Raw genomic sequence first — 55,628 nt, 5'->3', positions numbered from 1 at the left:
CCTGCGGAACTGCCGCGCCGACACCGACGCTCGCCTCACCGCTGCTGTTCACTGTCGCCTCCTGGGGTGATGTCACGACCAAACTATGGGCGCCGTCCGGGGCCGTCAACGACCGACGCCCCGGGGGTGCGGGCGTGTCGCGCCCGCCACGTCGTCGCGTCGACCGCTGAACCCTCGACCTGAGCTCGAAGGTCTGTCTTGTCCGGTGTGTCCCGAAGCCTCGACCGCGACCCGAGGGTCGGGCCGCCACGCACCGGGACCGCTCTACTCGTCCACCGAGAAGTCCTCGGGCTGGACGTGGTCGAGGAAGTCGCGGAACTTCTCGACCTCCTCCTGCTGCGCGACGTCGACGACCTCGACGCCCGCCGTCGCCACGACCTCCGCCGAGCACAGCACCGGGCTCCCGGTGCGCACCGCGACGGCGATCGCGTCCGACGCGCGCGAGTCGAGCCGCACGCCGTTGCTGAGCACGAGCTCGGCGAAGAAGATGCCGCCGTCGAGGGCGACGATCTCCGCCCGCTCGAGCCGCACGCCCACCGCGTCGAGCAGGTCCCGCAGCAGGTCGTGCGTCATGGGCCGCGGCGTGGGCAGCCCTGCCTGCGCCATGGCGATCGCGCTCGCCTCCCGCGGGCCGATGACGATCGGCACCACGAGCTCGGACGCGTCGTCGAGCAGCAGCACCACGATCTCCTGGTCGCGCTGCTGCTGACGGACCCCCAGCACCTCCACCGGGACCATCGGGACGTCGTCGCTCACTCCACCACCGTACGACTCCGCCCGGCATCCGGCAGGGGGTGCGCACCGGGCGTGCGCGCGACACGCGGAGGGCGCCGCGGGAGGTGCGGCGGGGCGGGTGCGGGCGTCAGCGGGTGAGGTCGTCGACGCCCTGGCGCACGAAGACGGTGTGCAGCTGCGCGCACAGCTCGCCGACCTCGGACGCGACGGTGCCGGCGTGGGCGCGCGCGGACGGGCTCTGCTGCCCGCGCCACGGCGAGACGACCTGCTGCACGAGGCTCACGTGGCGGTCGGCGGCGGTGCGCAGGGAGCGGAGGTGGCGGGGCTCGATGCCGTAGTCCGCGAGGCCGGCGGCGAGCACGACGACGTCGAGCGAGCGCGCGTCGAGCTGCCCGCCCGGTGCCTGGCGGAGCACGCCGGCCTCGATGAGGCCCTCGACGAGCTCGCGCTCGACCCCGGCGGCCGAGACGAGCGCGTCGACGGTGTAGCGCTGGCGGACGGCGGCCGACCCGGGCTCGCCGTCGGTGGTCGCGAGGCGGGGGGCGAGCGTCTCGGCGTCGGTCCCGGCGTCGAGCGCGGCGAGGCGGTCCTTGATGACCTTCAGCGGCAGGTAGCGGTCACGCTGCTCGACGAGCACGAACCGGAGCCGCTCGACGTCGGCGGGGCTGTACTGGCGGTAGCCCGACGCGGTCCGCACGGGCTCGATGAGGCCCTGCTCCTCGAGGAAGCGCAGCTTGGAGTGGCTGACGTGGGGGAACTCGGCCCGCAGCGCGCGCAGCACGTCGGAGATGCGCATGGTCGCGCGGCGCGAGATCCCCTGGGGCCACGGTTCGGGCCCGTCCGCGGGCTCCGGGGCCGTGGCGTGCGCGGCGCCGGTCGACATGTTCACGACGGGGAGGCCGCGCCGCCCGCCGACGCCGCCGCGTGCGGGCTGGCGTGGAACGTGAGCCGGTACTTGCCGATCTGGACCTCGTCGCCCGTGCCGAGCGCGACGGCGTCGATCCGGCTGCGGTTCACGTAGGTGCCGTTGAGGGACCCGACGTCGCGCACGACGAAGTGCTCGCCCTCGCGCACGAACTCGGCGTGCTTGCGGGACACGGTGACGTCGTCGAGGAAGATGTCGGCGTGCTCGGAGCGCCCGGCGACGGTGCGCTCGGCGTCGAGGAGGAAGCGCGAGCCCTGGCCGGGGCCGCGCTGCATGATGAGCAGGGCCGAGTGGCGGGGCAGGGCGGCGACGGCGGCGTGCTCCTCGGGGCTCAGGCCCCCGGGCTGCACGCCCTCCTCGATCGGGGCCTCGATCCGGCCGAAGCTGACCGTCGTGTCGCTGGTCGCCCGGTTCGGCACCTCAGGACCGCCTGGGACACTCATCACGCCTCCTCGGGGCTCACGCACGTCGTGCTCGAGCTCGGAAACCGCACCGGGGGGCGAGCCCCGGGTGCGGGAAACTGGTGCTCGAAAACTACTACACCTGCAGGTCACGCGGTGCGTGCGACCCTCGGTCGTCCCAACCTACCCCGGCCCGTGGGCCCGCGGGAAGCCGGGTCACTCGTCGGCGGGGACGGGGGTCGCGTACCGGGGTGCGCGGGGCTCGACGGTCGCGGTGACCTCGGCCTGGTCCTGCTGGGTGACGGTGGTGCGCGCGCCGTCGGCCCGCAGGGAGGCCATGGCGCCGCCGGGGATCTCGAGCGCGGTCTCGAGCGTCGAGGGGTCGCCGATCGCGGTCCAACGGTACGGGGACGAGATCACCTGCCCGTCGACGACCACGCCGTCGGAGGTGTCCTCGAAGTAGCTGCTGGCGACGAGGCGGACGCCGTTGACCTCCATGGCCTCGGCGCCCGCGTTGCGCAGCTCCTCCAGCACGTTGAACAGGCCGAACGCCTTGAGCGGCTCGGCACCCTCGACGACCTCGATCTGGACGCCCGGGCCCTCGGCGGGGAGCCGGCCCGAGAGGATGCCGAGCGTCTCGGCCTGCTGCTCGGCGAGCTCGAGCGCGGCGCGCTCGCGGCCGGAGCCGGACTGCAGCTCGTCGCGCGTGGCCTCGAGCGAGGACACCTGGTCCTCGAGCTCGCCGGAGCGCTGGGTGACGTCGTCGAGCAGGCGTACGAGGTCGCTCTGGCGCAGGGAGGACAGCTGGTCCTCCTGCGTCTGGCTCACCTGGACGACGAGCGCGAAGCCGAGCAGCGCGCACAGGACGCCGACCATGACCTGGGAGCGCGACGCGCGCGGGCGCATCGCCCGGCCGAGGCCGCGCAGCCCGCGCGGCTCGGGCTGGGTGGGGGTGCCGTGGCGCCCGACGGCGGCCGTCGCCCCGGTGACCGGGTCCGGCTCGGCGGTGGGCGAGGTCTCGGCGTCCTGCTCGGGCGCCGCGGCTGCCGGGGTGGTCGTCGCGCCCGGCGTCGGGCGGTCCGGCGCGGTGGTGGCGGTGCGCGGGTCGTCGGGCTGGTCGGTGCGGTCGTCGGGTGCGGGGCGCTCCCCCGCTGCTGCGGCGGCGCCCGGGACGGTGGGGTCGCTCGACGCCGGGGTGCCCGGGTCGCTGGTGCCCGGGTCGCTCGGCACGGGCGTGTCGCCCGGCGCGGCACCGGTCGGGGTCGTGCCGGCCGCGGTGCTGCCGTCGTCCTCGTGGTGGTCGGTGGTGACCGTGGTCTGGTCGCGGGCTGCCGGTGCGTCGCTCGGCGTCGTGGGGTCGCCGGGGACCGCTGCGGGGTCGTCCGGGTCGTCGTGGGGCGCGCCGGACGGCGCACCCGGGCCCGGGTCGCCCTCGGCGGGGGTTGCGGCGTCCTCGTCGGAGGCGTCGGTGCGGGGCGGGACGGGCTCCGTGTCGCGCGCGTCGTCGTCGGTCCCGGGTTCGGTGCCGGGGACGGCGGGGGTGCCGACGGCGGCGTCGTCACCGTCCGCGGGCGTGGTGGGGTGCTCGGGCCGGTCGCCCGGAGCCTGGTCGCGGGGGTCGCGGCTCATGCTCACGCCTTGAAGATGTGGCGCCGGATCGCGGCGGCGTTGGAGAAGATGCGGATGCCGAGGACGACGACGACGGCGGTCGAGAGCTGGCTGCCGACCCCGAGCTGGTCGCCGAGGAACACGATGAGGGCGGCGACGACGACGTTCGACAGGAACGACACGAGGAAGACCTTGTCGTCGAACAGGCCGTCGAGCCGGGCGCGCAGGCCGCCGAACAGGGCGTCGAGGGCGGCGACGACGGCGATGGGGAGGTAGGGCTGCAGCGACACGGGCACGGTGGGTTGCAGGACGAGGCCCGCGACGATGCCCACCACCAGTCCGACGACTGCGATCATTCGACGATCTCCTGCCCTGTCTCGTGCGGTGCGGATGGGGTCCCGGACCCGTCGGTCGTGCCCGGCGCGGGGCCGCTCTCCTCGGCGGGTGCGTCGGAGTCTACGGTCGTCTCGGGGGCGTGCGCGAAGAACAGCGTGGGCGCGGACCGGCCGGGCAGGTCGAGGCGGCTCTGCGTCGTCACGCCGGAGCGGATGCCGTACTGGGTGCCGAGGAGCTGGAGGAAGTCCGACGTGCCGGACCGCAGGAGCGAGGTGCGCATCGCGTCGGGGTCCCCGATCGCCTCGACGCGGTAGGGGCCGACGAGGGGCTGCAGGTCGACGAGCACGGCGTCGCCGGCGCTGCGGATCGCGGACAGGCCGGTCAGGCGCTGGTCGTTGATCGCGACGGCCTCGGCGCCGCCGGCCCACAGGGCGTTGACGACGCGCTGCAGGTCGGAGTCGTGCACGAGCGAGCTCGCGTCGGTGGCCCCGGAGGACAGGCCGCCGCCGGTGTCGTCGAGGGTGACGACGACACCCTGGCCCTCGACGGGCTGCGTCCCGGTGAGCGCGCCCTCCTCCTGGAGGCTGTCGAGCACGTCGGCGCTCGCGCCGCTCAGGGCCGCGCCCTGGAGCTGCTCGATCTCCCCGGTCAGCTCCGCGCCGCGCGCGGAGAGCTCCTCGGCGGTGGCCTGGCGTTCGAGGATCTCCTGCTCGAGGGTCTCGCGTGCGGCGATGACGCCGGGCTGCGGGGCGCGCAGCTGCACGGCGGCGGCGGTGGTGACGATGCCGAGGACGACGGCGAGGGCGACGAGCGCGACGGTGCCGGCGCGCCCCCGGTGCGGGGTCTGCCCGGCGGCGCGGCGCGCGGCCGCGGCGGCGTACCCGGGGTCGAGGGGGCGGTGCATGACCTCGTTGAGGAGGGTCATGGACGCGTCCACGGGTGCGCGGCGCGCGGCGGCGGGCTGGTCCGGTCGCGTGTCGGTCACGGCGTCTCCTTCGTCGCGGTCCCGGGCCGGTCGGTGCGGGCGGCGCGGTCGCGCAGGACGAGCGCCCGGGTCTGCAGCACGTACTGCGCGCCCGCGAGCCAGTACAGGCCCACGCCCCACCAGGTGAACGCCCACCCGGTGACGGCGGCGACGTCGCCGAGCCAGCCGGGCATCTCCGCGAGGAGCAGCAGCGGGAACGCGTACAGCAGGGCGAACGTGCCGGCCTTGCCCGCGAAGCTCACGGGCAGCGGCCCGTAGCCGTGGCGGGCGAGCAGCGGCAGCAGTCCCGCGAGCAGGACGTCGCGCGCGACGATCGCGACGACGAGCCACACGGGCACGACGTCGCGCCACGCGAGCCCGAGGAGGGTGACGAGGATGAAGAGGCGGTCGGCGGCGGGGTCGAGCATCTGCCCGAGGCGGCTCACCTGGTCCAGGCGGCGCGCGAGCACGCCGTCGAGCCAGTCCGACGCCCCGGACACCGCGAGGACGACCAGGGCCCACACGTCGTCGCCGCGCACGATGAGCACCGCGAACACGGGCACGAGGAGCAGCCGCAGGAGGCTGATGACGTTCGGGACGGTCAGGACGCGCGAGCTGACCTGCTGCCCTGCCGTCACACCCACCGCCCCGTGCTCGCGTCGCGCCGTCGCGGCGACCTGCCGCGCGCGACCATCCTACGTACCGGCCCCGGTGACCTGGGCCCTCATTTCGCGGCGCGGCGCCCCGCAGGGCCCGAAATCACCCGCTTCGCCCGGTGTCCGGGGCGGGCCGGGCACCGGCGGGGCGGGTGCGGGTGAGGGACGTCACCGGGCCCGGCCCCGCGGCCCGCCCGCGCCCTCCGGTACGATGGGTGGACCTTTGGAGTTCGTCGCTCGTCCCGCGTGTGTCCGTGAGAGTGGCCGACCCCCCTGATCTCCCCGATCGTGGCGGTGGCCGGCCTGGTGTGTTCGGGAGTGCGACCTGCGAGAACCGACCCGGTGACCGCACGCCACTCCACACCCCGAAACGAACGGTCCTCACCCTTTCATGACTGCTGACGTCGTCGCGCCCTCGCACGCCCTCGACCACTCCACCGACACCTCCCCCGCCGTCGCGGAGCAGACCGCTCCCACCGGCCCCGTGTTCTCCGACCTCGGCCTGCCCGCGCCCCTCGAGCGCGCCGTCGCCGACCTCGGGTTCGTCACTCCGTCCGCGATCCAGGCCGAGGCCATCCCCGCGCTCCTCGCGGGCCGCGACATCACCGGCGTCGCGCAGACCGGCACCGGCAAGACCGCCGCGTTCGGCCTCCCGCTGCTCGCCGCGATCGACCCCACGCTGCGGCGCGTGCAGGCCGTCGTCCTCACCCCGACGCGCGAGCTCGCGATGCAGGTCGCCGACGCCGTCGAGTCGTTCGCGGCGCACCTGCCCAAGGTCGACGTCGTCGCCGTGTACGGCGGCTCGCCCTACCAGCCGCAGCAGCGGGCGCTCGCGGCCGGGGCGCAGGTCGTCGTCGGCACGCCGGGGCGCGTCATCGACCACATCGAGCGCGGCACCCTCGTGCTCGACGACGTGCGCTTCCTCGTGCTCGACGAGGCCGACGAGATGCTGCGCATGGGCTTCGCGGAGGACGTCGACACGATCTTCTCCCGCGCGCCGCGCGAGCGTCAGGTCGCGCTGTTCTCCGCGACGATGCCCGCCCCGATCCGCCGCGTCGCGAACGAGCACCTCACCGACCCGGTCGAGATCGCCGTCGCGCGGCAGTCCTCCACGGTGACGAGCGTGCGCCAGACGTACGCCGTCGTGCCGTTCCGCCACAAGACCGGCTCCCTCGTGCGCGTGCTCGCCACGTCCGACGCCGAGGCCGCGATCGTGTTCACCCGCACGCGCGGCGCCGCGGAGGAGGTCGGGTCCGCGCTCGTCGAGCGCGGCATCTCGGCCGCGACCATCTCGGGCGACGTCGCGCAGAAGGAGCGCGAGCGGATCGTGGAGCGCCTGCGCTCCGGGGCGCTCGACGTCCTCGTCGCGACCGACGTCGCCGCGCGCGGTCTCGACGTGGACCGCATCGGTCTCGTCGTGAACTTCGACCTGCCGGGCGAGCCCGAGGCGTACGTGCACCGCATCGGCCGCACCGGCCGCGCGGGCCGCACCGGCGAGGCCCTGAGCTTCGTCACCCCGCACGAGCGCGGGCGCCTGCGCGCGATCGAGCGCACGACCCGCACCCCGCTGCAGGAGATCGAGATCCCCTCCCCCGCGGACGTGTCCGCGCACAAGGTGCGGGCCCTGCTCGGGCAGGTCCCCGCCCGCCAGGAGGCGGGCCGCCTGTCGATGTACGCCGACATGGTGCGCACCTTCCTCGCCGAGCACGACGTCGACCCGGTCGACCTCGCCGCGGCCATGGCGGCGCTCGCGGTCGGTGACGACGGTCCGCGTGCCCGTGAGGAGCAGGAGCGGTTCGAGGCGGAGCGGGCCGCGGCGCGCGAGCAGTCGAAGGCGCGTCGTACGGAGCGCGCGGGCGAGCGTCCGTCGCGCGGCGACCGTGCGTCGGGCCGCCGCGAGGGCGACGGGACGCGCGGTATCCGCCGCGACGCCGTCGGGACGCGCTACCGCCTGTCGGTGGGGCACAAGGACGGCGTGATGCCGGGCGGGATCGTGGGCGCGCTGACGAACGAGGCGGGTCTGGCCGGGTCGGACGTCGGCAAGATCGACATCTTCCCGTCGTTCTCGCTCGTGGACATCACCGCGCCGCTCGACGCGGACACGATGGACCGCATCTCGCGGGCGCGGGTCGCGGGCAAGGCGCTGCGCATCCGTCTCGACGAGGGCGCGCCCGCGTCCCGGGGCCCGCGTGCCGGGCACGGCCCGTCGGGTCGTCGTGACGAGCGTCGTGACCGGTTCGACCGTGCCGACGACCGGGGCGAGCGCAAGCCGCGCCACCGCGCCGCGTTCTGACCGCTCCGCCGACGGCAGCCCCGCCGGCGCACGACGACGGCCCCCGGATCTCCTCGATCCGGGGGCCGTCGTCGTCGGTGCGGGGTGACCGTGGCGCGGGAACGGTAGCCGCGCGCCTGCGGTGCTTACTCGTGGGCCTCGCCGTGCGCCTTCACCAGGGCGGCGAGGCGACGCGCCTCCGCCTCGCCCCGGGCGCCGTCGGCCCGTTGGATGCCCATGACGGCGAGGGTGGACCCGTCCGCGAGGTCGAGGCGCACCCACGCGTCGCCGGAGCCGAAGCGGACCGACACGATCTGGGGCCAGGCGAGGCGGCGCGTGTAGATGACGTTGCGCACCCGCAGGCCCTCGCGCGTCGGGACGGCGTGCACGCCGCCCAGGCGCCACAGCAGCCACGCCGCGAACAGCGCGAACGCCGCGATGGACAGCCGGTTCACCCACGACGTGCCGAGCGGCCCCGTCGCGGACAGCCCCACCACGACGCACCCGCCGACGACGACCACGCCCGTCGCCCAGGCCGACACCAGCCCGAACCGGGGCCGGAACGTGCGGTACGGGTCGTCGTCGCGGTCGCCCGGCAGGCCGGGGTCGGGGAACGGGTCGGTGCTCATGCCGCCACCGTCTCACACCCGCCGACCACCCACCGGCGGCACGAGGTCAGAGGCGCGAGGCGTGGATCCGGGTCACGAGGATCGCGCGCGCACCCACGTCGTACAGGGCGTCCATGACCTGGTTCGTGCGGTCGCGGCGCACCATCGCCCGCACCGCCGCCCAGTCCCGGTCGTGCAGCGGAGACACCGTGGGCGACTCCAGGCCCGGCGTGATCGCGACCGCACGGTCCACGAGCGACACCGGCACGTCGTAGTCCATGAGGACGTACTCGTGCGCCGTCAGCACCCCCTGCAGACGACGCGACAGCACCTCCACCCCCGCCGGGACGTCCGCCTCCGCAACCTTGCGCGGCCGGATCAGCACCGCCTCCGACACCAGGATCGGGTCGCCGAACACCTCCAGGCCGGCGCCCCGCAGCGTCGTGCCCGTCGAGACCACGTCCGCGACGACGTCCGCCACCCCGAGCTGCACCGCCGACTCGACCGCACCGTCCAGGTGCACCACCGTCGCGTCCACCCCGTGCGCCCGCAGGTGCCCCTCCACGAGGACCTCGTACGACGTCGCGACCCGCAGCCCCTGCACCTGCTCCAACGACGTGATCGTCCCCGCCGGCGCCGCGTAGCGGAACGTCGACCCCCCGAACCCGAGCTGCATGTGCTCCACCGCGTCCGCGCCCGAGTCCAGCAGCAGGTCCCGACCCGTGACCCCGACGTCGACCGTGCCCGACCCCACGTACACCGCGATGTCGCGCGGGCGCAGGAAGAAGAACTCGGCGTCGTTGTCCGGGTCCGCCAGCACCAGCTCGCGCGGGTCACGACGCTGCCGGTACCCCGCCTCGCGCAGCATCTCGACGGCAGGCTCGGACAGGGACCCCTTGTTGGGGACGGCGATACGCAGCATGACAGGACCTTCGTTCAGGGGATCGGGCAGGAAGAGGGGAACAGCAGGGACGAGCGAGGGGCGAGCGGCGCTCGCGGCCGGGAGCGGGGACGCTCACCGGCGCGGCCGCTCACAGATGCTCGTACACGTCCTGCAGGCTCAGACCCTTCGCCAGCATGAGGACCTGCAGGTGGTAGAGGAGCTGGGAGATCTCCTCCGCCGTCTTCACGTCACCCTCGTACTCGGCGGCCATCCACACCTCGGCGGCCTCCTCGACCACCTTCTTCCCGATCGCGTGCACGCCGGCGTCCAGCTCAGCGACCGTGCCGGAACCGGCAGGTCGCGTCGTGGCCTTCTCGGACAGCTCCGCGAACAGGGACTCGAACGTCTTCACGGGCTCCAGGGTATCCGCCGCCCGGACCCGGCCGGGGCGTGTCCGCCCAGCGGGCACGCCCCGACCGCCCCCGTCAGAGGTCGCGCAGCGCCACGACCGTCGCGACCGCGGCCTCCGCGGCCTCCGCACCCTTGTCCTCGCGCGACCCCTCCAGGCCCGCCCGGTCCAGGGCCTGCTGCTCGTCGTCGCACGTCAGCACACCGAACCCCACCGGCACCCCCGTGCGCACGCTCACGTCCGTCAGACCCGACGTCGCCGCCTGGCACACGTACTCGAAGTGCGGCGTCCCCCCACGGATCACCACCCCCACCGCCACCACCGCGTCCGCACCGTGCTCCACCGCACGCGCCGCCGCCACCGGCAGCTCGAACGACCCCGGCACCCGCACCACGCTCACGTGCGACACGTTCGCCGCCGCCAACGCCCGCCGCGCGCCCGCCAGCAACCCGTCCATCACCTCCGTGTGCCAGCTCGCCGCGACCACCGTCACCCGCAGCCCCGACCCGTCCACGCTCACCGTCGGCGCACCTGCCCCGCTCATCCCTCGTCCTCCTTCGTCTCCGTACCCGGCTCGTCGCCCGGCTCCACCAGGACAGCCCCGTCCGGGACCTCCACCGTGTCCAGCAGATGACCCATCGCCACCTTCTTCGTCACCAGGTACGCCCGGTTGTGCTCCCCGTGACCCACCTCGATCCGCTCCGCCCCCACCACGTCGATGCCCGACGCCACCAGACCCGTCACCTTCGCCGGGTTGTTCGTCAGCAACCGCACCCGCGACAACCCCAGGTCCGCCAGGATCGCCGCCGCCGCCCCGTACTCCCGACGGTCCACCGGCCACCCCAGCTCCAGGTTCGCCTGCACCGTGTCCAGACCCGCGTCCTGCAGCTCGTACGCCCCGATCTTCGCCAGCAACCCGATCCCCCGACCCTCGTGCCCCCGCAGGTACACCACCGCACCCCCCTCCGCCGCGACCCGCCCCAACGCCGCCTGCAGCTGCGGACCGCAGTCGCACCGCAACGACCCGAACGCGTCCCCCGTCAAGCACTCCGAGTGCACCCGCACCACCGGCACCACCTCCGTCCCGACGGCGCTCGCGGCCTCCGCACCAGCCTCACCCCGACCCGAGGCACCAGCAGGGGCGACCGCAGGGACCAGCGCCACGTGCTCCGCCCCCGTACGCAGGTCCCGGTACCCCACCACCCGGAACCGGCCGTGCACCGTCGGGAGCTCCGCCGAAGCCGTGCGGTGCACCCGCCGCGCCACCGCCTCCCGACCCGGCACCTCCATGGCCACCGCAGGCGCCGGGTCGTGCACCCGCCGCCACGCCACCAGGTCCGCGATCGTGATCAGCACCAACCCGTCACGCTCCGCCAACGCCGCCGCGTCCCCCAGACGCATCATCGTCCCGTCGTCGTGCACCAGCTCCGCGATACCCCCGACCTCACCCCTCCCCGCCAGACGCACCAGGTCCACCGCGGCCTCCGTGTGCCCCGCACGATGCAGCACACCCCCCGGCACCGCCCGCAACGGCAGCACATGACCCGGCCGGATCAGATCACTCGCACCCGACCCCGGGTCCGCCAGCACCCGCAACGTCCGCGCCCGGTCCTCCGCCGAGATCCCCGTCGACACCCCCGTCGCCGCGTCCACCGTCACCGTGTACGCCGTCCGCCGCGGATCCTGGCTGTGCGGCACCATCAACGGCAGCTCCAACGCGTCCGCCCGCGCCGCCGGCATCGGCGCGCACAGGTACCCCGACGAGTGCCGGATCGTCCACGCCACCCACTCCGCCGACACCCCCTGCGCCGCGAACACCACGTCCGCCTCGTTCTCCCGGTCCGGCGAGTCCGCCACCAGCACCGGACGCCCCGCCCGGATCGCCGCCAACGCCTCCTCCACCGACCCCAGCCGCACGCCCCCCGACCCCTCCGGCACCGCGGCGCTCGCGGACCCCGCGCCCGTCACGACGCGCTCCCGGGGACCACGCCGGACACCAGCAGGCGTTCGACGTACTTCGCGAGCACGTCCACCTCGAGGTTCACCCGGTCGCCCGGCACCAGTCGCCCGAGGATCGTCGCCTCGAGCGTCGTCGGGATCAGCGAGACGCCGAACGTCTCGTCGTCCACGTGCGTCACCGTCAACGACACCCCGCTCACCGCGATCGAGCCCTTCTCCGCCACGTAGCGCGTCAGACCCCCAGGCGCGGAGAGCACCAGGTCGTCCCACCGCTCCCCCGGCGCGCGGCTCACGAGCGTGCCGACGCCGTCCACGTGGCCCTGCACGACATGACCGCCCAGCCGCGCGTCCGCCCGGACGGCCCGCTCCAGGTTCACCGGCGACCCGGCCACGAGGTCACCCAGCGCAGTCCGCCGCAACGACTCCGGCATCACGTCCGCCGTGAACGACCCGTCGCCCCCGAGGCTCGTGACCGTCAGGCACACCCCGTTCACCGCGATCGAGTCACCGAGCCCCGCGTCCGACGCCGCGAGCGGCCCCTCGACCGTGAGCACCGCGTCCTCCCCCACGCCACCCGGGAACGCGATCCCCCGGACCCTGCCGATCTCCTCCACGATCCCCGTGAACATCAACCCACCCGTCCTTCCGTGCTCTTCCTGGACACCACCAGCGCGTCGTCCCCGACACGCCTCACCTCCACCGTGCGGAACCGGTGCGCGTCGGCGATCGTCGCCACACCCAACCCGTCCACCGCCCGCCGCCCGCTCCCCAGCAGCACCGGCGCCACGTACGCGTGCAGCTCGTCCACCGCCCCCGCGGCCAGGAACGCGGTCGCCAGCGTCGGACCGCCCTCCACCAGCACGTGCCGCACCTCGCGCTCCGCGAGCCGCTCCAGCACCTCACCGACGTCCCGCGTCAGCACGTGCACCAGCTCGCTACCCTCCCCGCGGACCCGCGCCGCCGGCGGGATCCCCCGCAGGCCCACGACCACCCGCAACGGCTGGTGCTCCGCCAGACGCGCGGCGCTCGCGGCGTCGTGCGCCGCGTCGTGGGAGGGGCCGTGGCCGCGCACCCGCGCCGTGAGCTCGGGGTCGTCGGCCAGGAGCGTGCCCGTGCCGACGACGATCGCGTCCACCTCCGCCCGCACGCGGTGCGCGTGCTCGCGCGCTGCGGGCCCGGTGATCCACCGGCTCGTCCCGTCCTGGGCGGCCACGTAGCCGTCGAGCGTCGTGGCCGTCTTGAGCGTCACGTACGGCGTGCCGCGCCGGACGGCCGTGAGCCACACCCGCAGGAGCTCCTCGCCCTCGGCGGCGCGCAGGCCGCGCACGACGCGGACCCCCGCGGCACGCAGCCGGTGCGCGCCGCCCGTGGCGACGGGGTTCGGGTCGTCGACGGCGAGCACGACCTCCGCCACGCCTGCGGCGACGAGCGCGTCGGCGCACGGGCCGGTGCGACCGGTGTGGGCGCACGGCTCGAGCGTCACGACCGCCGTCGCGCCGGCGACGTCGACGCCGCGCTCCCGGGCGTCCGCGAGGGCCGCCGCCTCGGCGTGCGGCGTGCCCGCGCCACGGTGCCACCCCTCGGCGAGCACGGGCCGCGGGTGCGGGTCGATCGAACCGGGCGCGGCGCCGTCGGGCAGGGTCGCGCCGGGCGGAGGGCCCAGCAGGACGCACCCGACCCGGGGGTTCGGCCCGTGCGCCGGCCCTCGGGCCGCCAGCTCGAGCGCGCGCGTCATCGCGTCGTCGACCGTCAGGGTGCGGGGGTGCTCGCCCATCGTCCTCCTCCCGGGCACGGGCGCTCCGGGGTGAGGGCGGGCGGCGGGTCGAGCCACGAGGGCTCGACGGCGTCGCTCACCACGGCGAGGCCGTCACCGTCCCGGACGGGTGCACCGGCGGGTCGCCGGAGCACCACGCGCCGAGGCGTGGCCACGCCGCACGTGCTTCCTCCCATCCGGACTTTCACCGTCGGTCCTGGAGTTCCACCAGGTCAACCGCGCGTGGGCGCGGGTCGCGGACTGTCACCGCCGGCTCGGAATTGCACCGACCCCGGAGCACGTTCGTGCGTACTGCGTTCTGCAACCGCCGATGCTACTCCGGGTGCGCTCCGCGCGGGCGCGACCGACGGTCCGACGCGTTCTCGCCCGCTCCCGTCGAGGTCCGCGCTCGCGAGAACCGCCTCACCCTGAGCGGCCGCCCTTCGCCGTCCGACGACCGCCGCCCCGCTCCTCTGTGCTTGGTGGTGAGTTTTCCGCGGTCTGGCAGGAGTGAAATTTGCGCTTGGCACACTATTTTGTGGGGAACGAAGAAGGGGCCCGTAGTGGGCCCCTTCTCGTCCTGACGTCAGTGGGCGTGCGCCGATGCCTCCGCCAGCTCGCGCAGCGCCTGGATCTCCTCGGGCACGTTCTCCGCCCCGTAGACCGCCGATCCGGCGACGAAGACGTTCGCCCCCGCGTCCGCGGCTCGCTCGATCGTCGAACGGGACACTCCCCCGTCGACCTGGATCCACACGTCGAGGCCCGACTCGCTCACGGCCTCGCGCGCCCGCCGGATCTTCGGCAGCGTCCCCTCGATGAAGGACTGTCCGCCGAAGCCCGGCTCGACCGTCATGACGAGGATCATGTCCACCTCGGTCAGCAGGTCCAGGAAGGGCTCCACCGGCGTCGCAGGGCGCAGCGCGACGCCTGCGCGGGCTCCCAGGCGGCGGAGCTCGCGAGCGAGCCGCACAGGGGCAGCAGCGGCCTCGGCGTGGAACGTGACCGACGCCGCGCCCGCCTCCGCGTAGGCCGGCGCCCAGCGGTCAGGGTCCTCGATCATGAGGTGGGCGTCGATCGGGACGGGCGACACCTGCGCCAGGCGCTCGAACACCGGCAGCCCGAGCGTCAGGTTCGGCACGAAGTGGTTGTCCATGACGTCGACGTGCGCGTAGTCCGCCGTGGCGATCGCGTTCAGGTCGCGCTCGAGATTCGCGAAGTCGGCGGACAGGATGCTCGGTGCGATGAGGGCTGCCATGGGCCCCAGCCTAGGGGCGCGTGCCGGAGCCCGGTGCTCGTACCCTCGTCGCGTGAGCGACCTCTCCTCCCCCTCCCCCGGCCCGGCCCCTGCCTCCGTCCGCGGCACGCCGCACCGCCCCGGGGACCCGCACGCCTCCGCACCCGTCGTGACGGTGCGCCCGGCCACGGTGCACGACCTGCCGCGGGTCGCGGAGATCGCCGCCCCGTTCGTGCGCGACACGTGCGTGACGTTCGAGGAGGAGGTCTGGGACGTCCCGGCGTGGCACCGCAAGCTCGACGACGTCACCGCGCGCGGCCTGCCGTTCCTCGTCGCCGAGGTCGACGCCCCGGGCGGGCCGAGCTCCCCGACCGGCGCCGTCGTCGCGGGCTACGCGTACGCGTCGGCCTGGCGCCCCAAGCCCGCCTACCGGCACACCGCCGAGGACACGATCTACCTCGACCCGGCGCACGCCGGGCGCGGGGTGGGCACCGCGCTGCTCGCCGCGCTCCTGGAGGCGGTCGCCGCCGCGGGGGTCCGCCAGGTCGTCTCCGTCGTGGCCGACGTCCCCGAGGCCGCCGGGTCGCTCCCGCTGCACCGCCGCTTCGGCTTCGTCGAGGCCGGGCGCCTCACCGCCGTCGGGTTCAAGCACGGCCGCTGGGTCGACACGATCCTGCTCCAGCGCACCCTCTGAGCACCCTGGGGCGCCCCGACCCGGCGGGGCGAGCAGGCGGTCCTGGTGGGTGAGGGCGCGCGGACCCGCCGCGACCACCTGCTCGGCGTGAGAAGGAGACCGTTAGACGGCCAGGGTTCGGCGGAGGTCGGTGGTACGGCGCTCGACCGTGCGCCAGGCGTGACGGCTCACGCCGGGGTGGGCGTCGCGGTCGATGTCCGCGAGCGCCGCGAGGAGTCCGTCGAGGGTCTGGGCGACGGCGCGCTGGGCGCGTCGGCGGGGCAGCCCCCAGGTGGTGCCCTCGGTGACGAGGTGGTCGGCGGTGAGTCGGTCCATGTCGCGTTCGCCGGCGACGTCCATGGCGAAGACGCGGGAGGCGTGGTCGTGGTGGAGGTGCATGGCGATGTCGTAGGCGGGGGCGAGGCGGACGGTGCCGTCGGCGTGGCGCAGGACGGAGATGTTCTTGGCGTGGGCGTCGGTGTTGCCGAGGGCGAGGTTGAGGGTGGTGAGGGCGAGGAGGGGGTCGGGGCGGGTGCCGTCGTCGCGCAGGGTGCGGGCGATGGCGGCGAGGGAGGGGAAGCGGCGGCCGTGCTGGAACTTGCGTTCGGGGTCGCGGGTGTTGATGCCGAGGGCCTGGGCGGCGTCCTCCTGGTGGAGGCGTGCGGTGCCGGTGGGGTCGGTGGGGTCGGGGACGCGGTCGTAGCGGGTGACGACGATGGCGCGTTCGCCGTCGAGCTCGGTGACGTGGGCGTGGACGGTGGTGAGGCCGACGCGGCGGGCGAGGTCGAGGGCGGCGGCCTCGGTGTTGACGAGGTCGGCGGTGGGTGAGTCGGCGGGGCGGGCGACCTTGAGGATGTGGGTGGTCGGTGCGGAGCCGTGGGGTCGGGCCCAGCCGTGCTCGTCGTGGAGGAGGGTGATCTTGGGTTCCATGCCGGGCAGGGAGCTGGTGAGGTGGTCGGTGCGGCCTTCTCCCCCGCTGCGTGCGACGGCGGCGCGCAGGAGTCGTGCGACGGCGGCGTCGTCGAGGCGTTCGGGGGTGCCGGGGGTGGGGAGGGGTTGTCCTTCGGGTGCGAGGAGGACGGCGCCGGCGGTGTCGTGGCCGTAGTGGACGAGGAAGGCGAGGGCGTCGTCGGGGTCGATGCCGGCGTCGATGGCCATGGCGTCGCGGGTGCGGCCCTCGGGGAGGAGTCCGTCGAGCCAGGCGGCGACGCGCGCGGGGTGGGGCGGGGGGTCGTCGGGTGGGGTGATGGGCAGCAGGTGGGACAGGACACGGGCGTCGTGCCCCCAGCGGTCGAGCGCGTCGGTGGGCCAGGTGAGGGTGACGCGGGGTGTGCCGTCGGTGGTGCGCAGGCCGGTGGGTGCGAGGGTCGCGACGGGGGTGCCGTAGAGCCAGGCGGTGAGGGTGGTCATCGGCGTTCCTGGAGTCGCAGGTCGACGTCGAGGGTGTCGAGGAGCTCGAAGAGTCGTTGGACCCAGAGGTTCTCGACGCCGTTCTCGAGCTCGGAGAGGTACTGGCGGGTGATGCCGAGCTCGTCGGCAACCTGGGCCTGGGTGAGTCCGCGGGTTCGGCGGACGCGGCTGAGGTAGGCGCCGAGGTCGCGGGGGCTGCGGGGGGTGGTCCAGGTGTCGGCCATGCTCGCTCTCCTGCCGTGGGGGCGCTGACGTGCTGCCGTGTCGGGATTCCCTGACACGAGGTGTTGTCAGGTTACTCCGACATCCCCGCGTTGTCGAGATATCACGACATCGCGACGCGGGGCGCGGCGCTCACACCGTGCGGCGCAGGAGCGTGAGGTGCATGGCGTCGGTGCCGTGGACGTGCGGCCAGAGCTGGACGTCCTGACGGTCCCCGAGCTCGACGGTGTCGCGCACCTCCGGACGCACGACGTCGCGCACGACGTCCGGGGCGTCGAGGACCTCGACATCGTCGCGGCGGCGCAGCACGTCGGCGACGACGACCTGGGTCTCGGCGAGGTGGGGCGAGCACGTGACGTACCCGACCACTCCCCCGGGCCGGACGGCGTCGAGCGCGGAGTCGAGGAGCTCGCGCTGGAGCCCGGTGAGGGGCGCGAGGTCCGCCGGGGTGCGGCGCCACCGCGACTCGGGCCGGCGGCGCAGGGCCCCGAGGCCCGTGCAGGGGGCGTCGAGGAGCACGCGGTCGTACGCGCCCGGCTCGTCCTGCCCGACGGCGCGCCCGTCACCCGTGCGCACGGCCTCCACGGCGTCCGCAGGGACGGCGGCGAGCGCCTTCTCCACGAGGCGTGCGCGGTGCGGCTGGACCTCGTTGGCGACGAGGCGCGCCCCGCGCTCGGCCGCGAGCGCCGCGAGGAGCGCGGCCTTGCCGCCCGGGCCGGCGCACAGGTCGAGCCAGCGCGCGTCGTCGCCGGTGGAGCCGGGCTGCGGTCCGGTGAGCGGTGCGGCGGCGAGCGCGAGGGCGACGAGCTGGCTGCCCTCGTCCTGGACGCCGGCGCGGCCGTCGCGCACGGCGCCGAACGCGGCGGGGTCGCCGCCGTCGAGGGTGAGCGCGGTGGGTGCCCAGCGGGCGGGGGTGACGCGGCCGTCGCCGTCGGCGAGCTCGTGGGGGTCGGCGAGGCCGGGGCGCGCGACGAGCGTGACGCGGGGGGCGTCGTTGTCGGCGGCGAGGAGGGCGTCGAGCTCGTCCACGGGGCGTCCGTTGCCGGCGAGGGCGTCGCGCAGGGCGCGGGCGATCCACACGGGGTGGCTCTGGGTGGCCGCGAGCGCCGCGAGGGGGTCGGGGGCGTCGTCGGCGAGGGTCGTGAGCCAGTCGTCGAGGGGGGTGCGGGCGACGCGGCGCAGGACGGCGTTGACGAGCTGGGCGCTGCCGGCGCCGGTGCGTTCGCGGGCGAGGCCGACGGTCTCGGAGACGGCGGCGTGCTGCGGGACGCGCATGGCGAGGAGCTGGTGGGTGCCGAGGCGCAGGACGTCGAGCACGGGCGGGTCGAGGCGGTCGAGGGGGCGGTCGAGGCAGTGCGCGAGGATCGCGTCGTAGCGGCCGCGCAGGCGCAGCGTGCCGTAGGCGAGCTCGGTCGCGAAGCCCGCGTCGCGCCCGCGGATGCCGCGCTCACGCAGCAGGGGCGGCAGGACCAGGTTGGCGTAGGCGTCGGAGCCGTCGACCTGGCGCAGGACGTCGTACGCGACGGCCCGTGCGGGGTCGGTGCCCTTGCGACGCTGGGAGGGTGCCGCGGAGCCGCGGTGCACCTCTCCGCGGGAGCGGGCGGCGCCGCGCTGGCGCCCTCGGGCGTCGCGGCGCTCGTCCCCCCCGCCGGCCCGCGCCGCACCAGAATTCGAACGTGCGTTCGAGTTGTCGCCTCCACCCGGGGTGCCATCGCTCGAACGCCTGTTCGACGCGGCGCCCTCCCGGCGCTGCGGTCGCCCGTTCCTGTTCGAACGTGCGTTCGAACCGTCGCGGTCGCGGCGCTCGGCGCTCATCGGGCGGTCTCCGCACCGAGGACCGTGGCGTCGTCGAGCCGGGCACCGCGCGCCCAGTCCGCGGCGGCCATGTGCTTCTTGCCCACGGGCGCCACCTCCCCCAGCTGGACGGCGTGGGTCGCGGTCCCGACGAGCACCTCCTTCTTCCCGGCGCGCACGCGCCCGGGGGCGAGGTCGACGACGTCGGGCCGCGGGGTGACCGGGCCGAGCCCCAGGCGCGCGGGCGTACCGTCGGCGCCGGGCAGGGTCGTCCACGCCCCGGGGGCCGGGGTGCAGCCGCGCACCAGGCGGTCGACCGCGAGCGCCGGGTGGTCCCAGCGGACCTCCGCGTCGGCCGTCGTGAGCTTGGCGGCGTGCGAGACGCCGTCGGCGGGCTGGGGCTGCGGGCGCAGGGTGCCGTCCTCGAGGGCGTCGAGGGTGGCGACGAGGAGGCCGGCACCGGAGACGGCGAGGCGGCCCAGGAGGTCGCCCGCGGTGTCCCGGGGCCGGATCGTCTCCGTCGTGGTGCCGAGCGTGGGCCCCGAGTCCAGCCCTTCCTCGATGAGGAACGTCGTCGCCCCGGTCACCTCGTCGCCCGCGATGATCGCGCGCTGCACGGGCGCCGCGCCGCGCCAGGCGGGCAGGACGGAGAAGTGCAGGTTGACCCACCCGTGCCGGGGCACGGCGAGCACGTCGGGGCGCAGGATCTCCCCGTACGCGACGACGGGTGCCGCGTCGACGTCGAGCGCGGCGAAGCGCGCGAGGAACTCCTCGCCGCGGGGCCGGTCCGTGAGGACCGGGATCCCGGCCTCCTCGGCACGCACGCGGACGGGGCTGGGGGTCAGGCGCCGTCCGCGGCCCGACGGCGCGTCGGCGCGCGTGAGCACGGCGACCACCTCGTGGCGGGAGTCGAGGAGGGCGTCGAGGGACGGGACCGCGGTATCCGGGGTCCCCGCGAACAGCAGGCGCATGGGCCCGATTCTAGGTGGCCGGGCAGGGCGGCAGACCCGGGAGCGGCCCCGTGCACGGGTCATGCGCCGGCGCGCACAGGCGCGCGGTCGGGCCCGGGGGTCAGGTCGCCAGCGTGGCGACCGGAGGGAACGCGGGGAACGCCTCGTCGCCCACGGGAGCGAGCTCGAGGCAGCTCAGCCGGTCGTCGTCGACGAACAGCAGCAGGAGGAAGCGGTCCGTGCCCGCCTCCAGCACGACGCGCGGGCCCTGCGCGGGGACGGGACCGTCGTCGTCCCCCAGGTCGATCGTCGGGCAGGCCCCGCACGCGCACGTGCCGTGCACGCGCACCGCGTCGACCTGGGCGAGCCAGCGCCCACGGTCGGCCGCGTCCCGGTCCGGCGCGACCGCCTCGCCGCGGCACCCGTGGCCGAGCATCCAGACGAGCACGTCGCGCTCACGGGCCGTGAGCGCGCGCGGCACCCCGGCACCCGTCACGACGCGGCGCCCATCACGACCCGGCGCCCTCGGGGCCGACCGGCACGCCCAGGTCGCGCAGCGCCGCGCGCAGGCCCGCCGTGCCCACGAACAGGTGGGTGCGCAGCCCGAGGCGCGCCGCGGCGTCGACGTTGGCCGCGCTGTCGTCGGTGAACAGCGTCCGGGCCGGGTCGAGACCGAACCGCTCGACCGCGAGCGCGAAGATCGCCGGGTCGGGCTTGGCCAGGCCCTCGCGCCCGGAGACCAGCACGTCCTCCATGAGGGCCGTGGCCGGAGCGGCCGGAGCGGCGTGCCCGAAGAGCTCCGCGGACCAGTTCGTCAGCCCGTACAGCCGCAGGCCCAGGTCCCGCAGCTCGCGCACGAGCTCCTCGGAGCCCTCGACCGGGCCGGTGAGCGTCGCGGGGAACCGCTCGACGTACCGGTCCAGCATCGCGACGTGGTGCGGGTGGCTCGCCGCCACGCGGTCGCGCGCGTCCTGCCACGTCGCACCCGCGTCCCGCTCGTGGTTGAGCACGCGGAAGTCCACGTCGGCGAAGAACGCGTCCACGTCCCGCCGGTCGACGCCGTCGTACGCGCCGTACGGGTCCCAGCCCACCAGGACGTTGCCGAAGTCGTACAGCACGGCGTCGATCTCGCGGGCGGCGGGTGCCGGGCCCGGGTCGGGGGTCTCGTCGGCGGACGCCCCGGTGACGGGGGCGACGGTCGGGGCGTCGGGCACGGGGTGGTGCGTCACAGGATCTCCTTCGGGTCGAGCTCCACCCGCACGCTACCCGGCTCGCGCCGCGCGGACCGGACCGCGACGGACGCGCCGAGCTCGCGCGCCAGCCGACGGCCGTCGCGCACCGGGACGCGCACCACCGCCCGCACGGGTGGGGCGTCCACCAGCCCAGGCGCCGCGCCGTCCACCCCGTCGGCACCCCGCCCGCGGGGCGACGCCGCCACCTCCACCGGGCCCAGCACCGTCTCCGGGCCCGCGAGCGCCACCCGGCCCAGCACCGCCGCCACCGCGGGACGGTCGCCCGTCACCGCCGCCACCCGGACCGCCGGCGGCAGCGACAGCTCGACCCGCTCGTCCAGCTCGCGGTCCGCGAGGAGCGCCGGGTCCCAGCGCACGAGCGCGTTCGTCGGCGCGGGCGCGGCGTCGCCCACGAGCAGCACCTGCCCGCCCGCCGTCGCGGGCCGCACGAGCGCCGCCGCGGCGAGCCAGCGCGCCAGCGCGTCCTGCGCCACGTCCAGCCCGACGTGCGCCGTGCTCACCGCCGCGTCCAGCAGCAGCGCCGCCGCGTACCCGCCCTCGGCGACCGGCTCGGCGCCCGGCGTCGCGACCACGAGCGCGGGACGCGCGGACACCGCCCCCAGCACCCCGCCCGCCGCCGCGGCACCCGACACCTGCACCGGGACCCCCGCGAACGCACGGCCCAGCTCCTCCGCGGTGCGCTGGGACCCCACGCGCACCGACCGCAGCCCCGTCCAGTGGCACTCCGCGCACGACCACCCGCCCGCGAGCGCCCCGCACCACGCGCACTGGGGCGTCGCCTGGGGGCCGGACAGCGCGAGCGGGCCGTGGCACACCGTGCAGCGCGCGGGCGTGCGGCACCGGCCGCACGCCACCACGGGCACGTACCCCGACCGCGGCACCTGCACCAGCACCGGCCCCTGCTCCAGCGCCGCACGCGCAGTGCGCCACGCGGCCGTCGGGATGCGCGCCGCGGCGCCCGGTCCCTCCGCCGCCAGCTCGACCGAGGTCAGCGCCCGCACGCGCGGCGCCCGGGCCCGCACGACGTCGCGCGGCGCCGCGAGCTCGTGCGCCCAGCCCCGAACGACGAGCGCGTGCGCCGCGACCGTGCGCCCGTGCGACCCCAGCAGGAACGCCGCGCCCTCCTGGTCGCTGCGCAGCGCGAGCACCTCGCGCGCGTGCGGGTACGGGGCGCGCGGCTCCGCGAGCGTGTCCTCGCCGTCGTTCCAGCACACCACCAGCCCGAGGTCGACCACGGGCGCGAACGCCGCTGCGCGGGTCCCCACGACGACGCGCGCGTCACCGTGCAGGACGGCGAGGAACGCGCGGTAGCGCGGCGCGGGCCCCTCGTCGGCCGTCAGCCGCACCACCTCGCCCCCGGTCGCCGCGTCCCACGCAGGCAGCCCGGCGGCCGCGAGCGCCGCGCAGACCTGGTCGACGTCGCGCGCGTCGGGCACGACGACGAGCGCGCCCCGCCCGCCCGAGCGGGCCGCGCGCACCGCCTCGGCGACCGCGGCCGCCCAGTGCGTGACGGGCAGCGCGTCGGGCTCCTTGCGCGAGCGGCCCGCGCCGCGCCGACCCTCGGACGCCGCCTCGGGCGCCGCGGGCGCGAGCCCGGGGAGCGCGGTCCACACGGCCCGGGGCGCCCCGCCGCCCGCGACGTGCGCGAGGAACGCGGCGCCGGCCCGGTACGGGGCCCACACGGACTCCTGGTGCGTCGCAGCCGCGGGCACGGACCCGGGAACGGACTCGGTAGGCGCAGGAACGGACTCGGCGACGGAAGGGGCCGTAGGAACCGCCTCGGCGGCGACGGCGTCGCCCGGGGCGGCCCCGGCCGGGGTCGATCCCGGCGCGGGGACCGCGTCAGCGGCCGTCCGTGCCGCGAAGGTCTGCTCGGCGCGCGCGTGCCGCGGGGGCACGGCGAGGCGCAGCACGTCCGAGAGCGTGCCCGCGTAGTGGTCGGCGACCGCGCGCGCGAGCCGGGCGACAGCCGGTGCCAGCACGGGCTCGGCCGACACGACGCGCCGCAGCGGCAGCAAGCGCCCGTCGTGGTCCGAGCGATCGACGCGCTCCAGGACGTACCCGTCGACGTCCCGGCCCGCGAACCGCACCTTGACCCGCACCCCCGGGCGCGCGTCGTCGGACATCGTGGCGGGCACGAGGTAGTCGAAGGGGCGGTCCAGGTGCGGGGGCGCGAGGTCGAGCGCGAGGCGCGCCACCGGCAGGTGCGCGGCGATCTGGTGCGACGCCGGCGGCGCGGGCCCCCGGCGGGGCGCAGCGGGCGCGACGGTGAGCAGGGTGTCCTGCACCGCCCGCGACGTGTCCTCCGGCTCGCTCACGACGCCATCGAACCACGCGCCGCCGTCACGACCGGCGCACCCGTCGACGCCGCGACGACGCTCCTCACACCTGGGACTGCAGGTCCGCGACGCGGTCCGTGCGCTCCCACGTGAACTGCTCGAGCTCGCGCCCGAAGTGCCCGTAGGCCGCCGTCGGGGCGTAGATGGGACGCAGCAGGTCCAGGTCGCGGATGATCGCCGCCGGGCGCAGGTCGAACACCTCGCGGATCGCGGCCGTGATGCGCTCGACCGGGACCTTCTCCGTGCCGAACGTCTCCACGTACAGGCCGACGGGGTGCGCCTTGCCGATCGCGTACGCGACCTGCACCTCGCAGCGCCGCGCCAGACCCGCCGCGACGACGTTCTTCGCGACCCAGCGCGTCGCGTACGCGGCCGAGCGGTCCACCTTCGACGGGTCCTTGCCGGAGAACGCACCCCCGCCGTGGCGGGCCATGCCGCCGTACGTGTCGACGATGATCTTGCGACCCGTCAGGCCCGCGTCGCCCTGCGGACCGCCCACGACGAACGTGCCCGTGGGGTTGACGAACAGGCGCGTCGCGCGCACGTCGAGGTCGAGGCCCGCAGCGTCGAGCACGGGGGCCACGACCTGCGCAGCGACCTGCCGGTGCAGCTCGTCCTGACGGACGTCCGGGTCGTGCTGCGTCGAGAGCACCACCGTGTCGAGGCTGACCGCGCGGTCGCCGTCGTACCCGACGGTGACCTGCGTCTTGCCGTCCGGGCGCAGGCCCGGCACCGTGCCGTCCCGGCGCACCGCCGCCAGGCGCTCCGCGAGACGGTGCGCGAGCCACACCGGCAGGGGCATGAGGCTCGGCGTGTCGTCGCTCGCGTACCCGAACATCAGGCCCTGGTCGCCCGCGCCCTGCGCGTCGAGGGGGTCGTGGTCGCCCTGGTCGTCGCGCTCCTCGAGGCTCTTGTCGACGCCCTGCGCGATGTCCGGCGACTGCTGGCCGATCGACACCGAGATGCCGCACGAGTCCGCGTCGAAGCCGATCACCGACGACGTGTACCCGATCCGGCGCACGACGTCGCGCACGATCTGCGGGATCTCGACGTACGCGTCGGTCGTCACCTCGCCGGCGACGTGCACCAGGCCCGTGGTGACCATCGTCTCCACGGCCACGCGGGACGTCGGGTCCTGCGCGAGGAGCGCGTCGAGGATCGCGTCGGAGATCTGGTCGCAGACCTTGTCCGGGTGCCCCTCGGTGACGGACTCGGACGTGAACAGACGCAGCTCAGCCATGGCGCACAGCCTACTGTCCCGAAAGGTGAGCGAGCGTATCCGGCAGGCGAGACGAGACGCGGGTCACTCGCCCACCCCGGCCCGCTCGTCCGACGGCGCCACGCGCGGCACGACGACGTCCCACACCGCGTCCGCGACCTCGCCCTTCGACCCGCTCGCCGTCGCGACGACGTCCCCCGCGCCGTCGACCACGGTCACGTCGTTCGCGTCGACCGCGAACCCGCGCCCCTCGCCCACGGCGTTGACCACGAGCAGGTCCGCGCCCTTGCGCCGCGCCTTGGCCCGGCCGTGGTCGAGCACGGACCCGTGCGCGTCACCGGTCTCCGCCGCGAAGCCGACCACCACCTGGCCCGGGCGCAGCCGGTCGCGGGCGAGCTCGGCGAGCACGTCCGGGTTCTCCACGAGCGCGATCGGCTCGGGCCCCTGGCCCGGCACCTTCTTGATCTTCGCGTCGGGCGCGTGGGCCGGGCGGAAGTCCGCGACCGCCGCCGCCATGACCACGACGTCCGCCCCGGCCGCCGCCGACCGCACCGCGTCGCGCAGCTGCGCCGTCGTCTCGACCTCCACCACGGCGTCGGGCACGCCCCCGGGCGCGCGCACGAGCGCGGCCACGTCCGGGGACAGGTTCGCGGCCACGAGCGTGACGTGCGCGCCGCGCGCCGCCGCGGCCCGCGCGAGCTCGACGCCCTGGCGCCCGCTCGACCGGTTGCCGATGAACCGCACCGGGTCGATGGGCTCGCGCGTCCCGCCCGCCGACACCACGACGCGCCGGCCCGCGAGATCCTGCGCGGGCCCGCTGCCCGGCCCGTGGCCGGGCTCCGCGCCCGCGTCGGCGGCGGTCGCGCGGGACGCGTCCTCCACGACGGCGAGCGCGACGCGCGCGATCTCGTCCGGCTCGGGCAGGCGCCCCGGCCCGGTGTCCGCCCCCGTGAGGCGGCCGGACGCCGGCTCGATCACGTGCACGCCCCGCGCCCGCAGCGTCGCCACGTTCGCGACCGTCGCCGGGTGCTCCCACATCTCCGTGTGCATCGCGGGCGCCATGACCACCGGGCAGCGCGCGGTGAGCAGCGTCGAGGTCAGCAGGTCGTCCGCGCGCCCGGCCGCCGCGCGCGCCAGCAGGTCCGCCGTGGCGGGCGCCACGACCACGAGGTCGGCACCCTGCCCCAGGGCGACGTGCGGCACGTGCTCGACGTCCTCGAACACCTGGTCCGTGGCCGGCTCGCCCGACAGCGCCTCCCACGTGGGCGCGCCCACGAAGCGCAGGGCGGACGCCGTCGGCACCACCCGCACCCGATGGCCCTGCTCCCGCAGCAGCCGCAGCAGCAGCACGGCCTTGTACGCCGCGACCCCGCCGCTCACACCGAGCACGATCCGCATGTCGTTCCTCCTGGAGGTCCGGCTCAGACCCGCCGCCGACCGCGGCGGGGAAGGGGCCCGCGCACCCGGGCGCGGACGCACGAACGCCGCGCCCTCCGGTGGAGGTGCGCGGCGTGCGGGCTCAGGCCTCGGGGGCCTCGTCGGGCTCGGCCTCGATCGTCAGCAGGCCCGCGTTGATCTCGCGCATCGCGATCGAGAGCGGCTTCTCCTGGTTGCGCGTCTCGAGCAGCGGCCCGACGTTCTCCAGCAGGCCCTCGCTGAGCTGCGAGTAGTACGCGTTGATCTGGCGCGCACGCTTGGCCGAGTAGATGACCAGCGCGTACTTCGAGTCGACGTGCTCGAGCAGGTCGTCGATGGGCGGGTCGGTGATGCCCTCGGGGGCGGCGACGGTTCCGGACACAGTTCGCTCCGTGGGTTCAAGGGTCTGCAGCGGGCGCTGCAGCTGGTCGATGGCGGCGGCGCGCACGGCGCCCCCGTCCGGGACCGGGCGGCCGCGGCACCACGTCGCAGGACGGGCCGCCGACCGGGCCTCGGGCCCACGGGGGAACGCCCGCGCACGGGCACCGCAGAACAGTCTACTCGCTGTGCCCCTCGCCGTGCCCGGACGGCACGGGGGACGACGCCGGGGACGAGCCCTCCGCCGGGACGGGACGGGGCTCGAGCCCCATGACGCGCACCAGCTCGTCCGTCGCGCGGTGCACCTCGTCGTTGACGATGACGTGGTCGAACTCCGACTCCGCCGCGAGCTCGACCCGGGCCGTCGTCAGACGGCGCTCCCGCTCCTCCGCGTCCTCCGTGCCGCGGCCGACCAGGCGACGCACGAGCTCGTCCCAGCTCGGCGGCGCGAGGAACACGAACCGGGCCTCGGGCATCGACGCGCGGACCTGGCGCGCACCCTGGAGGTCGATCTCCAGGAGCGCCGGCACGCCCGCGGCGAGCTTCTCCTCGACCGCGCGCCGGGGCGTGCCGTAGCTGTTGCGCCCGTGCACGACGGCCCACTCCAGCAGCTCACGGTCCGCGACCATGCGCGCGAACTCGTCCGGGCCGACGAACAGGTAGTGCACGCCGTCCACCTCGCCCGGCCGCGGGTCGCGCGTCGTCGCCGACACGGACAGCCACACCTCCGGGTAACGGGCCCGGATGTCGGCCGACACCGTGCCCTTCCCGACGGCGGTCGGGCCGGCCAGGACGGTCAGGCGGGCGGGGCCGGGGACGACGGGCGGCGACGCCGGCTCCGTGGTCTCCCCGGCGGGGACGGACGGCGTCGGCTCGGACGGGTGCGCGGAAATGTCAGCCAAACCTCTCGATGAGGGCCGCGGACTGGTGGGGGCCGAGGCCGCGGACACGACGTGTCTCGGCGATCCCGATCTCCTCCATGATCGCCCGAGCCTTCACCTTACCCACGCCGGGCAGGGACTCCAGCAACGAGACGACCTTGAGCTTGCCGATCATGTCGTCCGTCTGGCCGCGCTCGATGACCTCCTTCAGGGAGCCCTGGGAGTACTTGAGCCGGTTCTTCACCTCGGCGCGCACGCGTCGTGCCTCCGCGGCCTTCTCGAGCGCCGCCGCGCGCTGTTCTGGGGTCAGGGGTGGAAGTGCCACGCAAGTCACCTACTCGTCGTCAGGCGGATGGGCCCACTCAGTCGTCCCGGCGTGCCCGCAGGTGGAGCCCCGACCGGGTGGATCACCCGGGCGACCTGCGCCGACGCACGGAGCCGACCCCTCGAAAGTAGCGAGCCTCGGGCGATCGGGCAACGACTGGGCGTGGCGCGTCGTCCGCGGCCGTACCCGGGACGGTCTCCGCAACGACCCCGGCGGCGGGCCCGGAACGACGGCGGAACGAGGGCGGAACGCGGGTCGGGGGCGGCTCAGGACGCCACGAGGCGCGCCACGAGCGCGTCGCGCACCGCCGTCGTCACGCCGCACGCTCCGAGGTAGTCGTCGATGCTCCCGTGCTCGCGCACCGCGAGCTCCCACGCGCCCTCCAGGTACGCGGGCTCGACGGTGAGGACCGGCGCCAGCGCCTCGGGCGACAGCCCCGGCAGCGGGGGCACGAGCGCGGCGAGCCCCTCGGCCGCCGCCGCGCTCGCGAGGTACTCGGCCATGCGCTCCTCCTCAGGGACCCCCGCGACGTACTGCACGAGGGCCACGACCCAGCCCGTGCGGTCCTTGCCCGCCGAGCAGTGCACGACGCTCGCGCCGTCGGCCGCGGCGACGTCCGCCAGGACACGGCCGACCGTCTCCCGAATGCCCGGGTCCGTGACGAACGTCGCGTACACGCCGTGCATGAGGCGCCGCGCGACCGCGGCCGGGTCGTCGGCCGCGAGCAGTCCCGCGACGAGCGCCGCCGGGTCCGCCGACGCGCCCGCGCCCGCTCCCCCGTCGACCAGGCCCGGCGTCGGGTCCATGCCCCGGCGCAGCACGCGCACGCCACCCGGGACGGCGTCCGCGCCGTCGCGCTCGAGCTCGTCCCCGCCGCGCAGGTCGACGACAGTCCGCACGTCCAGGTCGACCAGCGCGGCCTGGCCCGCGGGGGTCAGCCGGGACAGGCTCGCCGTGCGCAGCAGCACGCCCGTCCGCAGCGGCTCGTCGTGACCGGACGGCACCGCCCGACCGCCCACGTCGCGCGCGTTCCACGTGCCCGGCACGTCCAGGGCGCCCGGCACAGCGCCCGGCGGGGGCAGCTCCGGAGGCGCACCGGCAGCGGTCGGGGCGGGGTCGGTCGTCTCGTCGCGGGAGGTCATGGGCGCAGTCTCGCACGGGACCACCGGGCACGACGGCGACCGGGCCGGCACCCATGACGGCGACCGGGCCGGCACCCACGAGGGTGCCGGCCCGGTCCCGGGAGGTGCGGGGCTCAGCCGCGCAGGGCCTGCGCCGCCTCGTCCGTGGCGGTGCGCGCCGCCGCGCGCAGCGCCTCCGCGTCCGGCCCGGCGCGCAGCACCCCGCGCGACGACGACGCGAGCACCTGGCGCCGCGCGTCGCCGAAGACGGCGGCGAGCTCGGCCGCGCCCGCGCCCTGCGCGCCCACGCCGGGCGCCAGGAGCGGCCCGCGCACCGCCGCGAGGTCGGTCCCCGTGCGCGCCGCGGCGTCCGCGATCGTCGCGCCCACCACGAGCCCGACCGGCCCGAGCGCGTCGCCCGCGGCGACGACCGGGGCGTTCACCTGCGCCGCCTCGCGCGCGACGTGCGCCGCGACGGACTCCACGCCCGCCCCGGCGCCCCGGCGCGCGTGCTGCACCTCGGCGCCCTCGGGGTTCGACGTCAGGCACAGCACGAGCAGGCCGCGCCCCGTCTCCAGCGCCGCGTCGACCGCGGGCTGCAGCGACCCGAACCCCAGGTACGGGGACACGGTCAGCGCGTCCGCCGCGAGCGGCGAGCCGTCGCGCAGGTACGCGTCGGCGTACGCGGTCATGGTCGAGCCGATGTCGCCGCGCTTGGCGTCCACGATCGTCAGCGTCCCGGCGGCACGGGCCGCCGCGAGGACCTCCTCGAGCGCCGCGACGCCGCGCGACCCGTGGCGCTCGAAGAACGCCGACTGCGGCTTGACCGCGGCCACGCGGCCCCCGACCGCCTCGACGACCCGCAGGCCGAACTCGCGCAGCCCGGAGGCGTCGTCGGGCAGGCCCCAGTCCGCGAGCAGGCCCGGGTGCGGGTCGATGCCCACGCACAGCGGCCCGTGGTCCTCCGTCGCCGCCGCGAGGCGCGCGCCGAAGCCCGCGCTCACGCGCCCACCCGCTCCGCGGCGGGAGCGGGCAGCTCGACGCCGTCGGTCAGGCCCACGCCCGCCATGTGCTCCTGGAGGCTCGCGACCGCGAACGGCCCGGCGAGGACGGCCTCGATGCCCTGCACCGCGGCGGCGAGCTGGTCGACCGTCGTCGCGATCGGCTTGTCGGCCGCCGTCGTGGCCGCGCGGATCTCGTAGCCGTCGGCGCGCGCGCCCTGACCGGACGGCGTGTTGATGACCATGTCCACCTCGCCGGCCGTGATGAGGTCGACGATCGTCGGCTCGCCGTCCGCCCCGCGGCCCGCGGAGAACTTGCGCACCACGCGCGACGCGATGCCGTTGCGGCGCAGCACGCTCGACGTGCCGTCCGTCGCGAGGATCTCGAAGCCGAGCTCCGCGAGGCGCTTGACCGGGAAGACGATCGAGCGCTTGTCGCGGTCCGCGACCGAGACGAACACGCGGCCCGACGTCGGCAGCCCGCCGAACGCGGCGGCCTGCGACTTCGCGAACGCGTGGGGGAAGTCGCGGTCGAAGCCCATGACCTCGCCCGTCGAGCGCATCTCCGGGCCGAGCACCGTGTCGACGACGACACCGTCCGCGGTGCGGAAGCGCTTGAACGGCAGGACCGCCTCCTTGACCGCGATCGGCGCGTCGAGCGGGAGCGTGCCGCCGTCGCCGTCGGCGGGCAGCACGCCCGCGGCGCGCAGCTCCGCGATCGACTCGCCCGCCATGACGCGCGCCGCGGCCTTCGCGAGCGACGTGCCCGTCGCCTTCGAGACGAACGGCACCGTGCGCGACGCGCGGGGGTTGGCCTCCAGGACGTAGAGCACGTCGGAGACGAGCGCGTACTGCACGTTGAGCAGGCCGCGCACGCCGACGCCCTTCGCGATGGCCTCGGTCGAGCGGCGGATGCGCTCGATCTCCTGCTCCGACAGCGACACCGGCGGCAGGACGCACGCCGAGTCGCCCGAGTGGATGCCCGCCTCCTCGATGTGCTCCATCACGCCGCCGAGGAAGAGCTCGGTGCCGTCGTAGAGCGCGTCGACGTCGATCTCCATGGCGTCGTCCAGGAACCGGTCGATGAGCAGCGGCGCGGGCAGCGTCCCGGCCGTGCGGTCCTCCGCCGCGGCCGCCACGAGGGCGCGCTCGACGTAGCCCGTGAGCTGCTCGGCCGAGTACACGATCTCCATGCCGCGCCCGCCGAGCACGTAGGACGGGCGCACGAGCACCGGGTACCCGATGCCGGCCGCGACGTCCTTCGCCTCGTCCAGCGAGCGCGCCGTGCCGAACGCCGGGGCGGGCAGGCCCGCCTCGACGAGCACGCGTCCGAACTCGCCGCGGTCCTCGGCGGCGTCGATCGCCTCGGGGCTCGTGCCGAGGATCGGCAGGCCCGCGTCGGCGAGCCGCTGCGCGAGCGCGAGCGGGGTCTGGCCGCCGAGCTGGACGATGATGCCCTTGACCGGTCCCGCGGCGAGCTCCGCCTGGTAGACCTCGAGCACGTCCTCGAACGTCAGCGGCTCGAAGTAGAGGCGGTCGGACGTGTCGTAGTCGGTCGAGACCGTCTCCGGGTTGCAGTTGACCATGACCGTCTCGTAGCGCTCGCGCAGCGTGAGGGCCGCGTGCACGCACGAGTAGTCGAACTCGATGCCCTGGCCGATGCGGTTCGGGCCCGAGCCGAGGATGATCACGGCCTCGCGCTCGCGCGGGGCGACCTCGGTCTCCAGGTCGTACGACGAGTAGTGGTACGGCGTGCGGGCGGCGAACTCGGCCGCGCACGTGTCGACCGTCTTGTAGACGGGCCGGACGCCGAGCGCGTAGCGGACCTCGCGCACGGTCGCCTCGCCCGCCGGGCCCATGCCGCGCAGGCGCGCGACCTGCGCGTCGGACAGGCCGTGCTTCTTCGCCTCGCGCAGCACGTCCTCCGTGAGCGCGGGCGCGTCGGCGACGGCCGCCGCGACCTCGTTGACCAGCTGGATCTGGTCGAGGTACCACGGGTCGATCTTCGTGGCCTCGAACACCTGCTCCACGCTCGCCCCGGCGCGCAGCGCCTGCTGGACGCCGATGATCCGGTTCTCCGTGGGGCGCGCGATGCGCACGAGCAGCTCGTCGAGCTCCGCGCCGGAGACGGGCTCGCCGTCCCAGTGGAAGACCGAGCCGCCCTTGTCGATCGAGCGCAGCGCCTTGCCGAGCGCCTCGGTGAAGTTGCGCCCGAGCGCCATCGCCTCGCCGACCGACTTCATGGTCGTCGTGAGCGTCGGGTCCGCGGCCGGGAACTTCTCGAACGCGAACCGCGGCACCTTGACGACCACGTAGTCGAGCGTCGGCTCGAACGAGGCCGGCGTGACCTGCGTGATGTCGTTGGGGATCTCGTCGAGCGTGTAGCCGACGGCGAGCTTCGCCGCGATCTTCGCGATGGGGAACCCGGTCGCCTTGGACGCGAGCGCGGACGACCGCGAGACCCGCGGGTTCATCTCGATGACGATGACGCGGCCCGTGTCCGGGTCGACGGCGAACTGGATGTTGCAGCCGCCCGTGTCGACGCCGACCTCGCGGATGACGGCGATGCCGATGTCGCGCAGCTTCTGGTACTCGCGGTCGGTGAGCGTGAGCGCGGGCGCGACCGTGATCGAGTCGCCCGTGTGCACGCCGACGGGGTCGACGTTCTCGATCGAGCACACGACGACGACGTTGTCGTTCTTGTCGCGCATGAGCTCGAGCTCGTACTCCTTCCAGCCGAGGATCGACTCCTCGAGGAGCACCTCCGTCACCGGGGAGTAGTGCAGGCCCTGGCCGACGATGCGGCGCAGCTCGTCCTCGTCGTACGCGAAGCCCGAGCCGAGGCCGCCCATCGTGAACGACGGGCGCACGACCATCGGGTAGCCGAGGTCGCCCGCGGCCGCGATCGCCTCGTCGACCGTGTGGACGATGACGGAGCGCGCGGACTCGCCGCCGCACGTCTCGACGACATCCTTGAACTGCTGACGGTCCTCGCCCTTCTGGATCGCCGCGATGTTCGCGCCGATGAGCTCGACACCGTACTCGGCGAGGACGCCCGCCTCGTCGAGCGCGATCGCCGCGTTGAGCGCCGTCTGACCGCCGAGCGTCGGCAGCAGCGCGTCGGGGCGCTCCTTGGCGATGATCGACGTGAGGACCTCGGTCGTGATCGGCTCGACGTAGGTCGCGTCGGCGAACTCGGGGTCGGTCATGATCGTCGCCGGGTTCGAGTTCACGAGGACGACCCGCAGGCCCTCCTCCTTGAGCACGCGGCACGCCTGGGTGCCGGAGTAGTCGAACTCGCACGCCTGGCCGATGACGATCGGGCCGGACCCGATGACCAGGACGCTGGAGATGTCGGTTCTGCGAGGCACGGTATCAGCTCTCCTTGGTGGTCTGCTCGACGGCGTCGGAGCCCGCGCCCGCCGCGCCGGCGGCGCGACGCGACGTCATGAGCTCGACGAAGCGGTCGAAGAGGTACGCGGCGTCGTGGGGGCCGGCCGCGGCCTCGGGGTGGTACTGGACGGAGAAGGCGGGCAGGTCGAGGCACTCGAGCCCCTCGACCACCTGGTCGTTGAGCCCGACGTGGGACACGACGACGCGCCCGTAGCGGCCGCCGTCGTGCGGGGCGACGGACTCGCCGTCGAGCGGCGCGTCGACCGCGAACCCGTGGTTGTGGGCCGTGACCTCGACCTTGCCGGTGCGGCGGTCCATGACGGGCTGGTTGATGCCGCGGTGGCCGTACGCGAGCTTGTACGTGCCGTAGCCGAGCGCGCGCCCGAGGATCTGGTTGCCGAAGCAGATGCCGAAGAACGGCGTGCCGCGGTCGAGGACGCCGCGCAGCAGCTCGACCTCGTGGGTCGCGGCGCTCGGGTCGCCCGGGCCGTTGGAGAAGAACACGCCGTCGGGCGCGTACGCCTCGATGTCCGCGATCGTCGAGGCCGCGGGCACCACGTGCACGCGCACGCCGCGCTGGGCGAGGCGCTGGGGCGTCATCGACTTGATGCCGAGGTCCACGGCGACGACGGTGGCGACGGGCTCGCCGTCCGGCGTCGTGCCCTCGAAGGGCTCGACGACGTACGCCGTGTCGGTGCTCACCTCGCGGGCGAGGTCGGCGCCGGCCATCGCGGGCGCCGCCTTCACCTCGGCCACGAGGTCCTCCACGGTGCGCGGGTAGCCGTCGCGCACGAGCGCGTCGCCGGAGAAGATGCCCGCGCGCATCACGCCGAGCTCGCGCAGGTGGCGCGTGAGGGCGCGCGTGTCGACGTCGCTGATGCCGACGACGCCCTGGGCCGCGAGCTCCTCGTCGAGGGTGCGCTGCGCGCGCCAGCTCGACGCGCGGCGGGCCGCGTCGCGCACGACGTACCCGGCGACCCAGATCTTGCCGGACTCCGGGTCCTCGTCGTTGACGCCCGTGTTCCCGATGTGGGGGGCCGTCATGACGACGATCTGACGGTGGTAGGAGGGGTCGGTGAGGGTCTCCTGGTAGCCGGTCATGCCGGTGTTGAAGACGATCTCGCCGACGGTCGTGCCGCGCGCGCCGTACGCGCGGCCGTGCTGCACGGTGCCGTCCTCGAGGACGATCAGGGCCCGGTCGGGGGCGGGTGCGCAGGTCACCGAGGTGACTGCGGTCGGTGAGCTCACTGCGTTCGCTGAGGCGGTCAAGGTGCTTCCTCGTCGTTCTCGTCGGTGCCGGGTGCGGCGCTCTCGCGCGTCGGCGCCGGGCCGTCCTGGTCGGTGGGTGCGTCGGTGGCGCTGCTCGGCGCCCCGGTTCGTCGTTCGCGGGTGCCGTCGGCGCCCGCGTCCCGGGGGCGGCCGGCGAGGTCGCGCACGGCCTCCAGGAGACGCGGGACGTCGTGGTCGTGGCGCGGCATGAGGCCGGTGTCGAGCCGCACCTCGGGGTGCGGCGGGGCCTCGGGGGCGTCGGCCGGGACCGGCTCGGCGGGGACGGACCACGTCACCACGACGATGGCCTCCTTCCCGACGAACTTCCCCGCCATGCCCGGGGTGAGCGCCACGTCCTCGACGGCCGCCGCGGGGACCCACACGTCGTCGGCGCCGCGGCGCGCGACGTGCAGGCCGGCGTCGTGCACGGTGACCTGGGCCTGCGCCCGGTCGCCGAGGCCGTGGGCGCCGACGCGCGCGAGCCAGTCGCCCGCGAGCGTGCTCGACACGTACAGCACGTCGAGCGGGCCGAGCACGACGCCGCCGCGCGCGGCCTCCGCCGGCACGGCGGGCGGCGTCGGGACGAAGCCCGCGGAGCGGCGCACGAGCCGGCGACGGCCGACGAGCACGAGCGTCAGCAGGACGACACCGAGCACGATCCAGATCCCGGCCGCGACGGGCTGCGGCAGGTTCACGCCCCCACCCCCCGACCGGCCGCGACCGCCTCGACGGGCGCGCCGTCGAGCACGGTGGCCCGGCCCCGCAGGAACGTCGCGACGACCGCACCGGGCAGCTCGCGGCCCTGGAAGGGCGTGTTGGTGCTCGCGGTGGCCTGCCCGGCCCCGTCGACCACGCGCCGCGCGGCCGGGTCGACGAGCGTGACGTTGGCAGGCTCGCCGACCTCGAGCGGGCGGCCCTGGGCGCGCTCCCCCGTGTCGATGCGGCCGATGCGCGCGGGCGCGCTCGACAGCACGCGCGCGACGTCGGCCCACGTCATGCGGCCCGTGTCGACCATGGTCTGCTGCACGACGCTCAGCGCCGTCTCGAGGCCCGTCATGCCGAACGCGGCCGCGGCCCACTCGCAGTCCTTGTCCTCGCGCGCGTGCGGCGCGTGGTCGGTCGCGACGATGTCGATCGTGCCGTCGGCGAGGCCCTCGCGCACCGCCTCGACGTCCGCGGCCGTGCGCAGCGGCGGGTTGACCTTGAACGTCGGGTCGTAGCCGCGCGCCAGGTCGTCGGTGAGCACGAGGTGGTGCGGCGTGACCTCGGCCGAGACGTCGATCCCGCGGCCCTTGGCCCAGCGGACGATCTCGACCGAGCCGGCGGTCGAGAGGTGGCACACGTGCAGGCGCGAGCCCACGTGCTCCGCGAGGAGCACGTCGCGCGCGATGATCGCCTCCTCGGCGACGGCGGGCCAGCCCGCGAGGCCGAGCTCCGCCGACACGACGCCCTCGTTCATCTGGGCGCCCTCGGTGAGGCGCGGCTCCTGCGCGTGCTGGGCGACGACGCCGTCGAACGCCTTGACGTACTCGAGGGCGCGGCGCATGAGGATCGGGTCGTCGACGCACTTCCCGTCGTCCGAGAACACCCGCACGCGGGCCGCGGAGTCGGCCATCGCGCCGAGCTCGGCGAGCTGCTCGCCCGCGAGCCCGACGGAGACGGCGCCCACGGGGTGCACGTCGACCCAGCCCGCGTCGCGCCCGAGACGCCACACCTGCTCGACGACGCCCGCGGTGTCCGCGACCGGGGTCGTGTTCGCCATCGCGTGCACGGCCGTGAAGCCGCCCGCCGCCGCGGCGCGGGTGCCGGACGCGATCGTCTCGGCGTCCTCGCGCCCCGGCTCGCGCAGGTGGGTGTGCAGGTCGACCAGCCCGGGCAGGGCGACGAGGCCCGTCGCGTCGACGACGACGGTGCCGTCGTCGTCCGCGGCGCGCGCGGCGCCGACCGGGGCGAGCTCGGCGACCACGCCGTCCGCGAGGACGAGGTCGACGGGGTCGCCGCCCAGCGGGCGCGCGCCGCGCAGGACGTACGTGGTGGTTGCGGCGCTGCTCACGAGGCGGAGACCCTTTCGACGGCGGGGACGGGCTGGGCGGAGGGCAGGGGCGCGGCCGACGCCGCGGAGTCGGCCTCGTCGCTGCCCGCGAGGAGGAGGTAGAGCACGGCCATGCGCACGGCGACGCCGTTCGCGACCTGCTCGACGATCACCGCGCGCGGCGAGTCCGCCGCCTGCGCGGAGATCTCGAGGCCGCGGTTCATGGGGCCGGGGTGCAGGACGACGGCGTGCTCGGCGAGGAGCCCGAGGCGCCGAGCGTCGAGCCCGTACTTGCGGCTGTACTCGAGCGGGTTCGGGAAGAAGGCCCCGCCCCCCGCGCCGGCGCCGCTCATGCGCTCGCGCTGCACGCGCAGCATCATCACGGCGTCGGGGCCGCCGTGCGCCGTGTCTCCAGCGAGGGCCGCGTCCAGGTCGTAGGAGACCTCGCACGGCCACGTCTGGACGCCGACCGGCAGGAGCGTGGGCGGCGCGACGAGCGTCACGCGGGCCCCGAGCGTGTGCAGCAGGTGGACGTTCGAGCGCGCGACCCGCGAGTGCAGCACGTCGCCGACGATCGCGACGTGGCGCCCGTCGAGGCCCGCGCCGCGCGCCGCGGCGTCGTCGGGACCGCTCGCCCCCGGCGACGTCAGTCCCGTCCCGGTGAGGTGGCGGCGCAGCGTGTACGCGTCGAGGAGCGCCTGCGTCGGGTGCTGGTGCATGCCGTCGCCCGCGTTGACCACGGCCGCGTCGAGCCAGCCCGCGTGCGCGAGCAGGTGCGGGGCGCCCGACGCCTGGTGCCGCACGACGACCGCGTCCGCGCCCATCGCCTGGAGCGTCAGCGCGGTGTCCTTGAGCGACTCGCCCTTGGACACGCTCGACCCCTTGGCCGAGAAGTTGATGACGTCCGCGGACAGCCGCTTCGCGGCGGTCTCGAAGGAGATGCGCGTGCGGGTGGAGTCCTCGTAGAAGAGGTTGACGACCGTGCGACCGCGCAGCGTCGGGAGCTTCTTGATCTCGCGGGACTGCGTCGCGGCCATCTGGGCGGACGTGTCGAGGATGCGGATCGCGTCGGCACGCCCGAGGTCCTGGGTCGAGAGCAGGTGCCTCATGCGCGGGCCTCCCCGTCCTCGGAGGAGCCCGGCTGCGCAGCAGCGGGCCGGATGACCACCGCGTCGGCGGACGCGTCGCCCGCCGCGGGAGCGCCGTCGATCTCGGCGAGGCGCACGCTCACGCGCTCGGACGTCGACGTGGGCAGGTTCTTGCCCACGAAGTCGGGGCGGATCGGCAACTCCCGGTGGCCGCGGTCGACGAGCGCCGCGAGCTGCACCGCGCGCGGGCGGCCGAGGTCGCTGATCGCGTCGAGCGCGGCCCGGATCGTGCGGCCGGAGTACAGGACGTCGTCGACGAGGACCACGACCTTGCCGTCGATCCCCGACGCGGGAAGGCGCGTCGCGCCGATCGTGCGCGTCGGGTGGCGGTGCAGGTCGTCGCGGTACATCGTCACGTCGAGCTCGCCGACGATCGCGTGCGGGTCGGGCGCACCGTCTGCCTCGATCGCGGCGAGGCGCTCGGCGAGCCGGGCCGCGAGCGGGACGCCGCGCGTCGGGATGCCGAGGAGGACGAGGTCGTGGGCTCCCTTGTTGCGCTCCACGATCTCGTGGGCGATGCGCGTCAGCGCGCGGGAGATGTCCGCCGCCGTGAGGACGACGGTCCCGGCGGTCGGCCCCGTCTCGGGGTCGGACCCCGGCCGAGGTACGGATGGTGTGGGCACAGCAGCGCCAGAGCTCATGTCCGGCGACCTCCTTCCCCGCCTCACAGGACGGGCCTTAAAGGATGTCTGACGGTCACCCACCCTACCGCCGGTGGTCCGGCGGCCGGGTGCGCGTCCCGCCCGGTGGGACGCGGCGTCGGTCACACCCGTGACCGACGCCGCGCGAGGCGTCGTCCCGGTCGGGGCCGGGCGCCGCGGTCAGGCCGTGATCGTCGGCTTCATCTCGACGATGCGCGCGAGCAGCCCGTTGACGAACGACGGCGAGTCGTCGGTCGACAGGGAGCGCGCGAGGTCGACGGCCTCGTCGATCGCGACGACGTCCGGGACGTCGTCGTTGAAGAGGATCTCCCAGCCGCCGATGCGCAGCAGCGCCCGGTCGACGGCGGGCATGCGCTCGAGCGTCCACCCGTGGGAGTACGTCTCGAGCAGCTCGTCGATGCGCTCGCGGTGGGCGAGCACACCCTCGACGATGTCGACCGCGTACTGCGGCAGCGCGGTCTGCGCCGTCCCGGGGTCGGCGACGCGCTCCGCGAGGAGGGTCGTCGGGTCCACGTGACGCTGCTCCGCCTCGAAGAGGACGTCGAGCGCGCGCTTGCGCGCCTTGGTGCGTGCGGCCATGTCAGTCCGTCGTCTGTCCGTCGGTGCCGGCGGTCAGTCGTTCACGCGGCCGAGGTACGACCCGTCACGCGTGTCGACCTTGACCTTGGTGCCCTGCTCGAGGAAGAGCGGGACCTGGATCTGCGCGCCCGTCTCGAGCGTCGCGGGCTTGGTGCCGCCCGTCGAGCGGTCGCCCTGCAGGCCCGGCTCGGTGTACGTGATCTCGAGGACGACCGAGGCGGGCAGCTCGATGTAGAGCGGCTGGCCGTCGTTCGACGCGATGAGCACGTTCTGGTTCTCGAGCATGTAGTCCTTGGCGTCGCCCACGATCTCGGCACCTACCGTGATCTGGTCGTACGTCGAGGTGTCCATGAACACGTAGTCCGCGCCGTCCTGGTACAGGTACTGGAAGTCACGGCGGTCGACGTTGGCGGTCTCGATCTTGAGGCCGGCGTTGAACGTCTTGTCGATCGTCTTGCCCGTCATGACGTTCTTGATCTTGGTGCGGACGAACGCGCCACCCTTGCCGGGCTTGACGTGCTGGAACTCGATCACGGTCCACAGCTGGCCGTCGAGTCGCAGCACGGTGCCGTTCTTGATGTCGTTGGTGGTCGCCACGTTCGTCTTCCTGTCGGAGGGTCAGCGGTCCCGTCGACGCGCTGCCGCGTGCCGGGACGGCACGACGGGGCCACGAGAGCGGGATGCGGAAATGGGCCTTGACGATCTTACCGGAGCGCGGCGAGGACCGCGTTCGCCACGACGCCCAGGGTCGCCGCCCAGCACATCGAGGCGAGCGTCCCGATGACGAAGCGCTCCGACGCGACGGGGTGCTCGCGCAGCTCGGGGTAGCGGCCGAGGCCCTTGATCGCGACGACGAAGGCGATGCCGCCCGGCTCGCCCGCGAGGAGGCAGCCCGTGATCGCGAACCGCTCGAGGATCCCGATCCACGTCCCGCCGCGCAGGGCCTTGACGGCCTCCGTCCCGATCGGCCCCGTCGTCGGAGGGGGCGGCGGGGGCACCGGGACGGCCGCCGGGTCCGCCGGGGCACCGCGCCGCGGCCGGCCGGCGCGACCCGGGGCGGCGGAGCCGCCCGCGCGCGCCGCCGCGCGCAGGACCCCCTGGGTCACGGGGCCGCCGCCGAGGACGCTCGCGGCGAGCGCGACCACCCAGACGAGCACCACGAGCACGACCGTCACCGGGTCCGTCACGCCTTCTCCTCCTGCCGATCCACCGGCGGCCCCTCGTGGAGCTCGCCCAGCAGCCTCGCGACCACGGGCCGCGCCGCCGCCTCCTCGGGCCACAGCGCGGTGCGCAGCCGCTGGCTGACCGCCTGCTCGGACACGCCGAGCGCGCGAGCCACATCCTTCTGGGTACCACCCACACGCGCCAGCGCGTCGACGGCCTCCCACCCGGGCGCGGTGCGCCGGTCCACGACCGCCGCGAGGAGGCGCAGGAGCGCCTCGACCTCCGCGGCGCGCGCCGCGGGCTCCCCACGGACGGCCACGGGCGCGGTCGCCGCGCGCGACTTCGCCTGCTCGACCGCCTCGCGGGCGCGCACGAACGCCGTGCCCGACGCCTCGCGCGAGACCGCGGGCAGCGGCTCGTCGACCGGCCCGACGCCGAGGCCGACGCTCCAGCCGGCGTCGCGCAGGAGGTCGAGCACGACCTCGACGACGGCCTCCGGGTCGTCGAGGACGCCCTGGACCTCGTCGCCGACCGTTCGGGCGAACGGGACGACGACGCCGCCGCGGCCCGCCAGCATCTCGTCGAGCCGCGCGAGCACCTCGGGGACGCGGTCGGGACGACCGGTGCTCCCCCGCTGGTCGACGGTCAGCACGTACATGACATCAAGGCTAGACCCTTGTTTGTCGAACATCAAGGCCCCGGGATTGATCAGGGCAGATCAAGCCCGGGTCCCGCGCAGGCGCGCGGCGACGGCCTCGAGCGCGAGCCGGTAGGAGTCGAAGCCGAAGCCCGCGACCGTGCCGGTCGCGACCGCCCCCACGACGGAGTGGCTGCGGAACGCCTCGCGCGCCGCCGGGTTGCTGAGGTGGACCTCGACCAGCAGCAGGCCGGACGTCGTGACCTGCGCGGCGGCGTCGCGCACCGCGTAGGAGTAGTGCGTGAACGCGGCCGGGTTGAGCACCACGTGGGCCCGCGCGTCGACGGCCTCGTGCAGCCAGCCGACGAGCTCGGACTCGTCGTCGGTCTGCCGCACGTCGACGGCGAGGTCGAGCGCGCTCCCCCACGTCGTCGCCGACTCGCGGAGGTCCGCCATCGAGGCCGAGCCGTAGATCTCCGGCTCGCGCACGCCGAGCCGGCCGAGGTTGGGTCCGTTGAGGACGAGCACGCGTTCCATGGCGCCCGAGCCTAGCCGTGCCGGAGCGAGCGACGGCGACACGTCCGGGGCCGCTCCCGACGGGCGACGGACCACGGCCTCGGGCAGGCTGGCGGGGTGACCCTCAGCGCTGCCCGCCCCCGACCGCCGGCACGGCACCCGCACCTGCGCTCCGCGCCCGTCGCCGCGCCGTCCGTCGCTCGTCCACGGACAGCCGCATGAGCGCGACGCGCTACCTCGACGCCCCGTTCGCGGCGCTCGCGCACCGCGGCTTCTCGCGCGACGGCCTGGAGAACTCGATGGCGGCGTTCGCGGCGGCCCGCGAGCTGGGGCTCCGGTACGTCGAGACGGACGCGCACGCGACGTCGGACGGCGTCGCGGTGGCGCTCCACGACGCCTCGCTGGACCGGACGACCGACGCGCGCGGCCTGGTCGCCGACCTGCCGTGGCGCACGGTGCGCACCGCCCGGATCGGCGGCCGGGAGCCGGTGCCGTCGCTGGAGGACGTCCTCGGGACGTGGCCGGACCTCCGCGTGAACGTCGACGTCAAGTCGGCCGCGGCGGCCGAGCCCGTCGCGCGCGCGATCGAGCGCACGCGCGCGCACGACCGCGTGTGCGTCGCGTCGTTCGCCGCGTCGCGGCGGGAGGCGACCGTGGCGCGGCTCTCGCGCCCCGTGACCGTGTCCGGCGCGCGAGGCGCGGTGGTGGGCATGCTGCTCGCAGGGCGGGCGCGCGCGGACGCGCTCGCCCGCCTCGCGGCCCGCTCGGTCGACTGCCTCCAGGTCCCGGTGCGCGAGGGCTGGGTCCGGGTCGTGGACTCGGCGTTCGTGCGGGCCGCGCACCGGGCCGGCGTCGCGGTGCACGCCTGGACGGTCAACGACGCGCCGACGATGCACCGGCTGCTCGACCTCGGGGTCGACGGCATCGTCACCGACCGCTCGGACGTGCTGCGCGACGTGCTCCGCGGACGAGGGCTCTGGGCCTGACCCTGCCGAGGATCCGTCAGAGGGCGATCGGCCCGCGGCCCACCGGGGCGTCCGCCGCGATCTCGGCGTAGGCCGCGGCGAGGAGCGTCGGGTCCGGGCCCTCGAGGCGCGTCGGGCGGGCGACGTCGTCGAGCACCACGAAGCGCAGGAGGTCGCCGCGCGACTTCTTGTCGCGGCGCATGGCGGACAGCAGCTGCTCCCACCGGTCGCCCCGGTAGGTGAGGGGCAGCCCGAGCGAGCCGAGGATCGCGCGGTGGCGGTCGACGACGGCGTCGTCCAGCTTCCCGGCGAGGCGCGAGAGCTCGGCGGCGAACACCATGCCGACGGAGACGGCCGCTCCGTGGCGCCACTGGTAGCGCTCGGTGAGCTCGACGGCGTGGCCCAGCGTGTGGCCGTAGTTGAGGATCTCGCGCAGCCCGGCCTCCTTGAGGTCCTCCCCCACGACGCGCGCCTTGACCGCGACCGAGCGCTCGACGAGCTCGGCGACGACGGCCCAGGTCTCGTCCGTCGTCGGCCGGGTGCCCCACGCGGCGAGCGCGTCGGCGTGCGCCTCGACGAGCTCGAGGATGCGCTCGTCCGCGATGAACCCCGTCTTGACGACCTCCGCGAGCCCCGCGACGAAGTCCCAGCGCCCGAGCGACTCCAGGGCCGCGAGGTCGCACAGGACGCCGGCCGGCGGGTGGAACGCGCCGACGAGGTTCTTGCCCTCGGCGGTGTTGATGCCGGTCTTGCCCCCGACCGCGGCGTCGACCATCGCGAGGAGCGTCGTCGGCACGTGCACCACGCGGATGCCGCGCAGCCAGGTCGCGGCGACGAAGCCGCCGAGGTCCGTCGTCGCGCCGCCGCCGACCGTGACGACCGCGTCCGTGCGCGTGAAGTCCAGCTGCCCGAGCACGCCCCACAGGAATGCGGCGACCTGAGCGGTCTTGGCCTCCTCGGCGTCCGGCACCTCCGCGACGTACGCCTCGTAGCCCGACGCCTTGAGGTCCTCGTGGACGACCTCGGCCGTCGCGGCGAGGGCCGCGGGGTGCACGACGAGCACCCGGCGCACCGAGCCGCCGAGCATCGCGGGCAGCTCGCCGAGCAGGTGGCGCCCCACGACGACGTCGTACGGCTGCTCGCCCGCGACCCGCACGCGCGTCGGCGCGGCGGCGGCCGGGTCCTGGGCGGGGGTGGTGGCGTCGGGGGTCACGCGTTCTCCTGTTCGACCGGGGTGCCGGCGGGGTCGGCCGGCGCGGGTGCGGGCGTCGTGCGCCCCGGGGTGGGCGCGACGTCGCCCGCGAGGTGCCCGCGGATCTCGCGCGCGACCTGGGCGGGCGTGCGCGCGTCGGTGACGACGTGCAGCGTCGAGACCCGCTCGTAGACGGGGCGACGCGCCTCCATGAGGGCGGCCCAGCGCGCCCGCGGGTTGCCGAGCAGGAGCGGGCGCGCCTGGTTGAGGCCGACGCGCGGCGCGGCGTGCGCGAGGCTCACGTCGAGGAACACGACCGTCCCGCCCGCGGCGACGTACGCCGCGAGCGCGGTCTGCGTGTGCTCGTCGAGCACCGCGCCGCCGCCCAGGGCGAGGACGCCGTCGTGCGTGGCGAGCGCGGTCGTCACCGCCTCGCGCTCGAGCTCGCGGAAGTGCGGCTCGCCGTGGTCGACGAAGATGTCCGCGACCGGCTTCCCGGCCGTGGTCTCGACGTCGACGTCCGTGTCGCGCTGCGCGAGGCCGAGCAGCTCGGCCAGGTGGCGCGCGACGGTCGACTTCCCGCTGCCGGGCGGGCCGACCAGCACGACGACCGGGCGGGTCCCCGGGGCGACGGGCGTCATCAGCGCTGCAGCTCGGGGATCGCGGCGAGGTACGCCTCGGCGTTCCGGCGGACCTCCGCGAGGGAGTCGCCGCCGAACTTCTCGAGCGCCTGCTCGGCGAGCACGAGCGCGACCATCGCCTCGGCGACGACCGCCGCGGGCGGGACCGCGCACACGTCGGAGCGCTGGTGCTGGGCCTTGGCGACGTCGCCGGTGACGACGTCGACCGTCGCGAGCGCGCGCGGCACCGTCGAGATCGGCTTCATGGCGGCGCGCACGCGCACCACCTCGCCGTTCGACATGCCGCCCTCGACGCCGCCGGCACGGTTGCTGCGACGGTGGATGCGGCCGTCGGCGCCGCGCTCGATCTCGTCGTGCGCGGCGGACCCGCGGCGGTGCGCGGTGCGGAAGCCGTCGCCGACCTCGACGCCCTTGATCGCCTGGATACCCATCAGGACGGCGGCGAGGCGCGCGTCGAGGCGACGGTCGCTCTGCGCGTAGGTGCCCAGGCCGGAGGGGACCCCGTACGCGAGCACCTCGACGACGCCGCCGAGGGTGTCGCCCGCCTTCTGGCACTCGTCGATCTCCGCGACCATGGCCGCGGCGGCGTCCGGGTCGAAGCAGCGCACCGGGTCCGCGTCGAGCGCCGTGACGTCGTCGGGGCCGGGCACCGGCGCGTCCTCGGGGACCTCGACCGGCCCGATGGCGACGACGTGCGACACGAGCCGGACGCCGAGCGCCTGCTCGAGGAACTTCGCCGCGGCCGTGCCGAGCGCGACGCGCGTCGCCGTCTCGCGTGCCGAGGCGCGCTCGAGCACGGGGCGTGCGTCCTCGAAGCCGTACTTGCGCATGCCGACGAGGTCGGCGTGCCCCGGGCGGGGCCGGGTGAGCGGGCGGTTGCGCGCGATCTCCCGGACGTCGCCCGTCCCGGCGTCGACGAGCAAGGCCTCGGGCGGCACCGGGTCCGACGACATGACGTCGACCCACTTGGGCCACTCGGAGTTCGCGATCTCGATGGCCAGCGGCCCGCCCTGGGTCACCCCGTGGCGCAGGCCGCCGAGGACGCGCAGCTCGTCCTGCTCGAACTTCTGCCGCGAACCGCGGCCGTACCCGAGGCGGCGGCGCGCGAGCGCGGCGCGCACGTCGTCCGTCGTGAGCTCGACGCCCGCGGGCAGCCCGTCGAGGATCCCGACCAGCGCCTCGCCGTGCGACTCACCCGATGTCAACCAACGCAGCATGATCGCCATCCTCCCACGTCGGCGCGCCCGTCCCGGCGGGCGCCCGCAGTGCGGACCGACGGCGCGCGACGACGGGTCGAGGGGTCCTGAGGGGACGCCGCGGGCCGCGCCGTACCCGCCGACGCGGCGGTCTGTGGACGACGACGTCCCAAGCCACCGCGGGCGCGCTACGGTGCCGCGCATGGTCCAGCAGGGGGACGGGACGAGGTACGCCGCGGCATCGCTCCGCGGGGCGGGTGACGACGAACCGGACGAGGCACGGAAGTCCGTGGTCACCGCGGGCGCGCCGAGGACGTGGGGACGACGCCGTCGCGCCGACCTCGCCCGGGAGCTCCGGGTCGCGGGCCGGGCGGGTGGAGTGCTCGCGCTGCTCGCGGCGCTGGCCGCGGCGTGGTGGTCGGGCGCGTCGTGGGCGACGCCCGCCGTCGTGGTCGTCGCCGCGGCCGGTGCGCTGCTCGCCGTGGTCGACGTGCGCACTCACCGCCTGCCGGACGTGATCGTGGTCCCGACGGGGGCTGCCGTCGTCGCGCTGCTCGCGGTCGCGTCGCTCGCGGCGGGCGACGGTGCGCCGCTCGTCCGCGCGCTCGCCGGCGGCGCCCTGGGCTTCTGCGCCTACGCCGCGCTGCGGCTCGCGCACCCACCCGGGCTGGGGTTCGGCGACGTGAAGCTCGCCGGGACGCTCGGCACCCCGCTCGCGTGGCTCGGGTGGGCCGAGCTCGTCGCCGGGCTCCTCCTGCCGTTCCTGCTCGGCGGTGCGTGGGCGCTCGGCCTGGTGGTCTCGCGGCGCGCTCGCCGCGACACCGCGGTGGCCTTCGGCCCCTTCATGGTGCTCGGCGCGGGCGTCGCCGCCGGCTGGGGGCAGACGACGACCGGCGCGGTCCTCGGCGGCTGAGCGCGCCGTCGGGCTCAGACCGGGGCGCCGAGCGCGGAGCCGAGGGCGCGGTCCATCGTCGCCAGCGGCGCGGGCCTGCCCGTCATGAGCCGCACCTGCTCGGCCGCCTGGTGCAGGAGCATGCGCTCGCCGCCGACGACGGTTCCGCCGCCCGCGGTCCAGGCGACGGACAGCGCGGTGGGCCGGGGGTCGTAGACGACGTCGAGGAGCACTCCACCGAGCGTCGCCCCGGCCCGTGACAACGCGTCCGCCACCGGGTCGGCAGCACGCGACGGCAGGGTGGCCACGACGGCGTCCGTGCGCGCGAGGCGGTCGACGAGCGCGGGCGACGCCACGTCCAGCACCTCGAACCGCGGCTCGACGCCCATCCGGTGCGCGGCGCGCTGGAGGCTGCCCGTGCGCCCGAGCGAGCGTACGAGGACGGTCGGCGCCGTGCAGCCCAGCTGCGCGAGCGCGGCGAGCGTCGAGGCGGCGGTCGCCCCGGCGCCCAGCACGACGGCGGAGCGCACCTCCCGCTCCCCCAGTCCCTCGCGCAGCGCCGCGACGAGGCCGTGCACGTCGGTGTTCGTCCCGACGAACGTCGGTCGCGTCCCGCCCGTGGGCTGCACCACGAGCGTGTTGACCGCCCCGACGACGTTCGCGAGCGGGTCGACGTGGTCCAGCAGCGGGATCACCGCGTGCTTGAGCGGCATGGTCAGGCTCAGGCCCGCCCACGAGGCGTCGAGGCCGTTGACGAAGGCCGGGAGCTGCTCCTCGGTCGTGTCGATCGCCTCGTACGACCACCCGTCCAGCCCGAGCGCGTCGTACGCGGCACGGTGCAGCACCGGGGACAGCGAGTGCGCGACGGGGTGACCGAGGACGGCCGCACGTCGCGGCGGGCGCGTCGTGCTCACCCCTCGTTCTCCGCGAGCCACTGCTTCAACGCGTCGACGTTCCGGTTGTGCTCCGCGAGGGTGACCGCGAAACGGGTCTCCTTCGTGTCGTAGTTGACCGTCGTCCAGAACAGCCACTCACCGGGCTCAGGGTTGAGCACCGCCTGCATGGACGCCGCGCCCGGGGAGGCGATGGGACCCGGCGGCAGACCGTTGTGGGCGTACGTGTTGTACGGGTTGCTGGCGTCGCGCGTGTCCTCCGGCTTGACCTGGTATCCAGGCGGGTTGCCCGTCCCGTAGGCCACCGCCGCATCGATCTGCAGAGGCATACCCGTCGCCAGACGGTTCTCGATGGCGCGAGACATCTTGGGACGGTCCTCGTCCCGGCCGGCCTCGCGCTCGATGAGCGACGCCTTGATGAGCACCGCTTCCCGGTTCTCGGGGGCGACGCCCAGCTCGTCCAGCTTCATCACCGTCTGGCTGACCATCCCCTGGATGATCGCGAGCGCGTTCTTGTCCTGCGGCTCGAGGACGTACGTGGTCGGGAAGAGCCAGCCCTCGTAGTTGCCGTTCGCCTCGGCCGGGAGGCCGGTCGCGGCGGTGTCCGCCATCGCCGCCTGGAAGTCGGCGACCGGGATGTCGGTCACGGAGGACGCCTTCTCGAGGATCTGCGAGACCGTGCTCCCCTCGGGGATCGTGATCTTCGTCTCGACGCGCGAGTCGTTCGCCACGAGACGCGCGACGGCGTCCTTCGCCGACATGCCGAGGAGCAGCGTGTGCGTGCCCGGCTGGATCTTGCCGGCGTTCGGGTTCTCCTCGAACGCGTTCGCGAACGCCGCGGAGCTCGCGACGACGCCCGCCTCGGTGAGCACGGCCCCCATGTCGCGGCCCGTCGAACCGGGCTCGATCACGACGTCGACGGGCTCGGTCCCCGGGCCGTCGAAGTCCTTCGCCTCGAGCGGGTTCGCGAACCCGAAGAGGTCCGAGGCGTTGTTGAGCAGGAGGTAGCCCGCTCCGCCCACCACGAGGAGCGAGACGAGCAGGACCACGAGGGCCCGGCGACGCCGACGCTGGCGTCGCTTCTTCGCGGCCCGGCGCGCGCGCTGCTCGGCGCGCGAGGAGCGCGCGGGCTGCTGCTCGCCCTGGACTGCGGGCCGTTCGAACAGGTCGGTCACGGTCGGTGGTCTCCTGTCGGGTCTACAGGTTCTCCGGCGCGCACCCCCGCGCCCCGCTCGGCCTCGAGAGCGGATTGCAGAATGATAACGGCGGCGGCCTGGTCGACGACGCTCCGGTGCTTGCGACCGGCGCGTCCCGACGCGTGCAGCGCCTGGTGGGCGCTGACGGTCGTCATCCGCTCGTCGACGAGGTGCACCGGCACCGGTGCGACGACGCGAGCCACCGCACCAGCGTACGCCCGCGCGCCCTGGGCGGCGGCCCCCTCCCCGCCCGAGAGGTGACGCGGCAGGCCCACGTACACGACCTGGGCGTTGCGCTCCTCGACCTCGGCCGCGATGCGGGCGACTTCGGCGGGGACCGCCGCGCCGCCGCGCGTGTCGCGCGCGAGGGTCTCGACGGGGGTCGCGACGAGCCCGTCGGGGTCGCTCGCGGCCAGGCCGACGCGGACGCTGCCCACGTCGACGCCGAGGCGCGCCCCCCGCGGGAGGGGGGCGCGCCCGTCGTCGGCGGGCTGCACGGGCAGGCCGGTCACGCGCCCGCCGCGGCGCCGTCGCGCACGCCCCGGAGGGCGGCGGGCAGCGCGGACACGTCCGTGCCGCCGCCCTGGGCCATGTCGTCCTTGCCGCCGCCCCCACCGCCGAGCGTCTGGGCCGCGGCCTTGGCGAGCACGCCGGCACGCAGCCCGGCCGCGCGCGCGGAGGCGTTCGTCACGACGACGACCTGCGGGCGGCCCTTGGAGACGCCGCCGACGGCGACGACCGCAGGCTCCGCCTCGCCGATCCGGCCGCGCACGTCGAGCGCCAGCGCGCGCAGGTCGTCCGCCGACGCGACCTCGCCGGCGTCGTGCACGACGACGCGCGTGCCGCCCACGAGCTCCGCCCCGGCGGCGAGCGTGCCGGCCGCCGCGAGGAGCTGCGCCTGCCGAAGCTGGGCGAGCTCCTTCTCGGCGTCGCGCAGGCGCGACACGAGCGTGCTCACCCGGTCGGGCAGCTCCTCCGTGCGCACGTTGAGCAGACCCGTGAGCTGGCCCACGAGCGCGTGCTCCTTCGCCTGGAACCCGTACGCGCCGTCCCCGACGAGCGCGTCGACGCGCCGCACGCCCGAGCCGATCGACGACTCGCCGAGCAGCGTGACGAGACCGAGCTGGCCCGTGCGCTGCACGTGCGTCCCGGCGCAGAGCTCGCGCGACCAGTCGCCGCCGATGGAGACGACGCGCACGGTGTCGCCGTACTTCTCGCCGAACAGCGCCATCGCCCCCAGGGCGCGCGCCTCGGTGATCGGCATGAGCTGGTCCGTGACCTCGAGGTTCTCCTGGAGCTGCGTGTTGACCCGCTCCTCGATCTCCGAGAGCGCGCCCGAGGGCACGGCGGACGAGCGGCGGAAGTCGAAGCGGATGCGGCTGGGCGCGTTCTCCGACCCGGCCTGCGTCGCGTCCTTGCCGAGCGACTCCTGGAGCGCCTTGTGGATCATGTGCGTCGCTGAGTGGGCACGGCTGATCGCCTTGCGGCGGTCGCGGTCGATCGTCGCCGTGCCCGGGTCGCCGAGCGCCGCGGTGCCCTCGACCAGGCGGCCGCGGTGCACCGACAGGCCCTTGATCGGGCGCTGCACGTCGTCGACCTCGATGGTCGCGCCGCCGTCGAGCACGATCGTGCCGTGGTCGGCGAGCTGGCCGCCGGCCTCCGCGTAGAACGGGGTGCGGTCGAGCACGACCTCGACGTCCGCCGGGGCCGTCGCGGCCGGGGCGGGGACGCCGTCGACCAGCAGGCCGGCGACGCGCACCGCCGCGGACGACTCGGTGTACCCGAGGAACTCCACGGGCGCCGCGAGCTCGGACGCGAGCGACTCGTACGCGGCCGTGTCGACGCCGCCGGAGCGCTTCGCGAGCGCGTCGGCGCGCGCGCGCTGGCGCTGCTCGGTCATGAGCGCGCGGAACGCCTTCTCGTCGACCTGGACGCCCTGCTCGGCGGCCATCTCGAGCGTGAGGTCGATCGGGAAGCCGTACGTGTCGTGCAGCGCGAACGCCTGGTCCCCGCCGAGCAGCGGCGTCCCGCCCGAGCCGGCCGCGGCCTTCGCCCGCGACACGGCGGTGTCGAGGATCGTCGTGCCGGCCGTGAGCGTGCGACGGAACGCGTCCTCCTCGGTGTAGGCGACGTCGGAGATGCGCGCGAAGTCCGTCGCGACCTCCGGGTACGACGGCGCCATCGCGTCGCGGCTCACCGGGAGCAGCGCGGGCATGGCGCGGTCCTCGACGCCGAGCAGGCGCATCGCGCGCACCGAGCGGCGCAGCAGACGGCGCAGCACGTAGCCGCGGCCCTCGTTGGACGGGCGCACGCCGTCGCTCATGATCATGAGGGCCGAACGGACGTGGTCGGCCACGACGCGCATGCGGACGTCGTCCTCGTGGTTCGCGCCGTAGCGCTTGCCCGAGAGCGCCTCGGCCGCGGTGATGACGGGGAACACCTCGTCGATCTCGTAGAGGTTGTCCTTGCCCTGGAGCAGGTAGGCGACGCGCTCCAGGCCCATGCCCGTGTCGATGTTCTTGCGCGCGAGCTCCGAGACGATCCGGAACTCCTCCTTGGACTTCACGTCGTCGATCGCGTACTGCATGAAGACGAGGTTCCAGATCTCCAGGTAGCGGTCCTCGTCGACGACGGGGCCACCCTCCTGGCCGAACTCCGGACCGCGGTCGATGTAGATCTCCGAGCACGGGCCCGCGGGGCCGGGCTGGCCCGTGGACCAGTAGTTGTCCTTCTTGCCGCGGGCCTGGATGCGCTCGTCCGGCAGGCCGGCGATGCGCTTCCAGAGCTGCCGCGCCTCGTCGTCGTCGTGGTAGACGGTGACCCAGACGGTCTCCGGGTCGAACCCGTACTTGCCCTCGTCGCGCGAGCCCGTGACCAGGTCCCAGGCGTAGGTGATCGCGCCTTCCTTGAAGTAGTCCCCGAACGAGAAGTTGCCGTTCATCTGGAAGAACGTGCCGTGGCGCGTCGTCTTGCCGACCTCGTCGATGTCGAGGGTGCGCACGCACTTCTGGACGCTCGTCGCGCGGTCCCACGGCGGGGTCTGCTCGCCCGTCATGTACGGGATGAACGGGACCATGCCCGCGATGGTGAACAGCGTGGACGGGTCCGGGGAGACGAGCGACGCCGACGGCACGACGGTGTGGTCGCGGTCGGCGAAGTAGTCGAGCCAGCGCTTGCGGATCTCGGCGGTGCGCATGATGTCCTTCGGAAAGAGGTCGGTGGTCGTGCGGGGTGGTGCGGTGGGCGCCGCGGGCTCGGCGTCCTAGAAGGAGTAGCCGAGCAGGTCCTCGACGTCGTCCGTGTCGTCGAACGCGTCCCGGTCGGCGGCGGCGGGACGCGCGTGGCGTCCGGCCGCGCGACGCGCGCGGACGGCGTCCGGGTCCTCCTGGCCCTCGGCGAGAAGCGCCGCCATGAGCTCCTGCTCGCGCGCGTCGCGCGCGAGCGCGAACTCCGTGCGGAAGTCGCGGGCGATCTCGACGACCTTCTCGCCGAGGCCGTTCACCTGCTCCGTCGCCTGGTCCACGAGCGACGCCGGCGCGTAGCGCGCGAGGACCTTCTTGCCGCGCACGACGACCACGACCGTGATCGCGACCCCCACGCCGATCCAGAAGACCCGGCGCATCAGCGCGACCCCTCGGCGCGGCTCGCGGAGCTGCCCTGCGACCGCCGACGGCCGAACGAGCGCGCGGCAGCCTGGCGCACGCCGTACGTGAACGCGGCGACCTTGACCAGCGGCGCACCGAACGTGGCGGCGTACAGGCCCGTGAGCGCGGAGACGTTCTCGCTCACCTGGGCGGCCGACGTGGTGATGGTGTCGACCTTGACGAGCTGGCTGTTCGTCGTGGCGACGGTCGTCGCGGCCTCGTCGAGGATCGGCACCGAGTGGTCGGTGACCTCCTTGATGCTCGCGCGCGCCTCGTCGAGCACGCGGCCGAGCTTGAGGAGCGGCACCGCGAGCAGGCCGACGAGCAGCACGAACGCGACGGCTGCGATGAGGCCGGCCACATCTCCCAGGGACATTCTTCCTCCAGTGCCAGTCACGGTGCCGCGGGCGCGGCACCCGTGCGCCGTACGCGCGGGACGGTCGTCGCCGCGGGCTCCTCGCGGACGTACCCACGGCTCCGCGAAACACTACCCGCACCAGGGCGGGGACCGTCGTCGGGCACGGCGCGACGGCGCCCTCGCGGGGGCGGGCCGACGCACCGGCCCGGACGCACGAACGCCCCGCTCGCCGACGAAGCGGTGAGCGAGGCGTCCGGGGCAGAAATCAGCGAGCGTAGTACTCGACGACGAGCTGGACCTCGCACTGCACGGGGACCTCGGCGCGCTTCGGGCGACGCGTGAGCACCGCGCTGAGCTTCTCGAGCTGGACGTCCAGGTAGCCCGGGACGGCCGGCAGCACGTCGCGGTGCGCACCCGCGGCCGCGACCTGGAACGGCGTCGTCGCCTGGCTCTTCGGCTTGACCTGGAGGGTCTGGCCGGGCTTCACGCGGAACGACGGGCGGTCCACGATCTTGCCGTCGACGAGGATGTGGCGGTGCGTGACCGCCTGGCGCGCCTGCAGGATGGTGCGGGCGAAGCCGGCGCGGAGCACGAGGGCGTCGAGACGCATCTCGAGGTTCTCGACGAGCGCCTCACCGGTCAGGCCCTTGTCCTTGCGGGCGTCCTCGTACGCACGCGCGAGCTGCTTCTCGCGGAGCATGTACTGGGCGCGCAGACGCTGCTTCTCGCGGAGACGGACCGCGTAGTCCGACTCGGTGCGGCGGCGGGCGCGGCCGTGCTCACCCGGGGGGTACGGGCGCTTCTCGAAGTGCTTGACGGCCTTCGGGGTGAGGGCGATGCCCAGGGCGCGGCTCAGGCGGACCTGGCGGCGCGAGCGCTTGACAGACGTCACAGCGGTATCTCATTCCTGTCGTTCGGGTTCTGACGTCACACCTGGTCCCGAGAACCGGGTCCGGGTGCGGGACCAGCCGATGGACCGCACGCTCCACCGCGAGGAGGAGCGAGGGGTCGGGGCCGAGGTCCCAGGTGGTCGCCGCGAAGGCAACCTGAGCAGTCTACCGCACGCGGGGCGCCGTGGTCCCCGCCCCGTCAGCGCGCGGGGCCGTCCTGGTCGAGGATGTCGCGGATGCGCCCGAGGCGCTCCGTGACCTGCCGCTCGTACCCGCGGTCCGTCGGCGTGTAGTACCGCGACCCCACGAGAGAGTCCGGCAGGTACTGCTGCGCCGCGACACCGTGCGGCGCGTCGTGCGCGTACCGGTAGCCCGCGCCGTGCCCCAGCTGCTTGGCGCCCGGGTAGTGCGCGTCACGCAGGTGCGGCGGGACGGACCCCGCCCGACCGGCCCGCACGTCCGCGAGCGCCGCGTCGATCCCGAGGTAGGCGGCGTTCGACTTGGGCGCGGTCGCGAGGTGCACGACGGCCTCGGCGAGGACGATGCGTCCCTCGGGCATGCCGATGAGCTGGACGGCCTGGGCGGCGGCGACGGCGGTCTGGAGCGCCGAGGGGTCGGCCATGCCGACGTCCTCCGCGGCGGCGATGACGATGCGGCGGGCGATGAAGCGTGGGTCCTCCCCCGCCGCGATCATGCGGGCGAGGTAGTGCAGCGAGGCGTCGACGTCGGAGCCGCGCATCGACTTGATGAACGCGGACACGACGTCGTAGTGCTGGTCGCCGTCGCGGTCGTACCGCACGGCGGCGACGTCGACGGCGCGCTCGACCGCGTCGAGGTCGACGGGCACCGGCGGGGGGCCCGCGTCGGGCGTGCCGCTCCCCGCACCCTCGGGGAGCGCGGCGTCGTCGTCGGCCGGTACGGCCGTCGCGGGCACGGGCACCGGGGCGTCGGACAGCGCGGCGCCCGCGGCGGCCTCGAGCACGGTGAGCGCCTTGCGCGCGTCGCCGCCCGCGAGGCGCACGAGGTGGTCCTCGGCCTCGTCGGTGAGCGCGACGAGGCCGCCCAGCCCTCGCTCGTCGGCGACGGCGCGCCGCACGAGGGCGCGGACGTCGTCGTCCCCGAGGGGCTGGAGCGTGAGCAGGAGCGAGCGGGAGAGCAGGGGCGAGTTGACGGAGAAGCTCGGGTTCTCCGTGGTCGCCGCGACGAGCGTGACCCAACGGTTCTCGACGCTGGGCAGGAGCGCGTCCTGCTGGGACTTGGAGAAGCGGTGCACCTCGTCGATGAAGAGGACGGTCTCCTCGCCGCCGGTGGCGAGGCGGCGCCGGGCGTCCTCGACGACGGTGCGCACGTCCTTGACGCCCGCGGTGACGGCGGAGAGCTCGACGAAGCGGCGGCCGGAGGCGGTCGCGATGAGGTAGGCGAGCGTCGTCTTCCCGGTGCCGGGCGGGCCCCAGAGGATGACGGAGCCGGGCGCGGCGCGGCCGCCGGACGCGTCGCTCTCGCTGCCGGACCGGATGAGCCGCCGCAGGGGCGAGCCGGGCACGAGGAGGTGGGACTGGCCCGCGACCTCGTCGAGGGTGGCGGGGCGCATGCGCACGGCGAGCGGGGCCCCCGGTCCGGGTCGCGGCGTGCCCTGCGCGCCGGACGTGGCGGCACCGAAGAGGTCGCCGCCGAAGAGATCACCGGTGGACATGGCTCGAGCCTACGCACCGCCGCCCACGCGGCGGTGCCGGGCCGGGGAGGTCGGGTGAACGTCCGTCCCCGGGGCGCGGGGGATCTGACACGCGGCGCGGCCGGGTGGGATGCTGGCGCTCGTGTTCTCGAGCCTCGGTCGTCGTGTCGCCCGCCACCCGCGTCTCACCATCGTCGTGTGGGTCCTCCTGACAGCGCTCGGCTTCGCCCTGGCGCTGTTCGGGGTCCACGGGGAGAGCGTGTTCGACCGCGTGACGACGGGCGCGCCGACGATCCCGGGCTCGGACAGCGATCGGGCGTCGCAGGTCCTCGCGGACAACGACGAGAGCGGCACGGAGATCACGCTCCTGGTGTCCGGCGTCGACCCGGCGGACCCGCAGGTCGTGGAGGCGATGACGGGGGTCGACGCCGACCTCGTCGCCATCGAGGGCGTGGACACGGTCATCGACCCGTACGTGATCCCGGGCGGCGTGGAGGACCCGGCCGCGCAGTCGCTCGTCGCGCAGGACGGTCGCGGCTTCCTCTCGGTCGTGACGCTGCGCACCGACCTCGACGCCGAGCGCACCGACGCGGTCGCGGACCGCGTCGTGGAGCAGCTCGAGGCCGTACCCGGCGTGCTCGCGGACGCCGCCCCGGAGGCGGCGGGCGACGCGACGGGCCTCGTGGGGTCGAACGGGCTCATCGTCGAGGCGATCACGAGCCAGGTGAAGGAGGACCTCACGACGGGAGAGGCCGTCGCCCTCCCCGTGGCGCTGCTCATCATGGTGCTCGTCTTCGGCGGCTTCCTCGCCGCGGCCATGCCGATGGCCGGGGCCGTCGCATCGATCGGTGCCGGTCTCGGGGTGCTGCTGGGCCTGACGTACGTGCTCGACGTCGACGCCTCCATCGTCAACGTCGTCACCCTGCTCGGCCTGGGCCTGTCCATCGACTACGGGCTGCTCGTG

General features: G+C 75.2%; 57 protein-coding genes and 1 riboswitch (2 of these 58 cut by a window edge). Of the genes, 5 read left to right on the top strand and 52 right to left on the bottom strand.

Features of this window, described 5'->3' with window-relative positions; all coding sequences use genetic code 11:
* The 8 genes from GWJ10_RS13075 to GWJ10_RS13040 form a co-directional block, all read right to left on the bottom strand.
* On the bottom strand, nucleotides 1-52 hold the start of the coding sequence (locus tag GWJ10_RS13075; protein WP_021482353.1) for a MerR family transcriptional regulator. Its footprint begins 539 nt before the window's first position; only the first 52 of its 591 coding nucleotides appear in the window; its start codon is at nucleotides 50-52; its stop codon lies off the left edge, out of view.
* A 212-nt stretch (nucleotides 53-264) separates the two neighbouring features.
* A complete protein-coding gene (locus GWJ10_RS13070) occupies nucleotides 265-738 on the bottom strand; it encodes a bifunctional nuclease family protein (RefSeq protein WP_024839673.1) in 474 nt (157 codons plus the stop codon).
* A 124-nt stretch (nucleotides 739-862) separates the two neighbouring features.
* Nucleotides 863-1,618, bottom strand: a complete 756-nt coding sequence (locus tag GWJ10_RS13065; RefSeq protein ID WP_061267299.1) for a MerR family transcriptional regulator — start codon at nucleotides 1,616-1,618, stop codon at nucleotides 863-865.
* A gap of 2 nt (nucleotides 1,619-1,620) precedes the next feature.
* Nucleotides 1,621-2,103, bottom strand: coding sequence for an FHA domain-containing protein (locus tag GWJ10_RS13060; RefSeq protein ID WP_021483194.1), 483 nt, complete (start codon nucleotides 2,101-2,103; stop codon nucleotides 1,621-1,623).
* A 174-nt stretch (nucleotides 2,104-2,277) separates the two neighbouring features.
* Nucleotides 2,278-3,690 (bottom strand): DUF881 domain-containing protein, encoded by a 1,413-nt coding sequence (locus GWJ10_RS13055; protein ID WP_163187887.1) that lies wholly within the window; start codon nucleotides 3,688-3,690, stop codon nucleotides 2,278-2,280.
* 2 nt (nucleotides 3,691-3,692) lie between these two features.
* Nucleotides 3,693-4,025, bottom strand: a complete 333-nt coding sequence (locus GWJ10_RS13050) for a small basic family protein (protein WP_021483549.1) — start codon at nucleotides 4,023-4,025, stop codon at nucleotides 3,693-3,695.
* Nucleotides 4,022-4,990, bottom strand: a complete 969-nt coding sequence (locus GWJ10_RS13045) for a DUF881 domain-containing protein (protein WP_241005799.1) — start codon at nucleotides 4,988-4,990, stop codon at nucleotides 4,022-4,024. Before GWJ10_RS13045 ends, GWJ10_RS13050 begins: the two co-directional genes overlap by 4 nt.
* Nucleotides 4,987-5,607: a CDP-alcohol phosphatidyltransferase family protein gene (locus GWJ10_RS13040; RefSeq protein ID WP_034656174.1), complete on the bottom strand. Its 621-nt coding sequence runs from the start codon at nucleotides 5,605-5,607 to the stop codon at nucleotides 4,987-4,989. The genes GWJ10_RS13045 and GWJ10_RS13040 overlap by 4 nt, the downstream gene beginning before the upstream one ends.
* A 409-nt stretch (nucleotides 5,608-6,016) precedes the next feature.
* Here GWJ10_RS13040 and GWJ10_RS13035 point away from each other — a divergent pair, with 409 nt between their 5' ends.
* The gene (locus GWJ10_RS13035; protein WP_085387970.1) at nucleotides 6,017-7,918 is read left to right on the top strand and encodes a DEAD/DEAH box helicase; all 1,902 of its coding nucleotides are present in this window, start codon (nucleotides 6,017-6,019) and stop codon (nucleotides 7,916-7,918) included.
* Between the two features lie 125 nt (nucleotides 7,919-8,043).
* On the opposite strand, the gene GWJ10_RS13030 is transcribed toward GWJ10_RS13035, so the two are convergent.
* From GWJ10_RS13030 to rpe, 8 genes are all read right to left on the bottom strand, one after another.
* Nucleotides 8,044-8,526 carry a PH domain-containing protein gene (locus tag GWJ10_RS13030; RefSeq protein ID WP_009865158.1) on the bottom strand — a complete coding sequence of 161 codons (483 nt, stop codon included), beginning with the start codon at nucleotides 8,524-8,526 and terminating at the stop codon, nucleotides 8,044-8,046.
* 46 nt (nucleotides 8,527-8,572) lie between these two features.
* Entirely contained in the window at nucleotides 8,573-9,427 is an 855-nt protein-coding gene (gene hisG / locus GWJ10_RS13025; protein ID WP_009865157.1) for an ATP phosphoribosyltransferase, read from the bottom strand.
* A 109-nt stretch (nucleotides 9,428-9,536) separates the two neighbouring features.
* Entirely contained in the window at nucleotides 9,537-9,800 is a 264-nt protein-coding gene (locus GWJ10_RS13020) for a phosphoribosyl-ATP diphosphatase (RefSeq protein ID WP_024839663.1), read from the bottom strand.
* A 73-nt stretch (nucleotides 9,801-9,873) separates the two neighbouring features.
* Nucleotides 9,874-10,341 carry a 6,7-dimethyl-8-ribityllumazine synthase gene (gene ribH, locus GWJ10_RS13015; RefSeq protein ID WP_163187885.1) on the bottom strand — a complete coding sequence of 156 codons (468 nt, stop codon included), beginning with the start codon at nucleotides 10,339-10,341 and terminating at the stop codon, nucleotides 9,874-9,876.
* Nucleotides 10,338-11,765 carry a 3,4-dihydroxy-2-butanone-4-phosphate synthase gene (ribB, locus tag GWJ10_RS13010; RefSeq protein WP_241005798.1) on the bottom strand — a complete coding sequence of 476 codons (1,428 nt, stop codon included), beginning with the start codon at nucleotides 11,763-11,765 and terminating at the stop codon, nucleotides 10,338-10,340. The genes ribH and ribB overlap by 4 nt, the downstream gene beginning before the upstream one ends.
* Nucleotides 11,762-12,385 carry a riboflavin synthase gene (locus tag GWJ10_RS13005; protein WP_163187883.1) on the bottom strand — a complete coding sequence of 208 codons (624 nt, stop codon included), beginning with the start codon at nucleotides 12,383-12,385 and terminating at the stop codon, nucleotides 11,762-11,764. Before GWJ10_RS13005 ends, ribB begins: the two co-directional genes overlap by 4 nt.
* Entirely contained in the window at nucleotides 12,385-13,530 is a 1,146-nt protein-coding gene (ribD, locus tag GWJ10_RS13000; protein WP_241005797.1) for a bifunctional diaminohydroxyphosphoribosylaminopyrimidine deaminase/5-amino-6-(5-phosphoribosylamino)uracil reductase RibD, read from the bottom strand. Before ribD ends, GWJ10_RS13005 begins: the two co-directional genes overlap by 1 nt.
* A gap of 158 nt (nucleotides 13,531-13,688) precedes the next feature.
* Nucleotides 13,689-13,814: riboswitch (FMN riboswitch) on the bottom strand.
* A 281-nt stretch (nucleotides 13,815-14,095) separates the two neighbouring features.
* A complete protein-coding gene (gene rpe, locus GWJ10_RS12995) occupies nucleotides 14,096-14,764 on the bottom strand; it encodes a ribulose-phosphate 3-epimerase (RefSeq protein ID WP_009863278.1) in 669 nt (222 codons plus the stop codon).
* 52 nt (nucleotides 14,765-14,816) lie between these two features.
* Here rpe and GWJ10_RS12990 point away from each other — a divergent pair, with 52 nt between their 5' ends.
* Entirely contained in the window at nucleotides 14,817-15,437 is a 621-nt protein-coding gene (locus GWJ10_RS12990; RefSeq protein ID WP_241005796.1) for a GNAT family N-acetyltransferase, read from the top strand.
* 102 nt (nucleotides 15,438-15,539) lie between these two features.
* Here the strand turns inward: GWJ10_RS12990 and GWJ10_RS12985 are convergent, their stop codons facing one another.
* From GWJ10_RS12985 to GWJ10_RS12865, 25 genes are all read right to left on the bottom strand, one after another.
* Complete coding sequence (locus tag GWJ10_RS12985; protein WP_163187881.1) at nucleotides 15,540-16,826, bottom strand: HipA domain-containing protein; 1,287 nt, start codon at nucleotides 16,824-16,826, stop codon at nucleotides 15,540-15,542.
* Nucleotides 16,823-17,050 carry a helix-turn-helix transcriptional regulator gene (locus GWJ10_RS12980; protein ID WP_031316417.1) on the bottom strand — a complete coding sequence of 76 codons (228 nt, stop codon included), beginning with the start codon at nucleotides 17,048-17,050 and terminating at the stop codon, nucleotides 16,823-16,825. The genes GWJ10_RS12985 and GWJ10_RS12980 overlap by 4 nt, the downstream gene beginning before the upstream one ends.
* Before the next feature lie 130 nt (nucleotides 17,051-17,180).
* A complete protein-coding gene (locus tag GWJ10_RS12975; protein ID WP_163187879.1) occupies nucleotides 17,181-18,863 on the bottom strand; it encodes a transcription antitermination factor NusB in 1,683 nt (560 codons plus the stop codon).
* Entirely contained in the window at nucleotides 18,860-19,813 is a 954-nt protein-coding gene (gene fmt, locus GWJ10_RS12970; protein ID WP_163187877.1) for a methionyl-tRNA formyltransferase, read from the bottom strand. Before fmt ends, GWJ10_RS12975 begins: the two co-directional genes overlap by 4 nt.
* Nucleotides 19,814-19,913: 100 nt before the next feature.
* Nucleotides 19,914-20,288 carry a hypothetical protein gene (locus GWJ10_RS12965; protein ID WP_163187875.1) on the bottom strand — a complete coding sequence of 125 codons (375 nt, stop codon included), beginning with the start codon at nucleotides 20,286-20,288 and terminating at the stop codon, nucleotides 19,914-19,916.
* A 13-nt stretch (nucleotides 20,289-20,301) separates the two neighbouring features.
* On the bottom strand, nucleotides 20,302-21,021 hold the full coding sequence (locus GWJ10_RS12960; protein ID WP_241005795.1) for an HAD family phosphatase: 720 nt from the start codon (nucleotides 21,019-21,021) through the stop codon (nucleotides 20,302-20,304).
* On the bottom strand, nucleotides 21,018-23,363 hold the full coding sequence (locus GWJ10_RS12955; RefSeq protein WP_163187873.1) for a primosomal protein N': 2,346 nt from the start codon (nucleotides 23,361-23,363) through the stop codon (nucleotides 21,018-21,020). Before GWJ10_RS12955 ends, GWJ10_RS12960 begins: the two co-directional genes overlap by 4 nt.
* Nucleotides 23,364-23,427: 64 nt before the next feature.
* Complete coding sequence (metK, locus tag GWJ10_RS12950; protein ID WP_034653075.1) at nucleotides 23,428-24,624, bottom strand: methionine adenosyltransferase; 1,197 nt, start codon at nucleotides 24,622-24,624, stop codon at nucleotides 23,428-23,430.
* A 63-nt stretch (nucleotides 24,625-24,687) separates the two neighbouring features.
* Complete coding sequence (locus GWJ10_RS12945) at nucleotides 24,688-26,001, bottom strand: bifunctional phosphopantothenoylcysteine decarboxylase/phosphopantothenate synthase (RefSeq protein WP_163187871.1); 1,314 nt, start codon at nucleotides 25,999-26,001, stop codon at nucleotides 24,688-24,690.
* Nucleotides 26,002-26,122: 121 nt separating this feature from the next.
* Nucleotides 26,123-26,401 (bottom strand): DNA-directed RNA polymerase subunit omega, encoded by a 279-nt coding sequence (rpoZ, locus tag GWJ10_RS12940; protein WP_031316460.1) that lies wholly within the window; start codon nucleotides 26,399-26,401, stop codon nucleotides 26,123-26,125.
* Nucleotides 26,402-26,576: 175 nt separating this feature from the next.
* Complete coding sequence (gmk, locus tag GWJ10_RS12935) at nucleotides 26,577-27,197, bottom strand: guanylate kinase (RefSeq protein WP_228485413.1); 621 nt, start codon at nucleotides 27,195-27,197, stop codon at nucleotides 26,577-26,579.
* Between the two features lie 94 nt (nucleotides 27,198-27,291).
* Entirely contained in the window at nucleotides 27,292-27,603 is a 312-nt protein-coding gene (gene mihF / locus GWJ10_RS12930) for an integration host factor, actinobacterial type (protein WP_021482878.1), read from the bottom strand.
* 266 nt (nucleotides 27,604-27,869) lie between these two features.
* Complete coding sequence (locus tag GWJ10_RS12925) at nucleotides 27,870-28,745, bottom strand: tyrosine-protein phosphatase (RefSeq protein ID WP_163187869.1); 876 nt, start codon at nucleotides 28,743-28,745, stop codon at nucleotides 27,870-27,872.
* 113 nt (nucleotides 28,746-28,858) lie between these two features.
* A complete protein-coding gene (gene pyrF, locus GWJ10_RS12920) occupies nucleotides 28,859-29,728 on the bottom strand; it encodes an orotidine-5'-phosphate decarboxylase (protein ID WP_163187867.1) in 870 nt (289 codons plus the stop codon).
* A complete protein-coding gene (gene carB, locus GWJ10_RS12915) occupies nucleotides 29,725-33,096 on the bottom strand; it encodes a carbamoyl-phosphate synthase large subunit (protein WP_076404892.1) in 3,372 nt (1,123 codons plus the stop codon). Before carB ends, pyrF begins: the two co-directional genes overlap by 4 nt.
* 4 nt (nucleotides 33,097-33,100) lie before the next feature.
* On the bottom strand, nucleotides 33,101-34,339 hold the full coding sequence (gene carA / locus GWJ10_RS12910; RefSeq protein WP_241005794.1) for a glutamine-hydrolyzing carbamoyl-phosphate synthase small subunit: 1,239 nt from the start codon (nucleotides 34,337-34,339) through the stop codon (nucleotides 33,101-33,103).
* Nucleotides 34,340-34,383: 44 nt separating this feature from the next.
* Nucleotides 34,384-35,082, bottom strand: a complete 699-nt coding sequence (locus GWJ10_RS12905; protein WP_163187864.1) for a hypothetical protein — start codon at nucleotides 35,080-35,082, stop codon at nucleotides 34,384-34,386.
* Complete coding sequence (locus GWJ10_RS12900; RefSeq protein WP_163187862.1) at nucleotides 35,079-36,440, bottom strand: dihydroorotase; 1,362 nt, start codon at nucleotides 36,438-36,440, stop codon at nucleotides 35,079-35,081. Before GWJ10_RS12900 ends, GWJ10_RS12905 begins: the two co-directional genes overlap by 4 nt.
* Complete coding sequence (locus GWJ10_RS12895) at nucleotides 36,437-37,528, bottom strand: aspartate carbamoyltransferase catalytic subunit (protein WP_076404894.1); 1,092 nt, start codon at nucleotides 37,526-37,528, stop codon at nucleotides 36,437-36,439. Before GWJ10_RS12895 ends, GWJ10_RS12900 begins: the two co-directional genes overlap by 4 nt.
* Entirely contained in the window at nucleotides 37,525-38,208 is a 684-nt protein-coding gene (gene pyrR / locus GWJ10_RS12890; RefSeq protein ID WP_061267282.1) for a bifunctional pyr operon transcriptional regulator/uracil phosphoribosyltransferase PyrR, read from the bottom strand. The genes GWJ10_RS12895 and pyrR overlap by 4 nt, the downstream gene beginning before the upstream one ends.
* A 180-nt stretch (nucleotides 38,209-38,388) precedes the next feature.
* Entirely contained in the window at nucleotides 38,389-38,808 is a 420-nt protein-coding gene (gene nusB / locus GWJ10_RS12885) for a transcription antitermination factor NusB (RefSeq protein ID WP_021482611.1), read from the bottom strand.
* Between the two features lie 33 nt (nucleotides 38,809-38,841).
* Nucleotides 38,842-39,405 carry an elongation factor P gene (gene efp, locus GWJ10_RS12880; RefSeq protein WP_021482610.1) on the bottom strand — a complete coding sequence of 188 codons (564 nt, stop codon included), beginning with the start codon at nucleotides 39,403-39,405 and terminating at the stop codon, nucleotides 38,842-38,844.
* A 107-nt stretch (nucleotides 39,406-39,512) separates the two neighbouring features.
* Entirely contained in the window at nucleotides 39,513-39,995 is a 483-nt protein-coding gene (locus GWJ10_RS12875; RefSeq protein WP_206153989.1) for a hypothetical protein, read from the bottom strand.
* Nucleotides 39,992-40,630, bottom strand: a complete 639-nt coding sequence (locus tag GWJ10_RS12870) for a hypothetical protein (RefSeq protein WP_163187860.1) — start codon at nucleotides 40,628-40,630, stop codon at nucleotides 39,992-39,994. Before GWJ10_RS12870 ends, GWJ10_RS12875 begins: the two co-directional genes overlap by 4 nt.
* Nucleotides 40,631-40,690: 60 nt before the next feature.
* Entirely contained in the window at nucleotides 40,691-41,146 is a 456-nt protein-coding gene (locus GWJ10_RS12865) for a type II 3-dehydroquinate dehydratase (protein WP_061267280.1), read from the bottom strand.
* Between the two features lie 197 nt (nucleotides 41,147-41,343).
* On the opposite strand from GWJ10_RS12865, the gene GWJ10_RS12860 reads away from it, so the two are divergent.
* A complete protein-coding gene (locus tag GWJ10_RS12860; RefSeq protein WP_061267279.1) occupies nucleotides 41,344-42,111 on the top strand; it encodes a glycerophosphodiester phosphodiesterase family protein in 768 nt (255 codons plus the stop codon).
* A gap of 16 nt (nucleotides 42,112-42,127) precedes the next feature.
* Here GWJ10_RS12860 and aroB read toward each other — a convergent pair whose 3' ends face one another.
* From aroB to aroC, 3 genes are read right to left on the bottom strand one after another with little or no spacing between them, the layout of a single operon-like run.
* Nucleotides 42,128-43,303: a 3-dehydroquinate synthase gene (gene aroB / locus GWJ10_RS12855; RefSeq protein ID WP_061267278.1), complete on the bottom strand. Its 1,176-nt coding sequence runs from the start codon at nucleotides 43,301-43,303 to the stop codon at nucleotides 42,128-42,130.
* Complete coding sequence (locus tag GWJ10_RS12850) at nucleotides 43,300-43,923, bottom strand: shikimate kinase (RefSeq protein ID WP_163187858.1); 624 nt, start codon at nucleotides 43,921-43,923, stop codon at nucleotides 43,300-43,302. The genes aroB and GWJ10_RS12850 overlap by 4 nt, the downstream gene beginning before the upstream one ends.
* Entirely contained in the window at nucleotides 43,923-45,140 is a 1,218-nt protein-coding gene (aroC, locus tag GWJ10_RS12845; RefSeq protein WP_163187856.1) for a chorismate synthase, read from the bottom strand. Before aroC ends, GWJ10_RS12850 begins: the two co-directional genes overlap by 1 nt.
* Nucleotides 45,141-45,321: 181 nt before the next feature.
* Between aroC and GWJ10_RS12840 the strand changes: the two genes are divergently transcribed.
* The gene (locus tag GWJ10_RS12840) at nucleotides 45,322-46,032 is read left to right on the top strand and encodes an A24 family peptidase (RefSeq protein ID WP_163187854.1); all 711 of its coding nucleotides are present in this window, start codon (nucleotides 45,322-45,324) and stop codon (nucleotides 46,030-46,032) included.
* 14 nt (nucleotides 46,033-46,046) lie between these two features.
* Here the strand turns inward: GWJ10_RS12840 and GWJ10_RS12835 are convergent, their stop codons facing one another.
* From GWJ10_RS12835 to GWJ10_RS12800, 8 genes are all read right to left on the bottom strand, one after another.
* Complete coding sequence (locus GWJ10_RS12835) at nucleotides 46,047-46,925, bottom strand: shikimate dehydrogenase (RefSeq protein ID WP_163187852.1); 879 nt, start codon at nucleotides 46,923-46,925, stop codon at nucleotides 46,047-46,049.
* The gene (gene mltG, locus GWJ10_RS12830) at nucleotides 46,922-48,079 is read right to left on the bottom strand and encodes an endolytic transglycosylase MltG (protein ID WP_076404898.1); all 1,158 of its coding nucleotides are present in this window, start codon (nucleotides 48,077-48,079) and stop codon (nucleotides 46,922-46,924) included. The genes GWJ10_RS12835 and mltG overlap by 4 nt, the downstream gene beginning before the upstream one ends.
* Nucleotides 48,076-48,612 (bottom strand): Holliday junction resolvase RuvX, encoded by a 537-nt coding sequence (gene ruvX, locus GWJ10_RS12825; RefSeq protein ID WP_241005793.1) that lies wholly within the window; start codon nucleotides 48,610-48,612, stop codon nucleotides 48,076-48,078. Before ruvX ends, mltG begins: the two co-directional genes overlap by 4 nt.
* Entirely contained in the window at nucleotides 48,609-51,296 is a 2,688-nt protein-coding gene (alaS, locus tag GWJ10_RS12820) for an alanine--tRNA ligase (protein WP_061267272.1), read from the bottom strand. The genes ruvX and alaS overlap by 4 nt, the downstream gene beginning before the upstream one ends.
* A 66-nt stretch (nucleotides 51,297-51,362) precedes the next feature.
* Complete coding sequence (locus GWJ10_RS12815; protein ID WP_076404900.1) at nucleotides 51,363-51,722, bottom strand: hypothetical protein; 360 nt, start codon at nucleotides 51,720-51,722, stop codon at nucleotides 51,363-51,365.
* Nucleotides 51,722-52,120, bottom strand: coding sequence for a DUF948 domain-containing protein (locus GWJ10_RS12810; protein WP_163187850.1), 399 nt, complete (start codon nucleotides 52,118-52,120; stop codon nucleotides 51,722-51,724). The genes GWJ10_RS12815 and GWJ10_RS12810 overlap by 1 nt, the downstream gene beginning before the upstream one ends.
* 247 nt (nucleotides 52,121-52,367) lie before the next feature.
* Complete coding sequence (rpsD, locus tag GWJ10_RS12805) at nucleotides 52,368-52,994, bottom strand: 30S ribosomal protein S4 (RefSeq protein WP_021483439.1); 627 nt, start codon at nucleotides 52,992-52,994, stop codon at nucleotides 52,368-52,370.
* A 197-nt stretch (nucleotides 52,995-53,191) separates the two neighbouring features.
* Nucleotides 53,192-54,685 (bottom strand): replication-associated recombination protein A, encoded by a 1,494-nt coding sequence (locus tag GWJ10_RS12800; RefSeq protein ID WP_061267269.1) that lies wholly within the window; start codon nucleotides 54,683-54,685, stop codon nucleotides 53,192-53,194.
* Nucleotides 54,686-54,806: 121 nt separating this feature from the next.
* On the opposite strand from GWJ10_RS12800, the gene GWJ10_RS12795 reads away from it, so the two are divergent.
* Nucleotides 54,807-55,628, top strand: partial view of an MMPL family transporter gene (locus GWJ10_RS12795; RefSeq protein ID WP_346773833.1) — the start only. 1,425 nt of this gene lie beyond the right edge of the window; the window shows 822 of its 2,247 coding nt (coding positions 1-822); it begins with the start codon at nucleotides 54,807-54,809; its stop codon lies off the right edge, out of view.

It is taken from the genome of Cellulosimicrobium sp. SL-1 (assembly GCF_011033075.1).
GTDB lineage: Bacteria > Actinomycetota > Actinomycetes > Actinomycetales > Cellulomonadaceae > Cellulosimicrobium > Cellulosimicrobium funkei.
This window is presented reverse-complemented; position numbering and strand designations above follow the sequence as displayed.

Excerpts from the sequence above, each read along its gene's own strand:
- GWJ10_RS13070 (WP_024839673.1), bottom strand. The coding sequence starts at position 738 with ATGGTCCCGGTGGAGGTGCTGGGGGTCCGTCAGCAGCAGCGCGACCAG.
- GWJ10_RS13065 (WP_061267299.1), bottom strand. The coding sequence starts at position 1,618 with ATGTCGACCGGCGCCGCGCACGCCACGGCCCCGGAGCCCGCGGACGGG.
- GWJ10_RS13060 (WP_021483194.1), bottom strand. The coding sequence starts at position 2,103 with ATGAGTGTCCCAGGCGGTCCTGAGGTGCCGAACCGGGCGACCAGCGAC.
- GWJ10_RS13055 (WP_163187887.1), bottom strand. The coding sequence starts at position 3,690 with ATGAGCCGCGACCCCCGCGACCAGGCTCCGGGCGACCGGCCCGAGCAC.
- GWJ10_RS13050 (WP_021483549.1), bottom strand. The coding sequence starts at position 4,025 with ATGATCGCAGTCGTCGGACTGGTGGTGGGCATCGTCGCGGGCCTCGTC.
- GWJ10_RS13035 (WP_085387970.1), top strand. The coding sequence starts at position 6,017 with ATGACTGCTGACGTCGTCGCGCCCTCGCACGCCCTCGACCACTCCACC.
- GWJ10_RS13030 (WP_009865158.1), bottom strand. The coding sequence starts at position 8,526 with ATGAGCACCGACCCGTTCCCCGACCCCGGCCTGCCGGGCGACCGCGAC.
- hisG (WP_009865157.1), bottom strand. The coding sequence starts at position 9,427 with ATGCTGCGTATCGCCGTCCCCAACAAGGGGTCCCTGTCCGAGCCTGCC.
- ribH (WP_163187885.1), bottom strand. The coding sequence starts at position 10,341 with ATGAGCGGGGCAGGTGCGCCGACGGTGAGCGTGGACGGGTCGGGGCTG.
- GWJ10_RS13005 (WP_163187883.1), bottom strand. The coding sequence starts at position 12,385 with ATGTTCACGGGGATCGTGGAGGAGATCGGCAGGGTCCGGGGGATCGCG.
- ribD (WP_241005797.1), bottom strand. The coding sequence starts at position 13,530 with ATGGGCGAGCACCCCCGCACCCTGACGGTCGACGACGCGATGACGCGC.
- rpe (WP_009863278.1), bottom strand. The coding sequence starts at position 14,764 with ATGGCAGCCCTCATCGCACCGAGCATCCTGTCCGCCGACTTCGCGAAT.
- GWJ10_RS12985 (WP_163187881.1), bottom strand. The coding sequence starts at position 16,826 with ATGACCACCCTCACCGCCTGGCTCTACGGCACCCCCGTCGCGACCCTC.
- GWJ10_RS12980 (WP_031316417.1), bottom strand. The coding sequence starts at position 17,050 with ATGGCCGACACCTGGACCACCCCCCGCAGCCCCCGCGACCTCGGCGCC.
- GWJ10_RS12975 (WP_163187879.1), bottom strand. The coding sequence starts at position 18,863 with ATGAGCGCCGAGCGCCGCGACCGCGACGGTTCGAACGCACGTTCGAAC.
- fmt (WP_163187877.1), bottom strand. The coding sequence starts at position 19,813 with ATGCGCCTGCTGTTCGCGGGGACCCCGGATACCGCGGTCCCGTCCCTC.
- metK (WP_034653075.1), bottom strand. The coding sequence starts at position 24,624 with ATGGCTGAGCTGCGTCTGTTCACGTCCGAGTCCGTCACCGAGGGGCAC.
- GWJ10_RS12945 (WP_163187871.1), bottom strand. The coding sequence starts at position 26,001 with ATGCGGATCGTGCTCGGTGTGAGCGGCGGGGTCGCGGCGTACAAGGCC.
- GWJ10_RS12925 (WP_163187869.1), bottom strand. The coding sequence starts at position 28,745 with ATGACCTCCCGCGACGAGACGACCGACCCCGCCCCGACCGCTGCCGGT.
- GWJ10_RS12895 (WP_076404894.1), bottom strand. The coding sequence starts at position 37,528 with ATGAGGCACCTGCTCTCGACCCAGGACCTCGGGCGTGCCGACGCGATC.
- pyrR (WP_061267282.1), bottom strand. The coding sequence starts at position 38,208 with ATGAGCTCTGGCGCTGCTGTGCCCACACCATCCGTACCTCGGCCGGGG.
- nusB (WP_021482611.1), bottom strand. The coding sequence starts at position 38,808 with ATGGCCGCACGCACCAAGGCGCGCAAGCGCGCGCTCGACGTCCTCTTC.
- GWJ10_RS12870 (WP_163187860.1), bottom strand. The coding sequence starts at position 40,630 with ATGTACGTGCTGACCGTCGACCAGCGGGGGAGCACCGGTCGTCCCGAC.
- GWJ10_RS12865 (WP_061267280.1), bottom strand. The coding sequence starts at position 41,146 with ATGGAACGCGTGCTCGTCCTCAACGGACCCAACCTCGGCCGGCTCGGC.
- GWJ10_RS12860 (WP_061267279.1), top strand. The coding sequence starts at position 41,344 with ATGAGCGCGACGCGCTACCTCGACGCCCCGTTCGCGGCGCTCGCGCAC.
- GWJ10_RS12850 (WP_163187858.1), bottom strand. The coding sequence starts at position 43,923 with ATGACGCCCGTCGCCCCGGGGACCCGCCCGGTCGTCGTGCTGGTCGGC.
- aroC (WP_163187856.1), bottom strand. The coding sequence starts at position 45,140 with ATGCTGCGTTGGTTGACATCGGGTGAGTCGCACGGCGAGGCGCTGGTC.
- GWJ10_RS12840 (WP_163187854.1), top strand. The coding sequence starts at position 45,322 with ATGGTCCAGCAGGGGGACGGGACGAGGTACGCCGCGGCATCGCTCCGC.
- alaS (WP_061267272.1), bottom strand. The coding sequence starts at position 51,296 with ATGCGCACCGCCGAGATCCGCAAGCGCTGGCTCGACTACTTCGCCGAC.
- GWJ10_RS12815 (WP_076404900.1), bottom strand. The coding sequence starts at position 51,722 with ATGCGCCGGGTCTTCTGGATCGGCGTGGGGGTCGCGATCACGGTCGTG.
- GWJ10_RS12810 (WP_163187850.1), bottom strand. The coding sequence starts at position 52,120 with ATGTCCCTGGGAGATGTGGCCGGCCTCATCGCAGCCGTCGCGTTCGTG.
- GWJ10_RS12800 (WP_061267269.1), bottom strand. The coding sequence starts at position 54,685 with ATGTCCACCGGTGATCTCTTCGGCGGCGACCTCTTCGGTGCCGCCACG.